We start from the raw sequence: 57,671 nt of genomic DNA, 5'->3' as shown, positions 1-57,671 counted from the left end.
TAAATGACTGGGGTTCGGTGCATTAGGCACGTACTGAAATTGTAAAATAATTCCGCCTGCCGTCCGGGCGTGCGGAAAAACTTGCGGATGAAAGCTACATGCGGCTTGCAGCGTCGTAAACGATACGTTTTTTTACGCCACGTTTGCGCTCTGTATCGCCAGCCCCAATCTGGCGCAAACCCATGGTGCGCAAGGCCACTAAGCGCGTTTGTCGAAAAATCACGGGGGTTCTGGGGTGGATTATCCTGGCACTCAAGAATCGCGCCCGTCAAAAAAGAAACGTTTTTAAAATCTCCGGTCCTTCCTCAATAATTCCCGCTAATCGTTTGAATTAAAAGCGATTGCAAAACCCCTCATTTTCCAAAACCGGCGCAATGCCGGTTTGTGCGTTTCAAACGCGAAACATAAAATCTAGGTAATTACCCCTATCTTTTCATTTCGCATCACGGGAAATGTGAAATTTCTTTAAATTTCAAAGCCTTACATGCATGGCATCGCCTATGCGACACGGCGAGCCGGATTGGTGCAGTTGGCCAAGCCGCCCCCCATCTCCTCCAGGAGGATTCCATGCGCAAAACTCTATTGGCGTCCGCAGCAGTCATCGCCTTGGGCTGCAGCGGTTACGCAATGGCAAACCCATGCAGTGATAGCGATTCATCCTGCAACCAGAAGTCATACAGCGGGAGCAACACATCGACAAACTCGGCGACGTCCGGCCAAACCAGCACCACGGGCAACAACGCAAATGAAATTACGACGGGTGCGAAGGTCGCGCAGGACTCGTTCAACAGCACCAAGATCGTCGCAGCAAGCCGACTGTCCGGTTCCGTATCGGGCGTCAGCGTTTATGGCATTGGCAACCATGCCTATAACGACGGCAATGCGAACGGCGGACGCGGCGGCAGCGGCGCGAAAGGCATCGGCGGCAAGGGCGGCAGCGCATTGGCGATCGGCGGCGACGGCGGCTACGGCGGCAATGGCGGCAAGGCCGTAGCCGGCGACGGCGGCAACTCCAGAGCATCGGCTGGCGATGGCGGCAACGCCAGGTCCTATGCCGGCGACGGCGGCAACGCCAGGGCATCCGGCGGCAAGGGCTCCGGCAGCGGCGGCGACGCATGGGCCAAGGGCGGCAGCTCGCTCGCTGGATCGGCAGCGGCAGGCGGCGACGGACACGGCTCAGGCAAGGGCGCAGGTCTCGCGCTCGGTGCGGGCGCGGCACTCGCGGGCAGCGGCGACGTGCACTCGAAGGCCAATGGCGGTGGCGGTAGCGCGAGCTCGTCGAGCGGTGCAGCGACCAGCACGGCTTCGGGCAGCGGCACGGCGAGCGGTTCGGGCACGGGTACGGGCTCGGGCGGCGCAGGCACGGCTGGCGCAGCCACAGCGACGGCTGGAACCGGCACGGGCACGGGCGGCGCAGGCACAGGCACGGGCGGCGCAGCGACGTCGACGGCAGGTGCGGGCGGCGCAGCGACGGCGACGGCGGGCGCAGGCGGCACGGCAGGCTCGACGGCCGGTAACGGCGGCAATGCCACGGGCGGCGCAGGCGGTGCAGGCGGTGCAGGCGCAGCAGCCACGGCGACGGCAGCGGCCGGCGGCGCGGGCACGGGCGGCGCAGGCGCGGCAGGCGGCGCGGGCGGCGCGATCTCGGTCGGCACGGGGGACTTCAGCATGGCCAACACCATGACGAGCGTCGCTCAGTCGGCAGCGGGCATCCTGGTCGCGAACCAGAACAGCGGCATGGCTTCGCTGGTGCAACAGGCCGTCACCGTTCAGGCAAACCTGAGCGTGGGCCGCTAATCCGATAGGAGGCTTTCATGCGTAAGACACTTTTGGCATCAGCAGCCATCGTCGCGCTGGGCTTTAGCGGCTATGCGATGGCCAACCCCTGCGCGAATGGCGACTACTCGTGCAACCAGAAGTCGGGCAGCGGCGACAACTCCCTGTCGAACTCGGCGTCGTCGGCCCAGGGCAGTACGACGGGCAACAACGTCAATGAAGTGACGGGACACTCGAAGGTCGCGCAGGACTCGTGGAACAACACGACGTCCGTAGCCGTCAGCAAGCTTGACGGCACCGTGAGCCATGTCCGGGTCAACGGCATCGGCAATGTCGCGACCAACTACGGCAACGTCAATGGCGGCAAGGGCGGCGACGGCGCACGTGGCATCGGCGGCAAAGGCGGAAGCGCTGGCGCTGCCGGTGGCTATGGCGGCGACGGCGGCAACGGCGGTCGCGCCATTGCCGGCGACGGCGGCTGGTCGAAGGCATCGGGTGGCGACGGCGGCTACGCGAAGGCGTCGGGCGGCGACGGTGGCTGGTCGAAGGCATCCGGCGGCAAGGGCTATGCAAGCGGCGGCGACGCTGGCGCGAAGGGCGGCGGCGCAGCAGCAGGCACGCTTGCCTATGGCGGCAACGGCAGCGGCAAGGGCGCGGCACTGGGCGCTGGAGCCGGTATCGGCCTTGGCGCAGCCGGCAGCGGCGATCTGTCCTCACGCGCGGGCGGTGGCGGCGGCACGGCCAGCTCGAACAGCGGCGCAGCGTCGGGTTCGGGCAGCGGCTCGGGCAGCGGCACGGCAACCGCTTCGGGTAGCGGCACGGGCGGCGCAGCCACGGCAGGCGCGGCGACCGCGACGGGCGGCGCAGCAACGGCCTCGGGCGGCGCAGCGACGGGCAGCGGCGGCGCAGCGACGTCGACGGCAGGTGCTGGCGGCGCGGCGACGGCCACAGCGGGTAACGGCGGCGCAGCGACGTCGACGGCCGGCAATGGCGGCGCGGCAACCGGCGGTGCGGGTGCAGCAGGCGGTGCAGGCGGCGCGGCGACGGCTACGGCTGGAGCCGGTGCAGCAGGCACGGGTGGCGCAGGCGGTGCAGGCGGCGCTGGCGGAACCGTCACGATGACGACGGGCTCATTCGACATGTCGAACAGCATGGCGAGCGCGGCTCAGTCGGCAGCAGGCGTGATGGTGCTGAACCAGAACAGCGGCATGGCGTCGCTCGTACAGCAGGCTGTCACTGTGCAGGCAAACCTGGCTGTCGGCCGCTAACTGACCGGAAGGACAGTTAGCGTCGACAAGTCGTTGTGTGATGTGCCGTGGGGCGTTCGCGCTCCACGGCTCCTGTTCCATCGTTGCGGCGCACGGGGAAGGCGCGCCGGGCGAAGGGCGCACAAATTGCACTTCGCAGGACGTTGCCGCGCGCGCCGCGAGGCCGTTGCAGCACGGATCGGCGAAGCACCAGGAGACAACCATGCAGGCGTTCAAACGCATTGCGAAGGTGGTACTGCCTGTCGTCATCGGACTGCCTTGCTTTGCAGCCTATGTTTTTGGCGGCGAATTGCGTTCTCCCGTGCAAGCGGATACGTCGATCGCCCCCGTTGTGTCGGCCGCCCAGCAGGTGAGTGCGCAGAACACGCAGACAACTGCCGCATCCCAGCCGCGGGCGCCCACTGCCGACGCGACCTTCGGTGTCGCGATGTCGGCCGAGCAGCTCGATGCGCATCGCGGCGGCGAAGCCGTCTTCAACGATATGAACCTGCGCGGCACGGTCGCGAACAATACTGCGCGCAACGTGGACACGGGATCGAACATGATCTCGGGCGGTTCGTTCTCGAACGCGAGCGGTTTGCCTACCGTGATACAGAACACCGGCGCGAACGTGCTGATCCAGAACGCGACGATCGTCAACGTGCGCTTCGGGGAATGAGCGATGAAACTTCAGGGAGCCGTGTGCCTGCTCGCATGCGCGTTGACGGCGACAAGCCCGGCGCGCGCCGACCCCATCACGATCTACGAATCGTCGGGTGCCGGTTATGCGATGCACGTGACGAGCCTGAAAGAGGCTCGCTTCAAGCGCACCATCAAGCAGCAGTTCGACTTCAGTTGCGGGTCCGCTGCCGTGGCGACGCTGCTCACGTTTCAATACAACTATCCGGTGAGCGAGCAGACCGCGTTTCAGGAGATGTTCGAGAACGGCGATCAGGCGAAGATCCGCACCGAGGGTTTTTCGTTGCTCGATATCAAGCGCTTTCTCGAGCGGCGCGGGTTCATCGCGGACGGTTATGAGCTGCCGCTGCAAAAGCTCGTCGAAACGAACACGCCCGCGATCGTGCTCATCAGCGAAAGCGGCTATCACCATTTCGTCGTGGTGAAAGGGCTGAAGAACGACCGCGTGCTGATCGGCGATCCCGCAACGGGCACACGTCCCGTGCCGTTGAAGAGCTTCGAGGCGAAATGGGAAGACCAGGTCCTGTTCGTCATTCATAACAAACCTGGCGTTGGGATCTTCAACGATCCCGTCGACTGGCGAGTCGCGCCGCCCGCGCCGCTCTATACGGGCGTCAATCGCGATGGTCTGTTCTTCACCGTCATGCCGAAGCACGGCGCGAGTGACTTCTGAGGGCCATCATGAGAACCGGGACCCGAAAACTCGCCGGCATTGCCACGATGGTGTGTGGCTCGATGGTGACGTTCGGCGCGCATGCGTTCGAACAGGACGCGCCTGCTGCGGCTGAGCCGCTGGTATCGCGCGATGCCGCGCCATCCGCGGATGCGACGGATGCCATTACGCAGGCTGTCGTCGATGCCTTCTCGGCGCAAAAGCCGCAGACGTTTTCCGACGATGGCGACGCTGACGGCATGCGTTACGTGCCCGTGTCGTACGCGGCGCCGATTGCCGTGGCGACGCCGCGTCGCGAAGCTGCCGACGAAGCGAGCCGCGTAACCAACGAAGCCGTCGTCAACGAAGCGCTGTATGTAGTCGATCCTTCGTCGATGCCTTCTTCGTCTTCGAATGAAAACGATGTGCTCGCGCAGGAAGCCGAAGCGCCGGTGAAACCGCTTCCGGTGTCGTATGCGGCACCGATCGCGGTACCCGCGCGCAAAGGTGAACTCACTGACGCGGCCGCAAAGGCTGAAGCGCCGCGCGCACAGCAAGTAGAAGAACGCGCGCAAGCGCAATTGATGCGGCATGAACAGCCGGCTCTCGATGCAACGCCGACACCGCCCCCCGTGTCGCCCGCGCATGAAGCGCCAGCTGCGAATGAACGCGTGATCGTCAAGCCGCCCGTTTCGTATGCGAGGCCGATTGCCGTGCCTGCTTCGCAGACGGCAACGAGCGTGCGCAAAGATCCGACGGCCTCGACAAATACATCGGCGCAAACAGCCGGTCAACCGCGGCTCACTGATCGCGCTGCGTTGCCCGCGCAGCCACAGGTCAAAGCGCCGCTTTCCTACGCGGCGCCCATCGCCGTGCCTCAGGCGTCGCGCAACGCCACGCCCCCCGACCGCGAACACGAAGTCAAAGCGCGAGCGGACACAGAAGATCCGAACTGGTCGTCGAAAACGACCGTCGCCGTCAGCGAAGAAAAACTCGATACGATGCGCGGCGGCTTCGATGTGGCTAACGGTCTGAAGGTCTCGTTCGGTGTGTCGAGGATGGCAGTCGTGAATGGCAATCTCGTCACGCAGACCAGCTTCAACATTCCCGACCTGAGCAACATGACGACGCAGCAGGCGCAAGCGCTCGCTTCGGCAAACATCGGGTCGCTGCTGCAAAACGGTGGCGGCAATGTCGCGCAGCAGGGCTCCGTGCAGGGCTTGTCCGGCGCGGTGATCCAGAACACGCTCAGCAACCAGAACATTCAGGCGCTGACGACGATCAACGCATCGGTCAATTCATTGGGCTTTTTCAAGAACATGAATCTGGGTGCAACATTGAACAACGCATTGATGAATTCGGTGAGGCCCAGGTAGAAGCCTGAAAAAAGAAGCTCGCGACGCTGGGGAGGCGTCGCGAGTTTTTGTTTCGATAGAGGCGTTGCGAGCGAACCAGGTTAGAACTGGATCGGCATGCGGAAAGTCAGCGTGAGATCCGGCGTGTCGCGCGTGAGGCCGGCGCCGAGCGAGAAGTTGAGCGTCGTCTTCGGCGTGAGGCGGTACGAATAGCCGACGAGCAGCGTGCCGAGTATCACGCGCACCGAGCCCGGAACGGTCGACCCGTTCTGCTTGGTCGGCAGCACGATGCTCTGGTCATAGCCGATACTGAACGAAGCCTTTTCGTTCAACGCGAGGCCCATGCCGACATTGAAGCCATAGATATCGCCGGGCTGGATCTTGCCAACGAAATCGGTCTCGCCGTTCAGGATGTGCAGGCTCAGATCGCTGCGGCCAAAGCTGTGCAAATAGCTGAAGTTGCCGAAGAATACGACCGGGTCGCTCGGGAACAACCATGTGAGGCCAGGCTGGATCGCATAGAAACCGGTGCCTGTCGGCTGTTCGAGCGGCAAGCCCGTACCCGTCGTATTGCCGATGCAGCGCGTCACGCAATCGGTGACGACATCGAAGGGGCTCTTGCCTGTGGCCGTCTTGAAGCGCAGCCAGCCGATGTAATAGAACTTGTCCGGGCCGCCTTCATTCAACTGGTAGCGCAACGTCATTTCGACGTCGCCGATGCCGTGGCCGCTGCTATTGAAGACGTTGTCCTGCGCGGAACCCGTGAAGATTTCGCGGCTCACGGTGTCATTGGTCGAATAGACATACGGTACGCGCACTTCGACTTCCATCCGGTTGGTGATGCCGTAACGCGCGGCGAGGCCGCCCGTCAGCACGTTCGACTTGATCTCGCGCACGTCGATCAGGCCGATCAGCAAGGCCGGAATGATCGTGTAGCCGACCAGCGCGACACGGTCCGACGACGAATAGCCGAACTGGAACGAAGGCTCGATCACGAACTTGTTCTTCGGCGTGAGCACGCCGGGCTGATCGAAGATCGGGGCGACGGCGGGCGGCGCGGTGTCGGGGATGGGTGCCTGGCCGACAGGCTGGACCTGTTGCTCGCCACCTCCGTTTTGCGCCATGTTGATCACAGGCGCCGGTGCTGCGCCCGTCGCGGCGCCTGCCGTTGCGCCTGCGGCTGCGGCGTCGGCGGCATTGGGCGCTGCGTCTGCATTGCCGCCTGCTGCCGCGTTCTGCGCGATGCCCGTTGCGGGCGCTGCGCCGGAGCCGGGTTGGCCCGTGCCGCGCGTCGTTTCGAGCATGCGTGAATCGAGTGCTTTGCTCAATTGCTGGAATTGCGCTTCTTCTTCCGCGATTTTACGTTTTAATGCATCGAGTTCCTTGATACGGTTGTTCAGTTCCTGGCGAAGGGTTGCGATATTTTCCTGTGCGGTTTGATCTTGAAGCGATTGCGCATGGGCTTCAACGTAAAAGAGAAGCATCGTTGCGTAACTGATCGTCCGCACATGTCGAAATGGCTCGCGCTTCATGGGTCTGTTCTCCATGTCAGGCTTGCAGGTTCTACCCCGGTACACCTCGACAACAGGCCAGCGGCATCGACACGTCGAGTCGTTGTGCTGGGCATGAAGCTACCCCTTCGTAAGACCGCTTTGCGCGACTCAAGAGTGTCTCCATGCTCGCGAATGAATCGGTATTGAAACCGTGATTCGCTATTGGTATCTATTTCCAACTTGTGTTCATGCATCCGCAATAAATCCTTTAAAAAAATGATCGTCTATGGCTTTATTGCGGACCATAAAAGCCTAACGCATTCGTGCTACATAAGCTAATAAGAAGAACCCTGACCTATGATGGTTAGCCCACAGTACGAAGCGTTTTTTATGCGGAGTCGAAGCGCTTGATCCGCTATCGGTGTTTTCAATCGACACGCTTCTGTCACAGCCGCGAGCAAGCATGCGCGATGTGCGCATGCACAATCCGTTTCTGCGCAACGGGTGCATAATGCGCTTCAGTCTATGCAATCGATTGTCGCCCGTCGCGGAGGACGTCATGCAAGCGAAGAACGAAGAAGCCGTTGCTCATCTGCTCAACGATGTCGTCGAATTCGCGCGAGGACGATTGCCCGAGCCCGCCTTCGCAGCCGTCGAGCCATTCCTGCGTCACTACTACGATTTCGCCGACGCCGACGATCTGCAAAGCCGCGGCATCGCCGATCTCTACGGCGCCGCGATGGCGCACTGGCAAACAGCGCAACGCTTCGTGCCGGGCAGCGAACGTTTGCGCGTCTACAACCCGATTCTCGAACAGCACGGCTGGCATTCCGATCACACCGTCATCGAGATCGTCAACGACGACATGCCGTTCCTGGTGGACTCGGTTTCAATGGCCGTGAACCGTCTCGGCCTGTCGCTGCACTCCGTGTTGCACCCCGTATTTCGCATATGGCGCGGCAAGGACGGCGGCATCGAGCGCATCGCGCCCGGCGGCGCGTCGAGCGACGATGGCCAATCACAACTCGCATCGTTCATTCACTTCGAAGTGGACCGCTGCGGCGATGCCGCGAAGCTCGACGCATTGCGCAACGAGATTGCGAAGGTGCTCGGCGATGTGCGCGCGGCCGTCGAAGACTGGCCGAAGATCGTGGAGATAGCGCGCACGACGATCCGCGACATGGCCGCGCGCGAGACGAGCCCGGAAGGCGTCGAAGCGCGTGCGTTCGTCGAGTGGATGGTCGCGGATCACTTCACGTTTCTCGGCCAGCGCGATTACGAACTCGTCACGCATAACGGCCAGTACGGTTTGCGCGGCGTGCCGGGCTCGGGCTTCGGCATCCTGCGCGAATCGTTGCGGCCTCAGGGCGCGTCGGAGGTGACGCCGTTGCCGGCCGCCGCCGCCGATATCATCGCGGGCGCGACGCCGATCTTTCTGACCAAGGCCAATTCGCGTGCGACGGTGCACCGCCCCGGCTATCTCGACTATGTCGGCGTGAAGCTCGTCGGGCCGGACGGCAAGATCAACGGCGAGCGGCGGTTTATCGGGCTGTATACCTCGACGGCTTATACGGCATCGGCTACGGAAATTCCGATCGTGCGCCGCAAATGCGCGAACATCGTGCGGCGCGCGGGTTTTCTGCCAAAGGGACATCTCGGCAAATCGCTGGTGACGGTGCTGGAAACGTATCCACGCGATGAACTCTTCCAGGCTGACGAGAACGAACTCTACGACACGGCCATGGGCGTGCTGCGCTTGCAGGAACATCAGCGCACGCGGATGTTCGTGCGGCGCGACCGATTCGACCGTTTCGTATCGTGCCTCGCCTTCGTGCCGCGCGACAAATACAACACCGACTTGCGCCGGCGCATCGCCAGGCTGCTGATGAGCGCGTTCAACGGCACGAACGTCGAGTTCACGCCGCTGCTGTCCGAGTCGACGCTCGCGCGCATTCATTTCGTCGTGCACGCGGAGCCGGGCGCGATGACGGATGTCGATACGCGCGAACTCGAACAGCGGCTCATCCAGGTGTCGCGCCGCTGGCAGGACGATCTTGCCGATGCCTTGCTCGACGCGTTCGGTGAAGAGCAGGGCAACCGCCTGTTGCAGCACTATGCGGATTCGTTTCCGGCCGGTTATCGCGACGACTATCCGGCGCGCACGGCGGTGCGCGATATCGAACTGATCGAGCGCGTGCAGGGCACCGAGCAGATCGCGATGAACCTGTACCGGCCCATCGAAGCGGGGCCGCGCGCGTTCCGCTTCAAGGTGTATCGCGTGGGCGATCCGATCGCGCTGTCGCGCAGTCTGCCGATGCTCGAACATCTGGGTGTGCGCGTCGACGAAGAGCGGCCTTACCTGATCGAAGCGCCGGGTGCTGCGCCCGCATGGATTCATGACTTCGGACTCGAACTGGCCGACGACACCGAGTTTGACATCGAGCGTGTGAAGGGCCTGTTCGAAGATGCGTTCGAGCGTGTCTGGACAGGCGATATCGAAGACGACAACTTCAACCGCCTCGTGCTGCGCGCACAACTGAGTGCGCGCGAAGTGATCATCTTGCGGGCCTACGCGAAGTATCTGCGCCAGGTGGGCTCCACATTTAGCGACGCGTATATCGAGCGTGCCTTGACGGGCAATCCCGCCATCGCGCGCATGCTCGTCGAACTGTTCATTGCGCGGTCCGATCCGGCGCCTGCCACGACGCGCGAGACGCGCGTCGAACGGCTGTTGAAGACGATCGAAGGCGCGCTCGACGAAGTGCCGAATCTCGACGAAGACCGCATCTTGCGCCAGTTCCTCGGCGTGATCAACGCGACGCAGCGCACGAACTACTACCGGCGCGACGAGAGCGGCAAGCCGAAGTCTTATCTGTCGTTCAAGTTCGATCCTGCAAAAGTGCCGGGCCTGCCCGAGCCGAAGCCGATGTTCGAGATCTGGGTGTATTCGCCGCGTGTCGAAGGCGTGCATCTGCGCGGCGGGCGTGTCGCGCGCGGCGGCTTGCGCTGGTCCGACCGTCGCGAGGATTTCCGCACGGAAGTGCTCGGCCTCATGAAGGCGCAGATGGTGAAGAACGTCGTGATCGTGCCGGTGGGATCGAAGGGCGGCTTCGTCGTGAAGAATCCGCCGCCGCCGACCGATCGCGAATCGTGGATGCGCGAAGGCGTCGCGTGCTATCAGACGTTCCTGCGCGGGCTGCTCGATCTCACCGACAACCGCGTGGGCGGCCAGATCGTGCCGCCGCCCGACGTCGTTCGGCACGATCCCGACGATCCCTATCTCGTGGTCGCCGCCGACAAAGGCACGGCCACGTTCTCCGACTACGCGAACGCGATTTCGCAGGAATATGGCTTCTGGCTCGACGACGCGTTTGCATCGGGCGGCTCGGTCGGCTACGACCACAAGAAAATGGGCATCACCGCGCGCGGCGCGTGGGAATCGGTAAAGCGCCACTTCCGCGAAATGGGCGTCGATACACAGTCGATGGACTTCACCGTGGTCGGCGTCGGCGACATGTCGGGCGACGTGTTCGGCAACGGCATGCTGCTGTCGCAGCATATTCGCCTGATCGCTGCGTTCGATCACCGGCATGTGTTCCTCGACCCGAATCCCGATCCCGCGACGAGCTTTGCCGAGCGTCAGCGGCTCTTCAATCTTGACCGTTCGAGCTGGGCCGACTACGACCCTGCACTGATCTCGCAAGGCGGCGGCGTGTTCGCGCGTACCGCGAAGACGATTCCGCTTTCGCAGGCCGTGCAATCGATGCTCGGCATCACGGCCGCCGCGCTCGCGCCCTCGGAACTGGTGCGCGCCATTCTTCAGGCGCCCGTCGATCTGCTGTACAACGGCGGCATCGGCACCTATGTGAAGGCGAGCCGCGAAACGCATGCGCAGGTCGGCGACAAGGCCAGCGACGCAGTGCGCGTGAACGGCTGCGATCTGCGCTGCAAGGTGGTCGCGGAAGGCGGCAATCTGGGCCTCACGCAACTCGGGCGCATCGAATTCGCGCAACGCGGCGGCCGCCTGAATACCGATGCAATCGACAATTCCGCGGGCGTCGACTGCTCGGACCACGAAGTGAACATCAAGATTCTGCTCGGCCTCGTCGTCGCGGATGGCGAGATGACCGAGAAGCAGCGTAATGCCTTGCTCGCGGAAATGACCGAGGAAGTGGGCCTGCTCGTATTGCAGGACAACTATTATCAAACGCAGGCGTTGTCGATTGCAGGCCGCTATGCGGCCGAACTATTCGACGCCGAAATGCGCATGATGCGTTATCTCGAACGCGCGGGCCGCTTGAATCGCGTGATCGAATTTCTCCCATCCGAAGACGAGATCAACGAACGTCTTGCCGCAAAACAGGGTTTGACTTCACCCGAGCGCGCGGTGCTGCTCGCGTACAGCAAGATGTGGCTCTACGATGCGTTGCTCGAAACCGATGTGCCGGAAGATGCGCTGGTGGCGGGCATGTTGACCGAGTACTTCCCGAAGCCGCTGCGTCAGCGCTTCAGCGAGCCGATGCATCATCATCCGCTGCGCCGCGAGATTCTGGCGACGCATTTGACCAATGCGCTGGTGAATCGTGTCGGCTGTGCGTTCGTGCACCGGATGATGGAGGAGACCGACGGGAAGCCCGGCGACATCGTGCGGGCGTGCATGATTGCGCGCGACGTGTTCGATCTGAACGAAGTGTGGCGCAACATCGACGCGCTCGACAACCGCGTCGCGGACGACGTGCAGGCGCGCATGTTCGTCGAGATCACGAAGCTGCTGGAGCGCGCCGCGTTGTGGTTCCTGCGGCATCTGCAATCGGGCGAAGTGAAGGACGGCGGTGTGACGGAACTGATTGCGCGCTGCCGCGACGCTGCGCAGCGGCTCGCACCGCAATTGCCGATGCTGTTGCCCGGCGCGGAACTCGAAGCCTTGTCCGAGCGGCAGCGCGTGCTGGTGGATGCGGGCGTCGACAGCGAACTGGCGGTGCGCGTCGCGAGCGGCGACATACCGGCTGCCCTACTCGATATCGCGGAAGTGTCGGCGACGACCGAGCGCGGGCTCGAACTCGTCGCAGGCGTGTACTTCGCGTTGGGCACGCAACTGAACTACGGCTGGATCGGCGAGCGCGCCGAGGCGCTGCCGACATCGACGCATTGGGACGTGATGGCGCGGGCCGCTGCGCTCGCCGAACTCGCGCGGCTCAAGCGCGTGCTGACGACGAGCGCGCTCACGGAAGCGCCCGAGGCGACGACTGCGGAAGGCGTCGTCGAAGCGTGGCGCGCCAAACGCGAGGACGCGCTCGCGCGCTACGCGCAACTGCTGACGGATTTGCGCGCGGCGGGCGGCGCAACCCTGTCGATGCTGCTCGTGATCGTTCGGGAGATGGCGACGCTCGAACGCCGCTAAACGCGCACACCTTTCTCCAACGGAACGCGCCGTCGTGATGCGAACGACGGCGCGTTTCTCTTTGCGTGAACCTGTTCGACAGCGCTTGCGTGGATTGCCGGATAATAGCCGTTATCGACCCTCTGTCACATCACTATCATGAGCGAATCCGCTGTCAGTTCCAATGTCCCACGACTCACGAGCCTCTCGCATGGCGGCGGCTGCGGCTGCAAGATCGCGCCGGGCGTGCTGTCCGATCTTTTGAAACGCAGCGTGCCGATGCCGTTGTTTCCGGACCTGCTGGTCGGTACGGAAACCGCGGATGACGCTGCCGTGTATCGGCTGAACGACGAGCAGGCGATCATCGCCACGACCGACTTCTTCATGCCGATCGTCGACGATCCTTACGACTTCGGCCGCATCGCCGCGACCAACGCGCTGTCCGATGTCTATGCGATGGGCGGCAAGCCGATTCTCGCGCTCGCGCTGGTCGGTATGCCCATCAACGTATTGCCGCACGACGTGATCGCGGCCGTGCTGCGCGGCGGCGAGGACGTGTGCACGCAGGCGGGCATTCCCGTCGCGGGCGGCCATTCGATCGACTCCGTCGAGCCGATCTACGGTCTGGCCGCAATCGGCGTCGTGCATCCGAAACGCGTGAAGCGCAACGCGTCTGCGCAGGCGGGCGATGTGCTTGTGCTCGGCAAGCCGCTCGGCGTCGGCGTGCTGTCGGCGGCGCTCAAGAAGAATCAACTCGACTCGGCGGGCTACGCGGCGATGATCGCGGCTACCACGAAGCTCAACCGCCCGGGCACCGAACTGGCCACACTCGAAGGCGTGCACGCGATGACGGACGTGACGGGCTTCGGCCTGCTCGGCCATACGCTCGAACTCGCGCGCGGCGCGCAACTGACCGCGCGTGTGCGTTACGCGGATCTGCCCTGGATTGCAGGCGTCGATGCGTTCGCGGCGGCGGGGGTCGTCACGGGTGCGTCGGGCCGTAACTGGGCATCGTATGGCGACGACGTGCGTCTGGCGGATTCGCTGCCCGACACGGCACGCGCGTTGCTGACCGATCCGCAGACGTCGGGCGGGCTGCTGGTGTCGTGCGCACCTGCTGCCGTCGACGACGTGCTCGCGATCTTTCGCGCGGACGGCTTCGATCGCGCCGTGGTGATCGGCGAGTTGCACGATGGCGCGCCGCGCGTCGAAGTCGTTTGATTCTTTCTCACTCCAATCGCATCACGACAACTCGAAGAGCCTATGAAAGAAGAATCACCTAAGGCCATTTTTTACGCGCTGGCGGCGAACCTCGGCATCGCGGTTTGCAAGTTCGCCGCTGCTGCTTTCACGGGCTCAGGGTCGATGTTCGCCGAGGCCATTCACTCGACGGCCGATTGCGGCAACCAGATATTGCTGCTGTTCGGCCTCAAGCAGGCGCGCCGTCCCGCGAGCCCGTTGCATCCGCTCGGCGCGGGGCGCGCAATCTATTTCTATTCGCTGGTCGTCGCGCTGCTGCTGTTTTTCGTCGGCGGCGTGTTTTCCGTTTATGAGGGCGTGCATCGTCTGATGGCGCATGAGCCGTTGTCGCATGCGTATATCGCGCTTGCCGTGCTTGGCATTTCGGTAGTGCTCGAAACCTTTTCGCTGATGGGCGCGATCCGGGAAATCCGCAAGACCAATCCCGACAAGTCGATGTGGCGATGGTTTCGCGAAACGCGCGAATCGGAATTGCTCGTCGTCACGGGCGAAGACGTGGCCGCGCTGCTCGGTCTGGCGATTGCCTTCGTCGCCGTGCTGATGACGATGATCACGGGCAACCCCATGTTCGATGCGTGGGGTTCGATCGGTGTCGGTGTGTTGCTGATGGTGATTGCGTATCTGGTCGCCCGCGAAGTCAAGTCGATGATCATCGGCGAGTCCGCGAGCCCGGAAGTGCGGCGCGCAATCGAAGCGTATTTGCACACGCGTAAAGAGATACGCAGCATCATCAATCTGATCACGCTGCAATGGGGCCGACATGTGGTCGTCGCGGTGCAGGCCGAGATGATCGATTATGAAAGCGGCCGCGCAATGGTCGACGCGATCAATATCGTCGAAGCCGATTTGCAGGCGACATTTCCGCAAGTGCGCTGGGTGTTTTTCGAGCCGGATATACCGAGAGTGAGGACGGAAGCGTCGCTCGACTAAGCGTCGATACCTGATTCAAAGGCCCGCGAATGATGCACTCGATGCAACGCTCGCGGGCCTTTTTCGTTTCTGGCGCACGCTTTTCGTATTGCAGTGCTTTTTCGATTTATGCGAATCAGCTATTCGAAATGACAAGTGGAATTAGCTAATGGAAAACAATTCGACGCCGCCTATACTTAGCTCCGCCCTGTTACGCGAGGGCATGCATTCCATTCCCCATCCTTTAACGAGTTTAAAGAAAGGACTTGTCATGGTAACTCGCACGGTAGGCGCATTGACGGCTCTGGCACTGGCGGCATGCACGGCAATCTCGCCATTGGCGAATGCGCAGGACGACAACTTCGCGCAAGGCAACGGCGAATCGCACGGCCGGCCCGTCAAGGTGATGATCATTTCGATGTTCGGGCCGGAAGGACAGGTATGGCTCGATAAGCTCGGGCCCTGGCAGGACATTCCTGTCGCGGGTCTCTCGCCGGATTATCCGAACATCCATTGCAACCGGCAGGACATCTGCGTGATGACGACGGGCATGGGCCACACGAATGCCGCTGCATCGACCATGGCGCTCGCGTTTTCGTCGCGTTTCGATTTGCGGCACACGTACTTCATGGTGGCGGGCATTGCGGGCATCGATCCGATTCAAGGGACGGTCGGCTCCGCTGCGTGGGCCAAGTACCTTGTCGACTTCGGTATTCAGTGGGAAATCGACGGACGCGAAATTCCGCCGGGCTGGAACACCGGCTATCTCGGCATCAATACGAAAAGCCCCTCGGAGAAACCGCCGCTCGATTACCGCACGGAAGTGTTCCAGCTAAATACACGGCTTGCCGATACGGCTTTTGCGTTGTCGCGCCACGTGGTGTTGGCCGACAACATGGATGCACAAAACGCGCGCGCCAAATACAGCTATGCGCCCGCCAATCGTCCGCCCACCGTGATTCAGTGCGACACGCTAGCAGGCGATACATGGTGGTCCGGTACGAAGCTGGGCGAACGCGCGCGCGACTGGACGAAGATTCTCACCGACAACAAGGGCGTCTACTGCACGACACAACAGGAAGACAATTCAACCTATGAAGCGTTGAAGCGTGCCGCCAGCGTCCACCGCGTCGATTTGAATCGCGTTGCGGTATTGCGCGCGGGTTCGGATTTCGATCGCCCTTATGATGGACAGACGAGCGCCGACAATCTGCTCAATTACGCCGCGCAAGGCGGATTCAGTATCGCGCTCGAGAACCTCTACCGTGCGGGCAATCCACTCGTTCAGGACATCGTTTCGCATTGGGGCGAATGGCGCAACGGCGTGCCACAACGCTAATTGCGTAGAGCAGAACGTTAAATCCGCACCCATGCAAAGCGCTCAATCGCTTTCATGCGATTGAGCGCAGTACACACACTTCGCTATCTTCTGGCGCACACTTAGTGCGAGCGATAGGGCGTCCAGACGGGAATGTCCGAGGCCCAGTCATCGAGTTCCGATGGGCTCATGTTTGACTCCTGCGATCAAAATAAAATAACCGTTACTGGCCGCGCGCGACGCGCACGCTGCCGTCGCTTTGCGCTTCGAGGCGCTCGGCTTGCGTGCGACCGATCAGGCCTTGTTCGGGGTACGAGGTCTTGTTCAGCGAAGGCAGCGTGCCGTCGCGATACGCGTCGGTCACTTCCGCGCGCACTTCTGCGCGAGACTTCGGTGCCGATGCGCTAGCCGAGTGTTGCCACCATTGATCGTTGTACGATCCTGCGCGGCCGATGCCACCGCCACCGCCGGCAAATGCCGGTGCGCTGACGAGCAGCGAGAGAGCAAGACCTGCCAGCAGATTGCGCTTCATGATTCACTCCTGTCGATTCAGATTCATTTGCTACGCCGATATGGTCCGGCGTTGCGACAGGGTGAAATGTAGGCTTTGACGCGCGGGCGATAAACCCGGCTTTCATGAAATGAATTGTCGCAATTTCAGAACAATCGCGGCGCGATGCCGCGATCGTCCCTTAAACAAAGGCCTGGCGGCCTACGCGACCCACTCTGTCATGACGGGCGTTTTGAATTCCGGCGCCGTCTCTTTCTGCTCGAACGTGCGTTGCGTGCAGGTCTTGTCGAGGCTTGCGCGGCCGCTCAGCAGCGGGCAGCGATCGAATATCTCCGCAATCCAGTCGACGAACACACGTACTTTCGACGACAGATGCCGGCTATGCGGATACACCGCCGAAATAGGCATTGGCAGCGGTTTCAGGTCGGGCAGCACTTCGACGAGCTGGCCCGAACGCAGATGCGGCAGGACCATGAAGAGCGGCGGCTGGATCAGGCCAAAGCCTTCGAGGCCACACGTCACGTAGGCATCCGCGTCGTTGACGGACACCACGCCCTTCATTTTCACCTCGACTTCCTTGCCGTCGACGAGAAACGACCAGTCCATAATCCGGCCGGTGCGGCTCGAGAAGTAATTGACGGCCTTGTGCTGCTCGAGATCGTCGAGCGTCTGAGGAATACCCGCGCGTTCGATATACGCGGGCGCCCCGCACGTCACGCCTTCGAATAACCCTATTCTGCGTGCGACCAATGACGAATCCTGCAGCGCGCCGACCCGCACCACGCAATCCACACCTTCCTGCAACAGATCGACCGGGCGGTCGGACAAGCCGAGTTGCAGATCGATATCCGGGTACTTCGTGTGGAATTCGCACAGCGCGGGGATCACGAGCAGTCGCCCGATCGATCCCGGCATGTCGACGCGCAGCTTCCCATTCGGCTTCTTGTTGCCGCTCTGGAAACTCTGTTCCGTCTCTTCGACGTCCGCGAGAATGCGCACGCAACGCTCGTAGTACGCAGCGCCGTCGGGCGTCAGCGACAGACGGCGTGTCGTGCGATGCAAGAGGCGCGTGCCGAGAAACGCTTCGAGATTCTGGATGATCGTCGTGACGGAAGCGCGGGGTAGATCGAGCGTTTCCGCAGCCCGGGTGAAGCTGTTGGTGTCGACGACCCGGGTGAACACTTGCATGGCCTGGAGTCGGTCCATTGCAAACCTCCGAAAGAGCCGGAGCACTGGTGAAGCAGCCGCATCAGCCATTTAACGATTGGCTAAGGCGCCGAATAAAGTCATTCGATTGTTCAGGTGCACCGAATTGTGTTGCCGGATTATAGGCATTTATTTGGAAGTCTGCTGGTCCCACAATTCGCACCATTCGATAGCTTCGCGCATTGCGCTGTTCCGACATGGATGCATTCAACCCGCGTCACACCTTTGTTCCGTCCGGCGCGAGCCTCGGCGAAAACGCCGCGTCGCTCGACGTCACCGACGTGCGCATCGAAGGGTACGCGCAGGACATCACATTGCGCCTTTACCGGCGAGCCGCCGCGAAAAGCGGTCTGCCGATCCTGCTCTATTTTCACGGCGGTGGTTTCGTGCGCGGCTCGATCGAGGAAGCCGATTACGCCGCACGCTATTTCGCGCAGCACACGCCGGCACTCGTCGTGTCCGTCGGCTATTCGCTCGCGCCGCAGTTTCCGTTTCCTGCTGCGCCCGAAGATGCGCACCGCGCCGCGCTGTGGGTGCAGACACGCGCACGGGCGTTCGGCGGCAACACGAAAAAAATCGGCGTAGCGGGCCACGATGCGGGTGGCTCGCTCGCCAATTGCCTTGCGTTCATCGGCCGCGATCGCGGGGATGTGCGGATCGATGCGCAGGCTTTGTTCGGACCGATGCTCGATCCGAGCCTCACGCGTCTTGGCGACGAGAAGCGCCTGAGCTCGGACATCACGGCGAGCGAATGCGCGGCGTGTTATCGCGCGTATCTGCCGCAGGCCGCGCAGCGCATGCATCCGTATGCCGCGCCGCTCGAATCGGTGCGGCTCGCCGGCTTGCCCGCGACGCTGATTGCAACCGCGCAAAACGACGTGCTGCACGTCGAAGCGGAGAAGTACGCAAGCAATCTGATCGATGCGGGCGTGCAGACGCAGGTGGTTCGCTACCCGAGCGTGTCGCACGCGGCGCTGGCCAATCATCCGGCGGCGTTGCTCGAGGCGGTCCGATTCTTCCAGTGGCGCTTCGATGAGCGCGCACTCCGATAAACAAACTTCTATTAACTAAATTAAATCCGGAGTCTGTCATGTCTGTTTTTCCTCTCTCGCGTTCGAAGCTGGCGGTTGCGGCGCTAGCGGTGCTTGTGATTGCCGGCCTCGGCACGTTCGGCGCGATTCGCGTCGACGCACGCGCGCCCGCGCAAGCCGCGCCGACTATCGTCCCGGAAGTCGACGTCGCCACTGTTGTGCAGAAAACCATTACCGACTGGCAAACCTACTCGGGCCGTCTTCAGGCGGTAGAAAAGGTCGACGTGCGACCGCTCGTGTCGGGCACGATCGTGTCCGTGAACTTCCAGGACGGCGCGCTGGTGAAGAAGGGCGACGTGCTGTTCGTCATCGATCCGCGTCCGTATCAGGCGGAAGTCGATCGCGCGGCCGCGCAACTGGCGGCCGCGCAGTCGCGCGCGGGCTATACGCAAAGCGACTGGGAGCGTGCGCAACGGTTGATCGGCGATAGCGCGATTGCCAAGCGCGACTACGACGAGAAGCAGAACGCCGCGCGCGAAGCGACAGCGAACGTGAAGGCCGCGCAGGCCGCGCTCGAAACCGCGCAGATCAATCTCGGCTATACGAAGATCGTCGCGCCCGTGGCGGGCCGTGTCTCGCGTGCGGAGATCACCCTCGGCAACGTCGTGAACGCGGGCGCAAGCGCCGCGCCGCTGACGACGCTGGTGTCCGTCTCGCCGATCTACGCGGAGTTCGACGCCGACGAGCAGACGTACCTGCAGTACATCAGCCAGGTGAAGGGCGACAACAAGGTGCCCGTCGAACTCGGCCTCGCCAACGAAACAGGCTATTCGCGCAAGGGCACGATCCAGTCGGTCGATAACCGCCTCGATACGTCGTCGGGCACGATCCGCGTGCGCGCGCGTTTCGACAACGCCGACGGCTCGCTCGTGCCGGGTCTGTATGCGCGCGTGAAAGTGGGCGGCAGCGAGCCACACGGCGCGCTGCTGATCGACGATGCCGCAATCGGCACGGACCAGGACAAGAAGTTCGTGTTCGTCGTCGATAAGGACGATCACGTCGCCTATCGCGAGATTCAGCCTGGCGACCTGCAGGGCAATCTGCGCGTCGTGAAGGGTGGCTTGCACGCGGGTGACCGCATCGTCGTGAACGGCACGCAGCGCGTGCGTCCGGGCGCGCAGGTCCGCGCGCACATGGTGCCGATGGGCGATGGCGACGCGAATAGCGCGCCCGTCGCAGACGACGCACAGGCAGAGAAGCAGGCGCTGCTGAACGGATCGAAGCAGAAGCACGCCGAACCGCAAGCGCAGGCACAGGCGCAGCCGCGCACGAAGGCGCGCAAGGATTCGTGATCGGTCCACACCTACACGCAATCCTTCGATGCATGCGCACAAGACGTAAGCGCTCCAATATCAAGAGCTTTACATGAACATATCCAAATTCTTCATCGACCGGCCGATCTTCGCTGGCGTGCTATCGGTCCTGATTTTGCTGGGCGGGCTGATCGCAGTGTTCCAGCTGCCGATCTCCGAATACCCCGAAGTGGTGCCGCCTTCCGTGGTGGTGCACGCGCAATATCCGGGCGCGAATCCGAAGGTGATCGCCGAGGCCGTTGCGTCGCCGCTCGAAGAGCAGATCAACGGCGTCGAGAACATGCTGTACATGCAGTCGCAGGCGAATAGCGACGGCAATCTGACGCTGACGGTCACGTTCAAGCTCGGCACGAATCCCGATCTCGCGACGCAGCTCGTGCAGAACCGCGTGAATCAGGCGCTGCCGCGTCTGCCGGAAGACGTGCAGCGTCTCGGCGTGACGACGATCAAGAGCTCGCCGACGCTGACGATGGTCGTGCACTTGATCTCGCCGAACGACCGCTACGACATGACGTATCTGCGCAACTACGCGCTGCTCAACGTGAAGGACCGCCTGGAGCGGATCAAGGGCGTCGGGCAGGTGCAGCTGTGGGGCGCGGGCGACTACGCGATGCGCGTGTGGCTCGATCCCGCGAAGGTCGCGCAACGCAATCTGACGGCGATGGAAGTCGTCAACGCGATCCGCGAGCAGAACATTCAGGTGGCAGCAGGTGTGATCGGTGCATCGCCGTCCGTGCCTGGCACGCCGCTGCAACTGTCGGTGAACGCGCGCGGCCGTCTGAAGACAGAGGCCGAGTTCGGCGACATCGTCGTGAAGACGGCGCCCGACGGTGCGGTCACGTATCTGAAGGATATCGCGCGGGTCGAACTTGCAGCCTCGGAATACGGCCTGCGTTCGCTGCTCGACAACAAGCCGGCTGTGGCGATGGCGATCAACCAGTCGCCGGGCGCGAACTCGCTGCAGATCTCCGACGAAGTGCGCGCAACGATGAAGGAACTCGCCGCTGACTTCCCGGCGGGCGTCGAGTACAAGATCGTCTATGACCCGACGCAGTTCGTGCGTTCGAGTATCGAAGCCGTCGTGCACACGCTGCTCGAAGCGATTGCGCTCGTCGTGATCGTGGTGATCGTGTTCCTGCAAACGTGGCGTGCTTCGATCATTCCGTTGATCGCGGTGCCCGTGTCGATCGTCGGTACGTTCTCGCTGCTGCTTGCATTCGGGTTCTCGATCAATGCGCTGTCGTTGTTCGGGATGGTGCTTGCCATCGGTATCGTGGTCGACGATGCGATCGTGGTGGTAGAGAACGTCGAGCGGAACATCGAAAGTGGCTTGAGCGCGCGAGATGCGACCTACAAGGCCATGCAGGAAGTGAGCGGGCCGATTATCGCTATTGCGCTGACGCTGGTCGCCGTGTTCGTGCCGCTCGCGTTCATGACGGGTCTGACGGGCCAGTTCTACAAGCAGTTCGCGATGACCATCGCCATCTCGACGGTGATCTCGGCGTTCAACTCGCTGACGCTGTCGCCTGCTTTGTCAGCGCTGCTGCTGCGCGGCCACGACGTGAAGGAAGACTGGCTGACGCGCGCGATGAACCGCGTGTTGGGACCGTTCTTCAGGGGCTTCAACAAGGTGTTCCATCGCGGCTCGGAAAGCTATGGGCGCGGCGTGAACGGCGTGCTCAAGCGTAAGGGCGCGATGCTCGTCGTGTACGCGGTGCTGCTGGGCCTGACGGTGCTGGTGTCGCGTGCCGTGCCGGGCGGTTTCGTACCGGCGCAGGACAAGGAGTATCTGATCGCGTTCGCGCAGTTGCCTAACGGCGCGTCGCTCGATCGGACCGAGAAGGTGATTCGCGACATGGGCGCGATTGCGCTGAAGCAGCCGGGCGTCGAAAGCGCGGTGGCGTTCCCGGGTCTGTCGGTGAACGGCTTCACGAATAGCTCGAGCGCGGGCATCGTGTTCGTGACGCTCAAGCCGTTCCATGACCGCAAGGGCAAGGCGCTGTCGGCGGGTGCGATTGCAGGTGCACTGAACCAGCAGTACGGCGCGATCAAGGACTCGTTCGTCGCCGTGTTTCCGCCGCCGCCTGTGTTGGGTCTCGGCACGCTCGGTGGCTTCAAGATGCAGCTGGAAGATCACGGCGCGGTTGGTTACACGGAGCTGAACAAAGCGACGGAAGCATTCGTCAAGAAAGCTGCAACGACGCCCGAACTCGGCCCGACGTTCTCGAGCTATCAGATCAACGTGCCGCAGGTGAACGTCGATCTCGACCGTGTGAAGGCGAAGCAGCTGGGCGTGCCCGTGACGGACGTGTTCAGCACGATGCAGGTGTATCTCGGCTCGCTGTACGTGAACGACTTCAACCGTTTCGGCCGTGTGTACCAGGTGCGTGTGCAGGCGGATGCGCCGTACCGCCAGCAGGCCGACGACATCCTGCAACTGAAGACGCGCAACGTGAATGGCGACATGGTGCCGTTGTCGTCGCTGGTGACGGTGACGCCGACGTATGGTCCGGAAATGGTCGTGCGCTACAACGGCTACACGGCGGCCGATATCAACGGCGGCCCGGCGCCTGGATACTCGTCGGGTGAAGCGCAGGCAGCCGCTGAGCGCATCGCGGCACAGGTGTTGCCGAAGGGTGTGAAGCTCGAATGGACTGATCTGACGTATCAGCAGATCATCGCGGGCAATGCGGGGCTGTGGGTGTTCCCGATCAGCGTGCTGCTGGTGTTCCTCGTGCTCGCTGCGCTGTACGAGAGTCTGACGCTGCCGCTCGCGGTGATCCTGATCGTGCCGATGAGCGTGCTGTCCGCGCTGGCGGGTGTGTGGCTCACGCAGGGTGACAACAACATCTTCACGCAGATCGGTTTGATGGTGCTGGTGGGGCTGGCGTCGAAGAACGCGATTCTGATCGTCGAGTTTGCGCGTGAACTGGAGCACGACGGGCGTACGCCGCTGCAGGCCGCTATCGAAGCGAGCCGCATGCGTCTGCGTCCGATTCTGATGACGTCGATCGCGTTCATCATGGGCGTGGTGCCGCTGGTGGTGTCGAGCGGGGCGGGTTCCGAAATGCGTCACGCGATGGGTGTGGCCGTGTTCTTCGGGATGCTGGGCGTGACGCTGTTCGGCCTGATGTTGACGCCAGTGTTCTACGTGGTGCTGCGGACGTTGGCGGGCGGCAAGATCCACGTTGCACAGAAGGATTCGCCGCATCTCGTCGCGCATACGACGGACGCCTGATGGAGAAAAAAATGACAATGAAAAGCTTTGAACAGATGGGCGGCCTGGGTCGCGCGGCAGCAAGCACGCTGCTGATGTTGCTGCTCGCGGCGTGCTCGGTCGAGCCGACATACAAGCGGCCCGATGCGGCGACGCCCGCGGCCTTCAAGGAAGCGCCCGTAACGGCAACGACGACGGATGCAGCGGCGACGCCGCTGCCTGCGAGCGAAGCAGGCACGTGGAAGACGGCTGAGCCCGCCGAGGAAGCGCATCGCGGTGAATGGTGGACGATTTTCGGCGACTCGACGCTCAACGATCTGGAAAAGCAGGCCGGCGATGCGAACCAGAACCTGAAGGCAGCCGCGGCGCGCGTGCAGGAATCGCGTGCGCTGACGCAGCAGGCGCGTGCGGACTGGTTCCCGTCGTTCGATGCGGGTTTCGGGCCGACGCGCGAGCGTCTGTCGCCCGCTTCGCAGTTCCAGCCGAACGACGCGCATGTACCGACGCAAACGCTGTGGCGCGCCCAGGTGACGGCTGCGTATGAAGTCGATCTGTTTGGCCGCGTCAGCTCGAACGTGAACGCCGCGCGTGCCGACCAGGCGCAGAGCGAAGCGTTGTTCCGCTCGGTGCAACTCGCGTTGCAGGCGGATGTCGCGCAGAACTATTTTCAGTTGCGCGAGTTCGACACGCAGTTGAGTTTGTATCGTCAGACGGTGACGTTGCGCGAGAACGCATTGAAACTGGTCGAGCGCCGCTTCAACGAAGGCGACATCAACGAGCTCGACGTGTCACGCGCCCGCAATGAACTGGCGACGGCGCGTGCCGATGCCGTTGGCGTGGCGCGTCAGCGCGCGGCGTCCGAGCACAGCCTCGCGATTCTGCTTGGCAAGGCGCCTGCGGAGTTCTCGTTCCCCGAGACGCCGCTTGCTCCTGTGACGGCGCGCGTGCCTGCTGGATTGCCGTCTGCGTTGCTGGAGCGTCGGCCGGATATCGCGGCGGCGGAGCGCGCGATGGCGGGCGCCAATGCGCGGATCGGTCTGGCCAAATCGGCTTTCTTCCCGAAGCTCGATATCACGGGTGCGTTCGGTTACGAGTCGACGACGCTCGGCGATCTGTTCCAGTGGTCGAGCCGCGCGTTCCTGCTTGGTCCGTTCGCTGGTACGGCGTTGACGGTGCCGCTCTTCGACGGCGGACGACGCAAGGCGAATCTCGCGAATGCGCGCGCGAAGTATGACGAGGATGTGGCGCAGTATCGTCAGCAGGTGCTCGTGGCGTTTCGTGAGGTTGAGGACAATCTGTCCGATCTGCGCTTGCTGACTGATCAGACGCGTGAGCAGAATGATGCTGTCAATGCGTCGAAGCGGGCGGAGCATTTGTCGCAGACGCAGTATCAGGAAGGGCAAGTCGCCTATCTTGATGTGATCGATGCGCAGAGGCAGACGTTGCAGTCGCAACTGCAATTGAGTCATCTGGCGGGGACGCAGGCTGTCGCCACGGTCAACCTGATTCGCGCGCTCGGCGGGGGGTGGGGGGAGGTGAAGGCTGATGTCGGCGGCGCCGACGGCGCGCAATCGCAGCAAGTGGCGAAGCGGTAGGTTTTTTTGTCTGCGACGCTGGGTGGGTTTGCTGGTATTTGTGCTGGTATTCGGTGGTGGCTGCGCGAGCGGTTTGGTTTGCTCGTGCGGTCGTTGGCATCCGCGTTTTGTTAGCGTGCTTCATGCGTTGCCCCTGTGCGGGGCGGCACCTACTTTTCTTTGCCGCCGCAAAGAAAAGTAGGCAAAAGAAAGCGGCTAACACCGCCAGTTCTCGTATTTGCCTGAGGGCCCCCAAAGGGTCTTACGCTTCACACGGCAACCACGTGACCCACGTCCGTTGCCAGCGCTCTTGCAGTGCGCCTCACCCGCTTCACACGCCCGCACTACAGCACGCCGAGCCAGATCGTCCACGGCCGCCCAGGTGGCAAACTGTGTGTAGGCCCAGGTACTCCCCACGCCTCACTTCGGACCGATAGCGCACGCGCCCCACACTGTAGGAGCGCCAAGCTATACGCCGCGACAACCTACACACAGTTTGCCACCTGGGCGGCACATACCATTCGCTGCCACATGCCTTTGTACGGGTATTCGAAGCGGGTGAGGCGCTTATTTGGAGCGTTGGCAACGCACGCAAACAAAGATGTTGCCGTGTGAAGGGTGGGGCCGTAGGGGGCCGTGGATGGGAATTCGGGCTGGCGGTGTGAGCCGCTTTCTTTTGCCTACTTTTCTTTGCGGCGGCAAAGAAAAGTAGGTGCCGCCCCGCACAGGGGCAACGCTTGAAGCACGAAGGCAAAACGCGGATGCCAGCGCAAAGCTAACCACACCCCGGCAGCACCTACCACTTCCGCGGATACCGACGAAAAAGCAAACCCACCAACCAGCGCCGTGGAAGCACTCCACGCCCCTCCCGGGACACGTCCCCATATTTCTTTGTACACTTGAAGCCGTTTCGCGGCAGCGATCCACGTTCGCGATAGCGACCAACACCCACCGCACTGCGATATCACTCCCTCGAGGTCACCGGCTTTGCAGTTCAAACTTCCAACCACCGCTACCGCGCCGTTCTGCCCATCCGAGGTGCAGGGCTCCGTGACCGTCACGCAGTCCGCGCCATTCTGGAAAAAAATCCTTCAGTTCGCAGGCCCCGGTCTGCTGGTGTCGATCGGTTATATGGACCCCGGCAACTGGGCCACCGATATCGAAGCCGGTTCACGCTATGGCTATAACCTGCTGTTCGTCGTGGTGCTGTCGAGCCTCGCGGCGATGGTCCTGCAGTGTCTCAGCATGCGCCTCGGCATCGTGACGGGCCGCAATCTCGCGGAGCTGTCGCGCACGCGTTATTCGCCCGGCGTCGCGCGTATTCAATGGCTGCTCGCCGAACTGTCGATCATCGCCTGCGATCTCGCCGAAGTGCTCGGCGGCGCGCTCGCGTTTCATCTGCTGTTCAAATGCTCGCTGACGGTCGGCGTGATTCTCACTGCCTTCGACACGCTGATCGTGCTCGGCTTGAAGGGCAAGAATTTTCGCGACCTCGAGGCGATCATGCTCGGCCTGGTCGCGACCATCGGCCTCGGTTACGTCATCGAACTGGCGCTGGTTCATCCGCACTGGCCGTCCGTCGCAGCGGGGCTCGTGCCGTCGTGGCAAGCCGTCAGCGAACGCGAGCCGCTCTATCTCGCGATCGGCATTCTCGGCGCGACGGTGATGCCGCATAACCTGTATCTGCATTCGTCGATCGTGCAGACGCGCGCGATCAAGCGCGACCACGATGGCATCGCGAGTGCGATCTCGCTGTCGCGTATCGACACGATCGTCGCGCTCTTTCTCGCGCTGCTGATCAACGCGGCGATCCTGATTCTCGCGGCGGCCGCGTTCCATTCGACGGGGCATACCCAGGTCACCGAAATCGAAGACGCCTACCGGCTGCTCGCGCCCATCGTCGGCACGGGCTTCGCAGCTGTGTTGTTCGCGATCACGCTGCTGGCGTCAGGGCAAAGCTCGACGTTCACGGGCACGGTGGCCGGACAGGTCATCATGGAAGGCTTTCTGCAACTGAAGATTCCGTGTTACCAGCGGCGCTTCATCACGCGCGCGCTTGCGCTGATTCCCGCGCTCGTCGGCGTGCAGTTGCTCGGCAACGGCGCCGTCGGCCAGTTGCTGGTCGCGAGTCAGGTGGTGCTGAGCCTGCAGTTGCCGTTCGCGCTCTATCCGCTGATCCGCATGACGAACGACCGCGCGCTGATGGGCGAATTCACGAACCGGCTACCGACGCGCATCATCGCTTGGGCGCTGTTCGTCCTGATCAGCGCGGCGAATATCTGGCTGGTCGTGCAGACGTTCGGGTTCGCAGGCTGAGGCTTTGAAGCCCGCATAGAGCGCAGACGAAAAAAAGCCGGTCTCGCGAGACCGGCTTCAAGATGATGCGTAGCTTCGGATGGACTGAGCGATGCGCGGCGCTAGGCCGCCAACGCAGTTTCCTCGAGCATCTGTTCTTCGAGTACTTCGATTTCTTCCGCGACTTGCGGTACGGAAACGATGTCCTTCTCCGCCTCGCGCTTCGCGGCAGCGGCTTTCTTCGTCTTGCCCGCGCGCGACGGCGGCTGGCAGGCGCCGCACACGACGTTGTGCTGCAGGTCGTGCTTGTGCGCGACGAACTTGCCGCTGCAACGGCAGCAGGGCGTCAGTTGCAGGATGTCGGCGTCGAAGAAACGCACGAGCGTCCATGCACGCGTCAGATCGAGCACCGGCTCGGTCTCGCTGTGACGGCAATGTTCGAGGTACAGGCGATAACCCTTGGTCAGCGCGTCGAGGTGCGAGCAGCGCGCTTCGTTCTTCAGGAACAGGTACGTGTTGTAGAAGAGCGATGCGTGAATGTTCGCAAGCCACGTCATGTACCAGTCCGCCGAGAACGGCAGCATGCCCTTCGGCGGCGATACGCCCTTGACCTCGCGGTACAGGCGGATCATCCGGTCGCGCGACAGCGTCAGCTCGCTTTCGAGCACCTGCATGCGCGCGCCCAGTTCAATCAGTGCGATCGCGCGGAACACTTCCTGCGCGTCTTCGGTAAGGCTCTTTTTCAGCATGGCAGTCCTCTCCGGTCTTAAGCGAACTGCTCTGCGGGCTGTCCGGCCAGCAGGATGGCGGCATGCGTCGATGCCACTTCCGCGTGACGGGACGTGTGCGTCAACGCCGACAACATCGTGTGGTCGTTGAAGCGGAAGAAACACAAAAGCTGATCAGAGCTGGCCAGCTTGACGATCTGCGCGAGCGACAGCCCGGCAAGAATATCAGCCAGCTCCGACGACAAGCCCAGGCGGAACATGCCGACTGCCTTGTCCTCGCGCAACATGCGTTGTGCGAGCATGATGTAAGACAAATTGATTTCGCGGATTGAATCCAGCGTCTCGCTGCTACGGTCCATTTTCTCTTTTCCGAAGCCCCGAATTACTCTTATCGGCATTTTCTGCCGTTATGGTCTTATGCCCCGCCGGACACTGAAGATTTCCGGCGTCAAGTTGGTGCACAGATACAACCGGCCAACCTTTGATACAAGCCGTTACATTTCGTAACAGCTTGGGCGGAATTGTATGAACAGGATTTCCGAAAATCAACACCTTTCTCAAAAAAAAGATACGACAAAACAACACTCGTTTCGGTAACTCTTTCATGGACGCGTCATAATCGCCAGGCAGGCGGAAAACGTTTGCAGCGGCCTTCGGTTAAACCCTTGTCAGATAAGGCTTCAAGCAAGAGTTTCCGATTTACGCATGCAATCTGGCTTATGCGAAAACCATATGAGTTCAGAAAGCGGAGAGAAAGAAAACAAAAAACCGGCAGGTAAAAAATACGCTGCCGGTTAGCGGATGAGGGATAACCCGAGATGTAACGAAAAGGAGTTACAAGCGGGTAGGAATTTGTAACGACTGCGGTCTGAGTTGTTACAGACCCGGCCGGAGTTTGTAACGGCTCAACAGCCGGTTTGGCGGATACGTTCGACTTCCAGTCCGAAAAGGGGTCGCAGCCGCGTGCCGATGACGTTGCCAGCAAATGCGGCGACGAGCCACAGCCAGCCATGCAAGCTGCCTGACACGATGCCGCTGAAATACGCGCCGATGTTACAACCGTAGGCCAGCCGGGCGCCGTAGCCGAGCATCAGGCCGCCCACGACGGCCGCGATGAGGGATCGCATGGGCACACGCCACACAGGCGCGTAGCGGCCCGCCAAAGCGGCCGCAGCCATCGCGCCGAGCACGATGCCCGCATCCATTACGCTCGTGACATCGCGTGTAACGGACGATGCGAGGGCAGTGGCATTTGTGTGAGAACTCCAGTAAGGCCAGTTGGCGACGTCGATGCCCGCCAGCGAGAAGAGCTTCGCGCCCCACAGCGCGAAGGCCGAGGTCACGCCCCACGGACGGCCAGACAACGCGAGCGTCGCAAAGTTGAGCAGTGCGAGCGCGACCGCGCCGGCGAACAGCGGCCACGGGCCGTGCAGCCACGGCGACGTGTTGACGGCGCGCGGCGCGTCGTTGACGAGGCGCCCGTGCCGGCGTTTTTCGATGACGACCGTCAGCGCGGCAATCGCCGCAAACACGGCGAGATTGACCACGATTGCCCAGCCGGCGCCCAGCGTCGTAACAAGCGAAGTCGGCTTGAGCGACGGCAGCGCGGTCCAGAACGGCATATGCGCGGTGGCGACTACCGAGCCCACGATGAACGCCGCGAGCGTCACCAGCATGCGCGTGCTGCCGCCGCCGACCGTGTACAGCGTGCCGGACGCGCAGCCGCCGCCGAGCTGCATGCCGATCCCGAACATGAACGCGCCGACGATCACCGACGTGCCCGCAGGCGACACCAGCCCCGCGACGGGATGGCCGAACAGCGAACCTGCCGACAGCGCCGGAAAAAACAGCAACACGCCGATGCCGAGCATCAGCATTTGCGCGCGCAGTCCGGCGCCGCGGCCATCGGCGATGAACACGCGCCACGCGGACGTGAAGCCGAATGCCGCGTGATACAGCGACATGCCGAGCAGCGCGCCCACCACGTAGAGCGCCGCCTGCCGGCCGCTGACGGTTTGCGCGAGATAGACCGCGCCGAGCGCGACTAGAAGGAGGGAGAGGGCGAGCGGCTTCGGATTGATGTCGAAGCGGCGCGGAAGCGGTGTAGCGAGATCAGACATGACGAACGTTGTGTGAGCGTGTGAAGCGGGTAGACAGTGCGGAGCACGTGAGCACGGCGACGGTGCATGCCGTGCGTGCGTGGGCGCGATCGGATGATGAAGATATGCGGTTTCGGGCGCTGGTTTGCAACCGGAAGCCGGTCAAACAACATAGCACGTTGTGACGGATGATGCCGCGCGCGGCCTGCGAGTTGGCCACGTGACGCGTGGCGCTCCGCAAAGTCGTAAGACCTATTTTGCGTCGTGGAAAATCACGCCAAGCGTATGCCGATGCCCCGAGCGCAACCGGCTCACGCCATGCCGCATGTTCACGCGATACGCGCCGCGCGTGCCCTGCACGGGCCGATGATGCACCGCGAAGATCACCGCGTCGCCCTTGCGCAGCGGCACGACTTCCACGCGCGACTGCATGCGCGGACGCTGCTCCGTGAGCACGAACTCGCCGCCCGTAAAGTCCTTGCCCGGTTCGGACAGCAGGATCGCGAGCTGCAAGGGAAAAACGTGCTCGCCATACAGGTCCTGATGCAGGCAGTTATAGTCGCCAGCCGCGTACTGGAGGATCAACGGCGTCGGACGCAATTGCCCGGCCTGATGACAGCGGCGCAGGAAGTCGGTGTGCGTCGGCGGAAAGCGGATGTCGATGCGCATGGTTTCGTTCCAGGCATTCGCGAGCGGCGCGAGATGCGGATAGATGGCCGTGCGTAACGCGCCGATCACGTCGGGCAGCGGATAGTCGAAGTATTTGTACTCGCCGCGCCCAAAGCCGTGCCGCGCCATCACGACACGGCTGCGATAGAGATCGTCGCGTGGATAGAGCGCGCTCAAGGCGTCGCACTCGTCGGCGCTCAGCAGGCCTTCGAGCATCGCGCAGCCGTGCGCGTCCAGGTCGGCTGAAGCATGCGGCCAGTCGATCGCGTCGACGCGTCGTTCGATGGATTGCGGCGTGGCGAGTGCGGGCATTGGCCCACGCCCATCTTTGTTCGCCGGTTCGTCACCGCCGAACAGCGTGGCTTGACTGTCGAATGCGAGATCTTGCATGAGCGGCTCCGTGGCGGCTTCGGCCTTGTCGATGCCGCTCACTTTACGCAAGCGGCGGCGCTCGCACACTCCGGGGCTTGCTGTCTAATTCGCCGCGCGTTCAGACGAACCGCACCATCAGATCGGCATCGTGAAACACGCCGTCGATGCACAGCGCGTCCGGCTCCGTCCCATACACGCGAAACCCCAGCGATTCGTACAGCGCGCGAGCCGAACCGTTCGCGCTCGTGACGAGCAGCACGACCTGCCGCAATCCGTCGATCTGCGCGGCGCGCGTGAGCAGCTCCGTCAGCAGCGCGCGCCCGACGCCGCGTCCCGCTGCTTCGTCGGCGACGTACATGCCGATCACGTAGCCCTTATGGCGTTCCTTGTGTCGCGTCTCGCGCAGCAGCCCGACCGTGCCGACGAGCGCGCCATCCGTCGACGACCACGCGCCCAGCAAAAAGCTGCCGGATGCGGCATGCGTGCCGTCCAGCATGGAATCGTGTTGCGACGGGCCGCGCTCGATGGCCTCTTCATAGCTTTGCCCGAACGCGGCGGGGTGCGTTTTCAAACCGCGCAAACGCAGCGCGAAAAACGCGTCGCGGTCGGCGGGCCCTAACTGGCGGATCGAAATATCTTCGTGCATGCGCGTCTCTCAGTCGCTCGAAACGTTCGACGACGCGCGCGTTTCGGCGAACTTGCGCAGCGCCTCGCCCGTTTGCGGATCGGCGGGGAAGAAGGCTTCGATCGCGAGTTCGGAGAGCGTGACGTCGACGGGCGTGCCGAACACGGTCGTCGTGCTGAAGAACGACAGCACACCGAGTTCGGTGCGCAGGCGCAGCGGCACGGCAATCTGCTCGAGCGGCGACGCGGGGCTGTCGTCGGCAGGTTCGGCGTCGGGCGGCGTCGGGTAGGCGGCCAGTTCGTCGTAGAGCGCGGCGAGCGTCGGGTCGGCGCTGACATCGATCTGGCGCTGCAGCCGCGACAGCAGATGCGCGCGCCACGCATGCCAGTTGGCGATCTGCGACGCGATGCCGTCCGGATGCATCGACAGCCGCAGCGCGTTGACGGGCGCTTCGAGCAGCGCGGGCTTCGCGGCCGTCAGCAGCGGCGCGAGCGCGTTGTTCGCGGCGACGATCGTCCAGTGCCGGTCGATGGCGACGGCGGGATACGGCTCATGGCCCTTGAGCACGAGATCGATCGCTTCACGGGCCGCGTCCAGTTGAGGGTCGCCCAGTTGCCGCTCGCGATAGAGCGGCGCATAACCCGCCGCGACCAGCAGCGCATTGCGCGCCCGCAGCGGCACGTCGAGCCGTTCGGCCAGATGCATGACCATTTCACGGCTCGGCAGCGCGCGGCCCGATTCGACGAAGCTCAGATGGCGCGTCGAAATGTCGGCCTCGGAGGCGAGCAGCAACTGGCTCATCCGGCGCCGCTGACGCCAGTCGCGCAGCATGTCGCCGACCGTGCGGCTCATCGAAGGGGCGCCCGGGGACGCGGACAGGGTGGCAGTGAGCGTGTTCATGGCGTCGATGATAGCCAAACCCTGGCGCAATTCCATTACCTCCGAGGTAATGCGTCGCCGCGCGTCCGGTCGCCGGCACGGCCAAACGCGCTCATACTGAAGTCCCTTGCGACCGTTCCGGAGGTGAACATGTGGGACAAGATCGAGCACAACGGCCAGGAAGTCTGGGTGCTTCCCGTCACGGCCTACGGGCCGCCCGTGCCGGAGACCTTGTGGCACTACGTCGGCTATGTGTGCCATCACGGCGCCGACGCGCATCTTGCAGGACAAAGCCGCCGCTTCCAAGAACTCGTCGCGACGTTCCACAGCGAAGAGGAAGCGCGCGAAGCCGGGTATGACGCAGGCCGGCGGCTCGCCGATCAGATCAGCACCGCGAACGCATAGCACGCGTTCGCCGCATCCACTCCGAAAGACTTTCTCTCCGGCACCTGCGCGCTTTGAAGCGGCAGGTGCTGCCGGATCATTACCTCCCGCGTAATCGACGCACGTACGTTCATCGACGAATCTTCAGTCCGAGGCCGCCGCAAATACGAAACACGCGGCGGACTTCTCGACCCTCCACCGACTGAAGGAATCCATGATGAACGCGCATACCGCACTGATCGACCGTTACTTCGACGCCTGGAACGAAACCGATGCCGGCCGCCGCCGCGAGCTGATTTCGGCGACCTGGGCGAACGATGCCGCCTACGTCGATCCGCTCTTATCCGGCAATGGACACGACGGCATCGACGCGATGATCCACGCCGTCCATGAACGCTTTCCACATCACACGTTTCGCCGCACGACCGAGGTCGACGGCTTCGCGGATCGCCTGCGCTTCTCGTGGGAACTGTTGACGCCCTCGGGTGCTTCGATCGTGAAGGGTTCCGACTTCGGCGTCGTCGAGTCGGATGGCCGGCTGCAGTCGGTCACCGGCTTTCTCGACGAAGCGCCCGGCGCCGCCTGACGCATAGCAGCCATCCCACATACCAAGACAGGAGAACGATCATGCATGAGCCCGCCGTCACCTTGAGCGTCGACGCGTATGCACGCGTGCAGGACGCAATCGATGCGGCATCGGGTGCCATCGCCGGATTTGCGCTGCTCGCAGGCGCCCGCGCATTCACGTTCATTGCGCTCGTCGCGTGGCGTGAGCCGGTGCTCGGCGGCGCGGGGCTCATGCTGCTCGCGCTGGTCGGCTGGATGAGATGGTGTTTGTGTCCGAATATGTCATCGGAGAACCGTTGACGCCGTGGTTCGTCCTGACTAAAGTGCTGCGCAAGCGTAATGCGGATGTCAGATTCGAATTTCAACAAGACCTCGGGGAACGCAAGACATGCAAACGACGAACAACATCGGAACGATGGGCACGGGCAGCACGAATAGCGCAGTCGGCAGCAGTGCCGGCGCGCAATCGGGCAACAAGCCGAGTTTCAAGGAACTGCTCGATCAACTGACCGATTACACTAAAGGCACCACGGGCGAGCGAATCGAAAAGATGATTCTCGCGAAGCTCGGCATCACGGAAGAAGACCTGAAGAAGATGTCGCCCGAAGAGCGTGAAAAGGTCATGCAGAAAGTCCGCGACATGATGAAGAAAGAACTCGAAGCGCAGAAACAGCTCGAGGAAATGCAGAAGGACCACAAGATCCGCGTGTCAGTTTGATGACACGAAGCGGCATGGCGTGACAGCAGCGGAAAGACGCTCAAGCGAAGGCAACGCGGAGGCAACGCGAAGGGGCTCGCGTACAATCGACCCCTCCGTCTCCGGGCGCGACGCGGCGTTGCGCCGAACCGCTGCATCATGAATCACGATATCGCTCAAAGCCTCGCTGACGCGCAGCAGAAGTTCACCGCCGGCCAATACGACGAAGCGGCAGCGCTGCTGCACGGCATTCTGTCGATCGATCCGAACCACAACGAAGCACTCGAAGCGCTCGGCTACGTCGCGGCGAAGCAGGGCGATTACGCGCGCGCAGCCGACTACGCGACGCGCGCCGCGCAGCCCGCCTCGACGACCCCGCAGCAGCTGCATTTCGCCGCTCACATCTGTCAACTTGCAGGGCGTCACGCCGACGCCATTGCGCTCTACGAGCGCGTGCTTGCCGCGTATCCCGATCACGCGGAATCGCTGCATGGCGCGGCAATGTCGCTCGTGGCGACGGGCGAGCACGAACGCGCGCTGCAACGTCTCGCGCGGCTGACGCAGCGCTATCCGCAATCGGCCGAAGTGCACTACAACCGCGGCACGCTGCTCGGGCAGATGGAGCGCTATGACGAAGAACTCGCCGCGTATCGCCAGGCGATCGCATTGAAGCCCAATTTCGTCCGCGCGTACGTGAATCTGGGTGTCGCGTTGCGCGATCTGCATCGTTTCGACGAAGCGTTGCAGCAGTTCAAAAAAGCCGTGTCGATCGATGCGAACGATGCCGGCGCGCGCACCAATCGCGCGCAGACCAATCTGCTGCTAGGCGAGTTCGAACATGGCTGGCGCGAATATGAATGGCGCTGGCTCGATGGCACGATGAATCACGGCTTTCCCGACGCGACGCTGTGGACGGGCAAGCAGCCGCTGGACGGCACGACGGTGCTCGTGCATGGCGAGCAGGGTTTCGGCGACACGGTGCAGTTCATCCGTTTCGTCGGTCGCCTGAGCGCGATGGGCGCCCGCGTCGTCGTGCGGGTTCAGGATGCGTTGCTGCCGCTGTTGCTCGGCTATCCCGGTGCGGCCGAAGTGATCGGTGAAACGGCGCCGCTGCCTGCATTCGACTATCACATTCCGATGCTCAGTCTCGCGTTCGCGTTGAAGATACGCGAAACCGATTTGAGCACCGAAAGCCCCTACATTCGTGCGGATTCGCAACTGGCCGCGCAATGGGCCGACCTGTTTGCGCAAGACGATGCAAGGCCGCGCGTGGGCATCGTATGGTCGGGTAGCCGCACGCATCTGAACGACCGCAACCGTTCGATTCCGCTCGCGCAATGCATCCCGTTGTTCGATGCGAACGCGCGGTTCGTTTCGCTGGTGAAGGACGTGCGCGAAAGCGATCGCGCGTGTCTCGATGATTGCGTGGCGCGCGGCGTGTTGCGCGATGTGTCCGACCGGCTGACGAGTTTCGCCGAGACGGCCGCGCTGATCGCGCAACTCGATCTCGTGATCACCGTCGATACAGCCGTTGCACATGTTGCCGGCGCGCTCGGCAAGCCCGTATGGATAGCCTTGCCGTTCACGCCCGACTGGCGCTGGCAACTGAAGCGCGACGACAGTCCGTGGTATCCGCAGATGCGTCTGTTCCGTCAATCGAAGCGCAATGACTGGAGCGACGTGATCGAGCGTTTGCGATCCGCGCTGGATTTGCAGGCATAGCGCAACGCAGCAGTCGTTTAGCGCAGGTAAAAAAACGGAGCACGCCGCAATCGCGGGTGCTCCGTTTTCACTTCGATACAACGCTTAGCCGAGTTTCACTTCGATTCGCCGCGGCTGTGCCTGCTCGCGGCGCGGAATGACGAGCTTCAGTACGCCATCTTTGAGGTTTGCTTCGATCTTCGACGTGTCGAAGTCGTCGCTGATCGAGAAGCGTCGCGCGAAGAAGGGCGCGCGCACTTCGGCATGCGAGAGCCGCACGTTCGATGAAGCCGGGACCGTGGATTCACCTTCGATCGTCAGGCTGCCGTCGTGCACGCGAATGTCGAGTTTGTCCTTCGACACGCCGGGCAGATCCGCCCATAGCGTCACCGCCTTGCTGTCCTCGACGATATCGACGGGCGGCGTCAGCGTCACGCGGCGTTCCTGCTGGCGCGCGCCATTGCGGCTCACTGCGCTCTCGTCGCGCTGGGTCACTTGAGTGTTGTCGCTCATGATGTATTCCTCGCCCTTATTGAACCGTGATGGCGCGCGGCTTCGACGCTTCGCGCTTGCCGACCGTGATCACCAGACAGCCGTCGACATAACGCGCCTGCACATTGTCGGGATCGGCTTGTTGCGGCAGTTCGACGACACGGCGGAACGCGCCGTTGAAGCGCTCCTGTGCATAGGCGCGTGCGCCTTCTTCCTGTGCGGGGCGTGCCGCCGCGCGCTCGCCTGCGATGGTCAGCAAGCCCTTGTCGATCGATAGCTCGAGCTTCGAAGGATCGATGCCGGGGGCGAATGCGACGATCTCGATTGCTTCGTCGGTCGTGCCGATGTTGAGGCTCGGGAACGTGCCGGCACGGCTCGAACGCAGGCTCGAAGGGAAGCCGTTGAACACGCTCGACATATGGCGCTGCAAGCGGTCGAGTTCGCTGAACACATCGGTTCCGAAATACAAGTCACTCATGGTCGCTCTCTCCTCTGAGCGGCGAGACGCGCCGGCCTGAGTGTGCCGGTTTGCCTGTCATGCCGCGACGAACGAATGGATACATGCAGCGCCGTCGTGTCGATGCAGCGGCTGCCCTGATGACTCGATAGATAGGAAGCCTGTGCAAACTTTCAAGTGCGATTTCTGCAAAAATTGGCCCCCTTGAAATGGGCTTCCGGCGACCTCAACTGGATGCGTTTGTGCGGCGCATCCAACGCTTGTTCTGCATGCGTCGCCGATCTCGACGAATCCGTCGATCCTCACGTCCCTCATGACACACCGACGTTTAGCGGCAACTTGCACCGAACGTCGTTTCAAAGTTTGTGACATCGCCTGGCCCCAGGCTCTTCCGCTCACACCCTGGTGAAAACACCAATGCCGGTCGTCGGCTGCGCCCAAAGCCTTGCCGGATAAGCCTTCCGACCGCCCGAACCGGGTCAGCCACGTCCGTGATCGCTGGAAACGATCGTAACGAAGCTTGTTAGAATCCTCTCAAGCGATGTACGATGCATGCAAATAAACCATCAGCCGTTGCGGTGCATTGCACAAACTTGCGGATGTCTATGCCTGAAGCTCCTACCCAGTCCTCGTCGGTCGTCGCGCTGCGACGCACGGCCCACGTTCATCCCGCCCGTAATCCGGGCGTGCCCTTCGATCTCGCATGGCTCGATGGCCTGCGCGTCAACCAGTCGGCCGTAGAACGGCGCACGGCGACGCTCGGCACGCGCCGCACCGTCAAGAAGGATGCGCAGGCCGCATGGCTGTTGAAAGCCGTCACCTGCATCGACCTGACGACGCTCAACGGCGACGACACGGAAGGCCGCGTGCGGCGTCTGTGCGCCAAGGCGAGACAGCCGGTGCGCGCGGACATCCTCGCGGCGCTCGGCGTGCCGCCGCATACCATCACGACGGGCGCCGTGTGCGTGTATCACCGCTATGTCGCGGCCGCCGTCGATGCGCTCGCCGGCAGCGGCATTCCCGTTGCGGCCGTTTCGACGGGCTTTCCGGCCGGTCTGATTCCGCATCCGCTGAAGCTGAAGGAAATCGAGGCATCGGTGGCCGACGGCGCGCAGGAAATCGATATCGTCGTCACACGCGAGTACGTGCTGACGGGCAACTGGCAGGCGCTCTATGACGAAGTGCGCGATTTCCGCGCCGCGTGCGGCGAAGCGCATCTGAAAGCGATTCTCGCAACGGGCGATATCCAGACGTTGTCGAACGTCGCGCGTGCATCGATGATCTGCATGATGGCAGGCGCCGATTTCATCAAGACGTCGACGGGCAAGGAGGGCGTCAACGCGACGCTCGACGTGTCGCTCGTGATGGCGCGCATGATCCGCGAATACCACGCGCGCACGGGCATCCTGATCGGCTTCAAGCCGGCGGGCGGCGTGTCGAACGCGAAGACGGCGCTGCTGTATCAGATCCTGATGAAAGAAGAACTGGGCCGCGCGTGGCTCGAGCCCGAACTGTTCCGCTTCGGCGCATCCAGTCTTCTCGCCGATATCGAACGCCAGCTCGAGCATTACGCGACTGGCCGTTATTCCGCCTTCAACCGTCACCCTGTTGCCTGAGCAGATCGATCCCATGAGCGTAGCCGAGTATTTTTCATCGATGGAGTACGGTCCCGCACCCGAGGACGATCAACCAGCGCGTGCGTGGCTCGCGCAGCATGACGCGACGTTCGGCCATTTCGTCGACGGTGGATGGCGCGCGCCCGCAGCGGGCGAACGTTTCGCATCGCACGAACCCGCGACGGGCGATCTGCTCGCGCATATCGCACAAGGCGACGCAGCCGACGTGGATGCCGCCGTCGCCGCCGCGCGCGCCGCGCAGCCGGGCTGGCTCGCGCTGGGCGGCGCGGGACGCGCGCGGCATCTGTATGCGCTGTCGCGGATGGTGCAGCGGCATAGCCGTCTGTTTGCCGTGCTCGAAGCGCTCGACAACGGCAAGCCGATCCGCGAAACGCGCGACATCGATATCCCTCTTGTAGCACGGCACTTTCTGCATCACGCGGGCTGGGCGCAACTGCAGGACAGCGAGTTCAAGGACTTCGCGCCGCTCGGCGTGATCGGCCAGATCGTGCCGTGGAATTTCCCGCTGCTGATGCTCGCGTGGAAGATCGCACCTGCCATCGCGACGGGCAACTGCGTCGTGCTGAAGCCAGCTGAATACACGCCGCTCACCGCGTTGCTGTTCGCCGAACTCGCGCAGCGCGCGGGCTTGCCGAAGGGCGTGCTGAACGTGGTGACGGGCGATGGACGCACGGGTGCGGCACTCGTCGAACATGCCGGCGTCGACAAGATTGCATTTACGGGCTCGACGGAAGTGGGCCGCGTGATCCGCGCGGCGACTGCGGGCACGGGCAAGTCGTTGACGCTGGAGTTGGGCGGCAAGTCGCCGTTCATCGTGTTCGACGATGCGGATCTCGACGGCGCAGTCGAAGGCGTAGTCGACGCGATCTGGTTCAACCAGGGCCAGGTGTGCTGCGCAGGCTCGCGTCTGCTCGTGCAGGAAGGCGTTGCTGCGCGCTTCATCGACAAGCTCAAGCGCCGCATGGCGACGCTGCGCGTCGGCCCGTCGCTCGACAAGAGCATCGATATCGGCGCGATCGTCGACAAGGTGCAACTGGAGCGGATCGACTCGCTCGTCGAAGCAGGCCGCCTGGAAGGCTGCGAAATCTATCAGTCGACGCAAACGACGGTGCCCGCGGGCGGCTGCTTCTATCCGCCGACGCTCGTCACGGGCGTCGCGCCTGCCTCGACGCTGGCGCAGGAAGAAATCTTCGGCCCCGTGCTGGTGACGATGACGTTCCGCACGCCGGACGAAGCGGTCGCGCTCGCGAACAACACGCGCTATGGTCTCGCCGCGAGCATCTGGAGCGAAACGATCGGCCGCGCGCTCGACATTGCGCCGCGCCTTGCGTGCGGCGTCGTGTGGGTCAACGCGACGAATCTGTTCGACGCGGCGGTCGGCTTCGGCGGCTATCGCGAGTCGGGCTATGGACGCGAAGGCGGCCGCGAAGGCATCTACGAATACGTGAAGCCGAAGGCATGGCTCGCGCTCGGCGAGCGTCGCCCGGTGCATCGCGTGACGGAGGTGTCGACGCAAGCGCATGAGTTTGAACAGACCGCCGATGTGCTGGCGATCGACCGCACCGCGAAGCTCTTCATCGGCGGCAAGCAGGCGCGCCCCGATAGCGGCTACACGCTGCCCGTGTATGGCGCCGATGGCGCGCTCGTCGGCGAAGTGGGCGAGGGCAATCGCAAGGACATCCGCAATGCCGTCGCGGCGGCGCGCGGCGCGCAGAAATGGTCGCAAGCTACCGCGCACAACCGCGCGCAGGTGATCTATTACCTCGCGGAAAATCTCGCGGTGCGCGCGCATGAGTTCGTGCATCAACTGGTGAAGCGCACGGGCGCAAGCATTGCCGAAGCGCGCCGCGAAGTGGACGCGTCGGTGACGCGCCTGTTCGCGTATGCCGCGTGGGCCGACAAGTTCGACGGCGCGGTGCATGCGCCGCCGCTGCGCGGCGTCGCGCTCGCGATGAACGAGCCGCTCGGCGTGATCGGTATTGCGTGCCCGGACGAAGCGCCGCTGCTGTCTTTCATTTCGCTGATCGCGCCCGCGCTTGCGATGGGCAATCGCGTCGTTGCCTTGCCGAGTTCGTCGAGTCCGCTTACAGTGACCGACTTCTATCAGATCGTCGAGACGTCGGATGTGCCTGCGGGCGTGCTCAACATCGTGACGGGCGAACGCGCTGCGCTGTTGCCGGCGCTCGCGAAGCACGACGACGTCGATGCGCTGTGGTGCTTCGGCTCCGCGAAAGATTCGGCGCTTGCCGAACGCGAGTCGATTGGCAACCTGAAGCGCACGTTCGTCGATCATGGCCGCGCGTTCGACTGGTACGACCCATCGAGCGAAGGCCCGGCGTTTCTGCGCCATGCAACACAAGTCAAGAACATCTGGATACCGTATGGCGACTGATCGTGTTCTGATCGCCTGACAGGGCATGACAGAACGATAGCGCGCCAACCGAATAACGGAGGAGACAACGTGCTGAAGAATCTGGACCCGCTGTTGAACGCCGATGTGCTGCACGCGCTGCGCGCGATGGGCCACGGTGACGAAGTGGTGATTTGCGACGCGAACTTTCCGGGCGACTCGGTCGCGCGGGAGTCCGTGACGGGCAAACTGCTGCGGCTCGATGGCGTCGATGCGCCGCGCGCGATTCGCGCGCTGCTGTCGGTGCTGCCGCTCGATACGTTCGTCGACGATCCTGCCTCGCGCATGGAAGTGGTCGGCGAGCCGAACACCATTCCCGCCGTGCAGCGCGAAGCGCAGGCCGAAGTGAACGAGGCCGAAGGGCGCGACGTGCCGTTCGTCGGCATCGAGCGCTTTGCGTTCTATGCGCGCGCGAAGAAGGCCTACTGCGTGATCGCCACGGGCGAAACGCGCGGCTACGGCTGTTTCATCTTCAAGAAGGGCGTGCTGCTCGCGCCCGACGCACCGAAGGAATGACGACGATGGCCACGCAACAGAAAGAAGGCCGCGTCGTCATTCTCGGCATCTATGTGACGGACCTCACGTTTCGCGCGGACCGCATGCCGCTGATCGGCGAAACGATCGCGGGCAATGCGTTCAAGATGGGCCCCGGCGGCAAGGGCTCGAACCAGGCCGTCGCGGCGGCGCGAGCGGGTGCGGACGTGGTGTTCTGCACGCGCCTCGGCAACGATGCGTTCGGTCAGATTGCGCGAGCCACGTGGGACGCCGAGGGCATCACGGCGCGTGCGTCGGTCGTCGACGGTGCTTCGACGGGCGCAGCGCATATTTTCGTCGACGACACCACCGGCAAGAACGCGATCATCGTCGCTTCCGGCGCGGCAGCGACGATGAATGCGGGCGACGTCGACGCGATCGAAGCGGATATCGCCTCGGCGCGCGTGTTCGTCACGCAGCTCGAACAACCGGTCGCGGCAGCGAAGCACGGCCTCGAAGTCGCGCGCAAGCATGGCGTGACGACCGTGTTCAATCCCGCGCCCGCGTTGCCGCTCGACGACAGCATCTTCCCGTTGTGCGACTACATCACGCCGAACGAAACGGAAACGACCGCGCTGACGGGCATCGAAGTCAGCAATGTCGACGATGCGCGCCGTGCCGCCGACGTACTGCTGAAAAAAGGCGTGCGCAACGTGATCGTGACGCTCGGCGAAGCGGGCGCGTTGCTGCATTCCGCGGAGCAGTCGGTGTTCGTGCCTGCGTTCCAGTGTGGACGCGTCGTTGAAACGGCAGGCGCAGGCGATGGTTTCACAGGCGGTTTTGCGGCGGCACTCGCACGCGGCGCGGATGCCGTCGAAGCGACGCGCTTTGGTTGCGCGCTGGCGGGCATTTCGGTGACGCGCCCCGGCACCGCGCCGTCGATGCCGACGCTCGCCGAAGTCAACGAAGTGCTGGCGCAGGCCGGTCATCCGCTTTCAACGCATTGAGCGCGTGCGCCGCCTGATGCGGCGCGCGGCATGAAGGAGTTCGTTTCGACATGAAGTCCTCGCTTTCCGCCGGCCTGTTTCGCGACCGGCAACTGAACTTTCTGCTGGCCGTGAACGTGCTCGTCGTGCTCGCCGCGACATGGATCTCGCACGGCCAGTTCGTTTCGCTCGACAACCTTCAGTCGATGGGCGGCCAGTTGCCTGAACTCGGCTTGCTCGCGCTCGGCATCATGCTGTCGATGGTATCGGGCAACGGCGGCATCGATCTGTCAGGCGTCGGGCTGGCGAACCTGTCGGGCATGGTCGCGGCGCTGGTCGTGCCGAAGTTCATCAGCGGCGACGATTCGCCGATGCTCTACACGGGCGTGTTCTGCGCGATCGTCGTGGTCATGGGTGCGATTGGCGGGCTGGTGAACGGCGTCGTGATCGCCCGTTTGCGCCTCACGCCGATTCTCTGCACGCTCGGCACGCAGCTGCTGTTCACGGGTTGTGCCGTCGTGTTGAGCAACGGCGCGTCGGTGCACGTCGATTATGTCGAGCCGCTGTCGGATATCGGCAATGGCACGTGGTTCCAGGTGCCCGTTTCATTCGTCATTTTCATTGCGGCTGTCGTCGTGCTCGGCTGGCTGCTGCGGCGCAGCCCGTTCGGCTTGCGCCTGTACCTGATGGGCACGAATCCGAAAGCCGCGTTCTACACGGGTATTCCGCGCGCGCGGATGCTGATTCTCACGTACATGATGTGCGGCATCCTCGCGTCGCTTGCGGGGCTCATCAGCGTCACGCACACGTCGAGCGCGAAGTGGGACTACGGCAATTCGTATCTGCTGATCGCGATCCTGATTGCCGTGATGGGCGGCGTGAATCCCGCGGGCGGTTATGGTCGCATCGTCTGCGTGTTTTTCGCGGCGACGGTGCTTCAGTTCCTGTCGAGCTTCTTCAATCTGCTCGGCGTGTCGCAGTTCTTCGGTGATTGCGCGTGGGGTTTCCTGCTGCTGGCATCGCTCGCGTTTGCGGGCGGCGAGCGGGTGCGTGCGATCTTCGGTTTCGCGCAGCCGAATCAGAGGCGTTAGCGCTGCAGCGATGGTTTCAGCGGACATCGGGGCCCTGGATTTCCGCGTGCATATGAAGGGGCGACACCAACTCATGACTACATCACTAAAGGCAACGGAGACAAACGCATGAAACTGACCCGACTGAGCGCCGCCCTTGCAACGGGCGCACTCGCGCTGGGCGTGATCGCCGCCGCGCAAGCCGCGACCAACGAAACGATCGTCACGGTCGTCAAGGTCACGGGCATCAACTGGTTCAACCGGATGGACGAAGGCGTCAAGGAGTTCGCGAAGGACAACCCCGGCGTGCAGGCGTATCAGACGGGCCCGGGCCGCGCCGACGCCGCGCAGCAGCTCAAGATCATCGAAGACCTGATCGCGAAGAAAGTGACGGCCATCGCCGTCGTTCCGTACGATCCGCCGACGCTCGAACCCGCGCTGAAGAAGGCGATGGATCGCGGCATCAAGGTCGTCACGCATGAAGCGGACAACGCGAAGAACACGATGGTCGACATCGAAGCCTTCGACAACTCCGCGTACGGCGCGGGCCTGAACGAGCGCCTCGCGTCGTGCATGCATCAGGACGGCAAGTGGGCCGTGCTGGTCGGCTCGCTCGGCAGCCGCTCGCAGGTGCAATGGGCCGACGGCGGCATCAACAACGCGAAGGCCAAGTACCCGAAGCTGAATCTCGTCGAGCCGAAGCTCGAAACGAACAACGACGGCGAGAAGGCGTATGAAGTGGCGAAGGAAGTGCTGCGCAAGCACCCCGACCTGAAGGGCTTCCAGGGTTCGTCGTCGCTGGACGTGATCGGCATTGGCCGCGCAGTGGAAGAAGCGGGCATGCAAGGCAAGATCTGCGTCTACGGCACGGGTCTGCCGACGGAAGCGGGCAAGTTCCTCGAAAGCGGCGCGGTGAACGGCATCGCGTTCTGGGATCCGAAACAGGCCGGTCTCGCGATGAACAAGGTTGCGCAGATGCTGGTCGAAGGCAAGACCGTGCAGAACGGCGCGGATCTCGGCATTCCGGGCTACACGAAGGTGACGGTCGAGAAGGGTCCGGGCAAGGGCATCATCGTGCGCGGCCAGGGCTGGGTGAACGTCGACAAGACGAACTACAAGCAATACAACTTCTGATCGTGGCATCACCGCGTGCGGGCTTTCGCTAGCGAGCGCCCGCACGCTTCGATATTCATCTGGAGCACGGCTTTTCAGCATGAATCAAAACGTTTCCTCCACGCCGTTCCTGCAGGTGGTCGGCGTACACAAGCGGTTCACGGGCGTGCATGCGTTGCGCGGCGTGAGCCTGTCTTTCGATCGCGGGCAGATCTATCACCTGCTCGGTGAAAACGGCTGCGGCAAGAGCACGCTCATCAAGATCATCTCCGGCGCGCAGCCGCCCGATGAAGGCGAGTTGATCATCGAAGGCGTTTCGCACGCGCGGCTTTCGGCGCTCGAATCGCTGGCGGCGGGCATCGAGACGGTCTATCAGGACCTGTCGCTGCTGCCGAACATGAGCGTCGCCGAAAACGTTGCGCTGACGTCGGAACTTGCGGAGCACAACGGGCGCCTCACGCGCACGTTCGACCGCAAGGCGCTCGCGCGCACCGCGGCGAAAGCGCTCGAAGCCGTGGGTTTGCCCGGCGATCCCGAATTCCAGTCGACGCTGATCGAACAGTTGCCGCTCGCGACGCGGCAGCTCGTGGCGATTGCGCGCGCGATTGCGAGCGAAGCGAAGTTCGTCATCATGGACGAGCCGACCACCTCGCTCACGCAAAAGGAAGTGGACAACCTGATCGCCGTGCTCGGCAATCTGCGCGCGCAGGGCGTGACTGTGCTGTTCGTGAGCCATAAGCTCGACGAGTGCTATGCGATCGGCGGCGAAGTGATCGTGTTGCGCGACGGCCAGAAGATGGCGCAAGGCCCGATTGCCGATTACACGAAAACGCAGATCAGCGAGCTGATGACAGGCCGTCATCTGTCGAGCGAGCGGTATCGTGAAGGCGAAGTCGGTACGGAAGTCGTGCTCGATGTGAAGGGCTACACGCGCGGCGCGCAGTTCCGCGATGTGTCGTTCGCGCTGCATCGCGGAGAGATTCTCGGCGTGACGGGGCTGCTCGATTCGGGCCGTAACGAACTGGCGCGCGCGCTGGCGGGCGTTGCGCCGGCGGAGAGCGGCACGGTGACGCTCGAAGGCAGGCACGTTGTATTGCGCACGCCGTCGGACGCGAAGGATCATCGGATCGGCTATGTGCCCGAAGACCGCCTGAACGAAGGGCTATTTCTGGACAAGTCGATTCGCGACAACGTGATCACCGCGATGATTTCGAGCTTGCGCGATCGCTTTGGACAGGTCGATCGCGCGCGCTCGCAGCAGCTTGCCGAGCAGACCGTGAAGGACTTGCAGATCGCGACGCCGGGCGTCGACAAGCCGGTGCAGTCGCTGTCGGGCGGCAACCAGCAGCGTGTGCTGATTGGGCGCTGGCTCGCGATTGATCCACGGGTGCTGATCCTGCATGGGCCGACGGTTGGCGTGGATGTCGGCTCGAAGGACATCATTTACCGGATCATGCAGAAGCTGTCGCAGCGCGGCATCGGCATCATTCTGATCAGCGATGACTTGCCCGAGCTGCTGCAGAATTGCGATCGCATTCTGATGATGAAGAAAGGCCGCGTGGCGAGCCAGTATCGCGCGGATCAGTTGAACGAAGCGGAGCTGTATCACGCTCTGCTGTCAGAGGCTGCATAAGATGTCGTCTATCATGGACCGGACTGTGACTACCCCCAACGTCGTCGAAATCGCGCCCGAGGTGAAGCCGCCCACGTGGCGCGCGAAGTTCTCGCGCAACCCGGAGTGGTTCACGACGGCGCTGATCGTCGTGACGTGTGTGATCGTCGGTGCGATCAATCCGCGCTTCTTTCAGCTTGCGACGCTGTTCGATCTGCTGCATTCGGCGACGACGATGTCGCTGTTCGCGCTTGGGACGCTCGTGGTGCTCGCGTCGGGTGGTATCGATGTGTCGTTCACGGCGATCGGCGCGCTCACCATGTATGCGATTACCAAGGCTGTGTTTGCGTGGTGGCCGGACGCGCCGTTTGCGTTGATTCTTGTCGTTGGCGCGCTGGGCGGCATTGTGCTTGGGGTGATCAATGGTGTGCTGGTGCACCGGCTGAAGGCGCCTTCGCTGATCGTGACGATTGGTACGCAGTACTTGTATCGCGGGATTTTGCTGACGTTTATCGGCACGACGTTCTTTATGAACATTCCGCACAGCATGGATCATTTTGGGCGTATTCCGCTGTTCTTTTATCACACTGCCGATGGGTTAAGGGCGGTGTTGCCGGCTTCTGTGTTGGCGCTTGTGATTGCATCTGTTGTCACGTGGTGGCTGCTGAATCGCACGATGATGGGGCGTGGGGTTTATGCCATGGGTGGTTCGCTTGCTATTGCCGAGCGGCTTGGTTATAACCTGCGGGCTATTCATCTTTTTGTGTTTGGTTATACGGGGATGCTGGCGGGAATTGCAGGCATCCTGCATGTGTCGAATAACCGGTTGGCCAATCCTTTTGATCTTGTCGGCACTGAACTCGATGTGATCGCTGCGGTGATTCTGGGCGGGGCCCGGATTACTGGTGGGACGGGGACTGTTGTTGGTACTTTGCTTGGGGTCGTGCTCGTTACGCTCATTAATAGCGTGCTTATTCTTGTTGGGGTGCCGAGTACCTGGCAGAAGGTTATTATCGGGGCGTTTATTTTGATTGCTGGGACGTTGTTTGCTCTTCAGCGGAAGGGTTAGTGGTTGTTGTTTGCGACGCTGGGGTGGTTTGCTTTTGTTTTGCGCCGGCGTCCGCGTGATGTTATTGGTCTGCAAGCGTCGCCCCTGTGCGGGGCGGCACCTACTTTTCTTTGCCGCCGCAAAGAAAAGTAGGCAAAAGAAAGCGGCTCACACCGCCAGTGCTTGTTCCTATCCACGGGCCCCCAACGTCCCCATCCTTCACACGGCAGTGCCCTGGTTAGTGCTCGTTGCCAACGCTTCGAATGATCGCATCACCCGCTTCAGGCACCCATACAACGGCAGACGGCAGCGAATGGTATGTGCCGCCCAGGTGGCAAACTGTGTGCAGGTTGTCGCGACGTAGAAGTTAGCGCTCTTACAGGTGGAGCGCATGCGCTATCGGTCCGAAGTGAGGCGTGTGGAGTACTTTGGCCTACACACTGTTTGCCACCTGGGCGGCGGTGGACTATCTGGCGCGGCATTCGGTAATGCGGGCGCGCGAAGCGGGTGAGGCGTACAGAGAGAACGTTGGCAACGAACGCGAACAGGTGCGTTGCCGTGTGAAGCGTAAGAACCGTTGGGGGCCCTCAGGCAAATACAAGAACTGGCGGTGTGAGCCGCTTTCTTTTGCCTACTTTTCTTTGCGGCGGCAAAGAAAAGTAGGTGCCGCCCCGCACAGGGGCAACGCTAGCAAACCAATAACATCACGCGGACGCCAGCGCAAAGCCAAAGCAAAAGCAAAATACCCGAGCATCGCAAGACAGACAAAAAACCTAACCCTTCCGCTTCGCGGCAACCACCTGCCCCTTCTCGGTAATGATCGAAGCAAACTCCTCGACCTTCGAGAACCGAACCGCCTTAACAACACCAAACTTGCTGCTATCAACCACGAGATGACTCTCGACAGCCGCCGCCATCGCGGCCTGTTTAAGCGCGACTTCATGAAAATTCCAGCACGTCACACCGTGCGCATCATCAACGCCGCCGGCGGAAATAAACGCCTTGTTGATCCCCATGCGCCGAAGCACCTCGATGCTTTCCTCGCCCGAAAACGAATCCGACGACGGCACATATACACCGCCCAGAAGAATCATCCGCACATTAGGCTTGCGCCGCAAAATCTCCGCTACATTCAGCGAATAGCAGACAATCGTCACATGCAGATCGTTGGGAATCAGCCGCGCGAGCGTAGTGAGCGTCGTCCCGCAGTCGATGAATAGCGTCTCGTTGTTCACGATCAGCTTCGCCGCCACAGCCGATGCCTCCGCCTTGGCCTGCGCGAAATGGTCCTTTTCCTGCTCCAGCGAATAGCCAGCCGTGTTCGGCACGTCCGTCGCGCTGACGATATAACCGCCCAGATACGTAAAATGCCCCGGGCTCGCAGCAATGTCCCGGCGTACCGTCATCTCCGATACGCCCAGTAACGTCGCCGCGTCGCGCAGGCGCATCACGCTCTGTTTGGCCAGCGCATCGGCGAGCATGCGCAGACGTTCAGTTTTCAGCATGGGGATGGTCTCTTCAACGCGATGTTGAGCCGAGTTGGCGCGTTAGATTTTGTTCGATTTCCTGAGAAGATTATAACAAAGCTGCGCATGCACAGGCTGGTGAATTTGCTCAATTTACGGGCATTCCCCGACATCGCGTCCGTGTCGACGTCGGTGTCCGCATCGAGGTGACGCAAACTCGGAATGCGGCAGATTTGGCCTATGTCGATTGCTTGGAAAAGCGGGCCATTCCACTTATTCTGACTTGAGCGCCCGGGAACTGATGACGTGCGGCCCGGTCTTCTGCTTAATTCAAATCAGGAGCCACATCCATGACGCGTCCCGTCGATTCCGGCGTAATTCTTCTTGCCCGCCTCGCGCTTGCCGTGCTGTTCCTCTGGGGCGGCGTGATGAAGCTGCTCGGCTATGCGGGCTTCGTCGGGTATCTGCATTCGAAGGGCGTGCCGTTCGTGCAGGTCGCCGCGCCGGTTGCGACGGCCGTCGAGGTGCTCGGCGGACTTTTCCTCGTGGTCGGCTTCAGGATCCGCGCGCTCGGCCTGTTCATGGCTGCTTACACCATCGCGACGGCCGTCCTCGGACACGACTTCTGGAACATCACCGACGCGACCTTGCAGCGCGACATGATCATCCATTTCTGGAAAAACGTCGGCATCGCGGGCGGATTTCTCCTGCTGTTCGTCACGGGCGCGGGGCGCATCAGCGTCGACGGCGCGCGCGCGCCGCGCGGCGGCCTGGGCAGCAGCCTGTGATCGTTGCCCGCGCAGCGGCACGAGATCAGCACGAAAGCGGCAATAAGCGGGCCCTCTGTTGCGACGCCGCCGCAAGAGCGGGCATCATTCGTGCACCATCGACGTTTGGCAAGCCAATTCGACTACAAGGAGCACGCGATGATTCAAGCTTTTGACCAAACGATCAACGGCACGGTCATGCAGTTTTGCGCGAGCCTCGGCGAAGGGCCGACGCCGCATCGTGTGATCATCAGCCGGGCCGATACGGCCGAAACGCTGGTGATCCTCGATGCAGCCGGATTGATCAGCTCGATCAAGGCGGAAATCGAACAGCCGGAAACGCTCGTCGCCGACGCGATCCGCAAGGTGCAAAGCGAAGGGCTCATCGAAAGAGCGCTCGATACGGGCACGATTCAGGAGACGACGCTGTAACGCCTGCTGCCGTTTTCCGCCATTTACAACACCCACGATGCCGCGTGCATCGTGGGTGTTTGTGTTTTTAGCGGCTCATGCGCGCGTCATTTGCTGGCGTTGGCAGGCCGCGCGCCATGACGGCCGCCGCGCGCCCGATCGTGCGTGTGTGGCTCGGGATGCACGAGACACGCGAGCCCGAGCGCGCACAGCAGGATGCACGACGAGATCAGCGTCGACGATCCGAGGCCGGCCACGACATGCGCTGCGCCAGCCGCACCCGCCGCGTCGGACGCGCTCGCGAGCGCGCCGAACGCCGCCACGCCGACTGCGCCGCCCGCCTGTCGCGCCGTGTTCAGAACCGCCGAGGCCGTGCCGGCGCGTTGCGCGTCGACGGAAGCGAGCACGGCCGTCGTCATTGCCGGGACGGCGAGGCCCATGCCGGACGGGATCAGCAGAAACGGTACTAGCAGCGTCCAGAGCGGTGAAGCGGCTTGCGCGAAATGCAGCAGACCATAGCCGAGCGCGGCCGTGATCGCGCCCGCGATCATCGGCACGCGTGCACCGAAGCGCCCGACCACCCAGCCGCTCGCGACGTTCGAAACCAGGAACCCGCCCGTCAGCGGCAGGAACGCGAGACCCGCCTGCAGCGGCGTCTCGCCGCGTGCGTGCTGCAGATAAAGGCTCAGCACGAACACGACGCCGTAGTAAGTCAGATTCACGCAGATACCGAACAGCACGGCCGCGCTGAAGGTGCGGTTGCCGAAGAACGTGAGCGGCAGCATCGGCGTATCGACGCGACGCTCGGTGATGGCGAACGCCACCGTCGCGATCAGCGCGAGCACGAAGCTGCCGCAAACGAGCGGGTGCGTGAGCCCGAGCGGCCGCCATTCGATCACGGCACCCGTAAAGGCCGTCAGCGCGACGACCGCGAGCAGTTGGCCGACGGGATCGATGCCGCGTGGACGTGCAGTCGACGGCGCTCTATCAGCGGCCGCCCGCGGACGCGGCACCCACGCGAAGGTTGCTGCCAGCCCCAACGCGCAAATGGGCAGATTCACCAGAAAGATCGCGCGCCAGCCGAATGCAGCGATCAGCAATCCGCCGATCACCGGGCCCGCCGCAATCGCGATCGCGCCTGCCGCCGTCCACAACCCCACAGCGCGGGCGCGCAGCTTCGGATCGTGGCTGCATGCCTCGTTGAGCAACGCGAGCGAATTGGGCAGCATCGCCGCCGCGCCCATGCCTTGCACGGCGCGCGCGGCGACGAGCAGCGCGGCGCCCGAAGCGAGCCCGCAGGCCAACGACGCCGCCGCGAACAGCGCGATGCCGCACGCGAACATCCGCCGCGCGCCGAAGCGGTCGCCCAGCACACCCGCCGACAGCATCAACACCGCGAATGCGAGCGTGTACGCATCGACGATCCATTGCAGGCCGGTGACATCCGCATGCAGATCCGCGCCGATCTTCGCGAGCGCGATATTGACGATGGTCACGTCGAGTTGCGTGACGACGAAGCCGACGCTGACCGTCGCGACGATGCGCGCGAGCGCCGGCGTGAAGCGGGGTACAGGAGAAGTATTCATGCGTCGATGATAGGGCGGCCCTGCCATGCGACGTTTTGGACCGGCTTGAAGTGTCGATGCGACGACCCGTCCAGGGGGGGCAAGTGGCGTGCCCGCGCACGCCACCTGAAACGGCTTTACTGCGCGGCGTCCTTCTTCACGAAGCACGCGGTCAGGGCGCCGATCACGCACAGCGCGCCGACGTAGAGCGCGGGCGCCATCGGATTCGACTTCAGCATCAGCGAAACGACGATCGGCGTCAGGCCGCCGAACACCGCGTACGCGACGTTGTACGAGAAGGAGATGCCCGAGAAGCGCACCACGGGCGGGAACGCATTGACCATCACGAACGGCACCGCGCCGATCACGCCGACGAACAGGCCCGCGATCGCGTACAGCGGCACGAGCATCGCGCTATCGACGGCGAGTTGCTGGAACAGCACGTAATACGCAATGCCGAGCCCGACGCAGCCGACGAAAATCGTCCGGCCCGCGCCGAAGCGCCCCGCGAGCGAGCCCGCCAGCACGCAGCCGATCGTCAGGAACAGCGTCGCGATGCTGTTGGCGAACAGTGCCGTCGCCGGCGCGATGTGAAACTGCTTTTGCAGCAGCGTCGGCGTCATCAGGATCACGACGACGATCGCGGCCGACAGCATCCACGTGAGCAGCATCGACACGATCACGGCGCGGCCATGATCGCGCAGCACGGCCTTCAACGGAATTTCCGCGGCCAGCGATTTGCGCTGCTTCATTTCGGCGAACACGGGCGTCTCGTGCAGCCAGCGCCGCAGATAGACCGAGACCAGGCCGAACACGCCGCCGAGCAGGAACGGGATGCGCCACGCGAAATCGGTGATGTCGGCGGGCGCGAAGTGGCGGTTCACGGCCGACGCGACCAGCGAGCCGAGCAGGATGCCCGCCGTCAGGCCCGCTGTCAGCGTGCCGCACGCATAGCCGACGTGGCGCTGCGGCACGTGCTCGGAGACGAATACCCACGCGCCCGGCACTTCGCCGCCGACAGCCGCGCCCTGCATCACGCGGAACAGGAGCAGCAGCACGGGCGCCATGATGCCGATGCTCGCGTAGGTGGGCAGCATGCCCATCATCAGTGTCGGCAGCGACATCAGCAGCACGCTCAGCGTGAACATGCGCTTGCGGCCGAGCAGATCGCCGAAGTGCGCCATGATGATGCCGCCCAGCGGCCGCGCCAGATAACCGGCGGCGAAGATGCCGAAGGTCTGCAGCTGGCGCAGCCAGTCGGGAATCGACTGCGGGAAGAACAGCTGTCCGATCGCCGGGGCGAAGAACACGAAGATGATGAAGTCGTAGAACTCGAGCGCGCCGCCGAGCGCGGCGAGGCTGAGTGTCTTGTAGTCGTTGCCCGTGAGGGGGCGCGCGTGCGCGCTGTCCCTGGCGTGTGGTCTACCCAGTTCTGTTGCTTGCATTGCCTGTCGTTGTATGAATAGAAGAGCCGCGCGTTGCGCGCGGAGTACGGCGGTCGTCAGGCGGGAAGTGCGGCAGTGCGGGGTAGGGCACGGGACACGGCGCGCCAGCCCGGATAGGGCGGCGCGATGACGATTTTGGCCAGCCCGCGATTTTACAGGATGTAATTTGTCGCAGAACCTTTGCAAATTCAGACAAGTCTGATGGGCTTAACGAGAAGGCGTGAACAGAATCGCGATCCTGGACCAATTGTCGGGGACTCATCAATGCGTATCGCCATTCTTCAGCGTGACCTCGTGCAGGGTAAGTTGCTGGAAAAAATCATCGTTCAGGCTGGCCACAGTTGCGTCGTGTACGACGACGGCCTGACGCTCTCCAAGGTGCTCGCCCGCTCGACGGTCGATCTGCTGATTCTCGACTGGCACGCGCTGCGTCTGTCGGGCACGGATGTGCTCAAGGCGGTCCGCTCGGTAGGCGGCGAGCGCATGCCCGTGATGTTCGCGTCGGTGGATGGCTCGGAAGAAAGCGTCGTGCGCGCGTTCGTGCTGGGCGCCGACGACTACGCCACGCTGCCCGTGCGGCATGCCGAGTTTCGCGAGAGGCTGTCCGCACTGCTGCGGCGCGCGTATCCGGAACGCTACGGCAAGGACAGTTTCGACGTCGGCCCGTATCACTTCGACACCCGCCGCCAACTGGTCACGCTGCGCGGCTCGCCGGTGCAGTTGTCAGGCACGCAGTACCGGCTGGCGTCGCTGTTCTTTTCGAACATCGGCCGCGTGCTGTCGCGCGATCACATCTTTGCGATGGTCTGGGGCCGCGAGTTCCGCGAGGTGACGCGCACGATCGACAGCCACGTGTCGCGCCTGCGCATGCTGCTGGAGATCGAGCCGCACAACGATTTCCGTCTGCAGCCCGTGTACAAGAGCGGCTATCGGCTGCTGCATCTGCGCGTGAACGACACCGCCGCTGTGCCGCATGCAGAGGCGGCCTGAGCGGAGTAGAGCGGAGTTGAGCGGTTCTGGCGGCGGCTTCCTGTGCAAGGAAGCCGCCGCTTTCTTTTGTTTCCCGCGTTCGTGCTTACAGCTTCGGCAGAGCCGGACGCGCTTCGATCGCGCGGCGGATCAGCGTTTCGACGGCCTTGCGCTCGTCGCCGGCGAGCGGCAGCCGCGGCGGACGCACGGGCTCCGTGCCAAGGCCGACAATCGCTTCCGCCAGCTTGATGTTCTGCACGAGCTTCGCCGATACATCGAGCGCCAGCAACGGCGCGAACCAGCGATAGATCGCGCGCGCCTCTTCCAGCCGTCCCGCCTTCAGCAACTTGTAGATCGCGACCGTCTCGTGCGGGAACGCGCACACCAGCCCCGCGACCCAGCCATGCGCGCCCATCAGGATCGCTTCCATCGCCAGATTGTCGACGCCGCACAGAATTGCATAGCGGTCGCCGACTTCGTTGATGAGATCGGTCACGCGCCGCACGTCGCCGCACGATTCCTTGATCGCGACGATCTTCTTCTCGTCGGCGATCTCGGCGAACATCTCCGGCGTCATGTCGACGCCGTACGCGAGCGGATTGTTGTAGATCATCAGCGGCAGCGGGCTGGCGTCGGCGACCATGCGGAAGTGGTTCAGCGTCTCGCGGCGGTCCGACAGATAGCGCAGGCCTGGCAGCACCATATAGCCCGCGGCGCCGCGCTTCGCGCCCGCTTCGGCCTGGCGGCAGCCGTCGAGCGTGCTGTTTTCGGCGATCGTCAGCAGCACGGGCACGCGGCCGCGCGAGGCTTCGACGGCCACGTCGAGCACCTGCAGCTTTTCATCGAGGGAAAGCGTGGACGCCTCGCCGAGCGAGCCGCACACGATGATCCCGTCGACACCCGCGTCGATCTGCGCCTCGATATTCTTGCCGGTCCATGCGCGGTCTATGCTGAAATCCGCGTTGAACTTGGTGGTGACTGCGGGCAATACGCCTTCCCAGATATGCGCCACGACTGCTCTCCTGAAAGTGATGAGTCGAGTGCAGTGTAAGCAGGGAATATTCGGATGTCTTGCGCGAATCGCGCGTTCCGCGTGACGATTTCGGCATAGCGGCTGTGCGAGGGGAATCCCTGATTTACGATGCTTTCAGCGTTTCGTGCTCGCGTTGCCCTTCATTCAACCGCCGAACGCGGCGGAACCGTTAGCCTACCCGCGCTCGACGCGGCCACGCGCTGCCTGCTCGATGACCCAACCGGCCGCAACCCGGATGCAGGCGGCATCCGCGTTCTTCAGACTATGCTGAAATCGTCACAATCCACGCGCAGCCGCTTCAAGACTGCGGGCCGCCGCGTTTCTACCATGAGTGCCATGAAAACCTTGAACGTCATCGATTCGCACACGGGCGGTGAACCGACCCGCCTCGTGGTGTCCGGCGGCCCCGACCTCGGCGGCGGCACGCTCGCGCAACGGCTCGACGTGTTTCGTGCGCGCTTCGACGACTGGCGCGCGGGCATCGTCACCGAGCCGCGCGGCTCGGATGTGGTGGTCGGCGCGCTGTTGTGCGAACCGGATCGCAAGGAATGCGCGGCAGGCGTGATCTTCTTCAACAACGTCGGCTACCTGGGCATGTGCGGACACGGCACGATCGGCCTCGTGGTGTCGCTGGCGCATATGGGACGCATCGGGCCGGGCCGGCATCTGATCGACACGCCCGTTGGCATCGTCGAGGCGACGCTCAACGCCGATCTCAGCGTGTCGGTGCGCAACGTGCCCGCGTACCGGTATCGCAAGGACGTGAGCGTCGATGTGCCCGGCTTCGGTCAGCTGACGGGCGATATCGCGTGGGGCGGCAACTGGTTCTTTCTCGTCGCGGACCATGGCCGCACGCTGGACGCGTCGAACATTCCCGAACTCACGCAGTTCAGTTCGACGATCCGCGACGCGCTGATCGCAGCGGACATCACGGGCGCGAACGGCGCGCTGATCGACCACATCGAACTGTTCGGACCGGGCTCGCGAGAAGGCATCGACAGCCGCAGCTTCGTGCTGTGTCCCGGCAACGCGTACGACCGCTCGCCGTGCGGCACGGGCACGAGCGCGAAGGTCGCGTGTCTCGCTGACGACGGCAAGCTCGCGGCGGGAACGGTGTGGCGGCAGGAGAGCATCATCGGCAGCGTGTTCGACGCGAGCTATGCGGAAGGCGGCACGCAGGACGGCGTGGCGACCGTCATTCCGACCATCACCGGGCACGCGCACATCATGGCCGAGAGCCGCCTTTGCTTCGACGAACGCGATCCGTTCGCGTGGGGCATCCGCACGGTATGACGGCGGATGTCGTGATCGTCGGCGCGGGTATCGTCGGCGCGGCGTGCGCGGCGGAACTCTCCGCGCGTGGGTTGCGCGTGACGGTGCTCGACGCGCAGGGTATTGGCGGCGGCGCGACGGCGGCGGGCATGGGGCATATCGTCGTGATGAACGACTCGCCGGCGGAGTTCGCGTTGAGCCGTTATTCGCGCGACTTGTGGCTGGCGCTTGCCCCGCAGTTGCGAACCCGCGATGCGTTCGCGCGCTGCTGCACCCTGTGGGTCGCAGCCGACGCCGAAGAACTCGACGCCGCGCGCGAGATGCACGCTGCCTTCACCGCGCAGGACGTCGCGGCGCAACTTTTAGACGAACGCGCCTTGTACGATTGCGAGCCGTCGCTCGCGCCGGGCATGGCGGGCGGCTTGCTGATCGGGCATGACAGCATCGTCTATGCGCCATCCGCTGCGCAATGGCTGCTCACGCAATCGCCGGGCGCTGCGCGCATCGACTTGAGGCTGCATGCGCAAGCCGTGGCCGTCGATGCGCAGCACGTCACACTGTCGAATGGCGAGCGTGTCGGCGGCGCGCACATCGTCGTCGCGAATGGACTGCAGGCGCGCGAACTCGTGCGCGGCTTGCCGTTGCAGCCTAAAAAAGGCCACTTGCTGATCACCGACCGCTACCCTGGTTTCATCCGCCATCAACTGCTCGAACTCGGCTATATCAAGAGCGCTCATCACGCGACAGGAACATCCGTCGCGTTCAACGCGCAACCGCGCCCGACAGGACAACTGCTGATCGGCTCCTCGCGCCAGTTCGACACCACCGATGCAGCCGTCGAAATGCCCGTGCTCGCGCAGATGCTGCAACGCGCGGCGCGTTATCTGCCCGAGTTGCCGACGCTCAACGGCATTCGCGCATGGACGGGTTTTCGCGCGGCATCGCCGGATGGCATGCCGTTGATTGGCCCAGCAGGCAGCGCGGCGCCTGGCGTGTGGCTCGCTGTCGGCCATGAAGGACTGGGCGTGACGACGTCGCTGGGGACCGCGCAGTTGCTCGCCGCGCAGATCACCCGGACAGCGTCTGTCATTGCCGTCGATCCGTTTCTGCCAGCGCGTTTCGAGTTGGGGGCATGTCATGTCTGAAGCGGTTCTTCCACGCGTTCGCCTGACGATCGACGGCCAGCCTGTCGAGATCGAGCAGGGCGTCACCATCGCCGCTGCGCTGGCAGTGTGCGGTGGGAGCGCATACGGCACGCGTGCGTCCGTCACTGGCGAGCCGCGTGCGCCGATGTGCGGCATGGGCGTGTGCCAGGAATGCCGCGTCACGGTCGATGGACGCATGCATGTGCTCGCCTGTCAGACCGTGTGCCGCGACGGCCAGATCGTGCAAACAACGAGGCCGCGATGAACGGCCAACACTTCGAT

The 57,671-nt window shown here is 63.1% G+C and carries 49 protein-coding genes (1 of these 49 running past the window's edge); 34 read left to right on the top strand and 15 right to left on the bottom strand.

The genetic code is table 11. From position 1 onward, the window contains the following. Positions 1-567: 567 nt before the first annotated feature. The 5 genes from PPGU16_RS21700 (at position 568) to PPGU16_RS21680 (ending at position 5,750) form a co-directional block, all read left to right on the top strand. Positions 568-1,797 carry a hypothetical protein gene (locus PPGU16_RS21700; RefSeq protein ID WP_180724817.1) on the top strand — a complete coding sequence of 410 codons (1,230 nt, stop codon included), beginning with the start codon at positions 568-570 and terminating at the stop codon, positions 1,795-1,797. A 17-nt stretch (positions 1,798-1,814) separates the two neighbouring features. Further along, positions 1,815-3,044, top strand: a complete 1,230-nt coding sequence (locus tag PPGU16_RS21695) for a hypothetical protein (protein WP_180724815.1) — start codon at positions 1,815-1,817, stop codon at positions 3,042-3,044. Positions 3,045-3,246: 202 nt separating this feature from the next. Continuing rightward, on the top strand, positions 3,247-3,702 hold the full coding sequence (locus PPGU16_RS21690; protein WP_180724814.1) for a hypothetical protein: 456 nt from the start codon (positions 3,247-3,249) through the stop codon (positions 3,700-3,702). Between the two features lie 3 nt (positions 3,703-3,705). Next, complete coding sequence (locus tag PPGU16_RS21685; protein ID WP_180724812.1) at positions 3,706-4,395, top strand: C39 family peptidase; 690 nt, start codon at positions 3,706-3,708, stop codon at positions 4,393-4,395. A gap of 8 nt (positions 4,396-4,403) precedes the next feature. Further along, a complete protein-coding gene (locus PPGU16_RS21680) occupies positions 4,404-5,750 on the top strand; it encodes a hypothetical protein (protein ID WP_180724811.1) in 1,347 nt (448 codons plus the stop codon). 80 nt (positions 5,751-5,830) lie between these two features. Here the strand turns inward: PPGU16_RS21680 and PPGU16_RS21675 are convergent, their stop codons facing one another. Further along, the gene (locus PPGU16_RS21675) at positions 5,831-7,261 is read right to left on the bottom strand and encodes an acetate kinase (RefSeq protein WP_180724809.1); all 1,431 of its coding nucleotides are present in this window, start codon (positions 7,259-7,261) and stop codon (positions 5,831-5,833) included. Between the two features lie 520 nt (positions 7,262-7,781). Here PPGU16_RS21675 and PPGU16_RS21670 point away from each other — a divergent pair. The 4 genes from PPGU16_RS21670 to PPGU16_RS21655 all read left to right on the top strand — a co-directional run bounded on the left by PPGU16_RS21670 (position 7,782) and on the right by PPGU16_RS21655 (position 16,110). Continuing rightward, the gene (locus tag PPGU16_RS21670) at positions 7,782-12,623 is read left to right on the top strand and encodes an NAD-glutamate dehydrogenase (protein WP_180724807.1); all 4,842 of its coding nucleotides are present in this window, start codon (positions 7,782-7,784) and stop codon (positions 12,621-12,623) included. A 138-nt stretch (positions 12,624-12,761) separates the two neighbouring features. Continuing rightward, on the top strand, positions 12,762-13,823 hold the full coding sequence (gene selD / locus PPGU16_RS21665; RefSeq protein WP_180724805.1) for a selenide, water dikinase SelD: 1,062 nt from the start codon (positions 12,762-12,764) through the stop codon (positions 13,821-13,823). A 42-nt stretch (positions 13,824-13,865) separates the two neighbouring features. Then, a complete protein-coding gene (locus PPGU16_RS21660) occupies positions 13,866-14,792 on the top strand; it encodes a cation diffusion facilitator family transporter (RefSeq protein WP_180724804.1) in 927 nt (308 codons plus the stop codon). Positions 14,793-15,042: 250 nt separating this feature from the next. Continuing rightward, positions 15,043-16,110, top strand: a complete 1,068-nt coding sequence (locus PPGU16_RS21655; protein WP_180724802.1) for a purine-nucleoside phosphorylase — start codon at positions 15,043-15,045, stop codon at positions 16,108-16,110. 202 nt (positions 16,111-16,312) lie between these two features. Here PPGU16_RS21655 and PPGU16_RS21650 read toward each other — a convergent pair whose 3' ends face one another. Further along, positions 16,313-16,621, bottom strand: a complete 309-nt coding sequence (locus tag PPGU16_RS21650; protein ID WP_180724801.1) for a DUF4148 domain-containing protein — start codon at positions 16,619-16,621, stop codon at positions 16,313-16,315. A 180-nt stretch (positions 16,622-16,801) separates the two neighbouring features. Continuing rightward, complete coding sequence (locus PPGU16_RS21645) at positions 16,802-17,806, bottom strand: LysR family transcriptional regulator (RefSeq protein ID WP_180724799.1); 1,005 nt, start codon at positions 17,804-17,806, stop codon at positions 16,802-16,804. A gap of 197 nt (positions 17,807-18,003) precedes the next feature. On the opposite strand from PPGU16_RS21645, the gene PPGU16_RS21640 reads away from it, so the two are divergent. The 5 genes from PPGU16_RS21640 to PPGU16_RS21620 all read left to right on the top strand — a co-directional run bounded on the left by PPGU16_RS21640 (position 18,004) and on the right by PPGU16_RS21620 (position 27,317). Continuing rightward, positions 18,004-18,858: an alpha/beta hydrolase gene (locus PPGU16_RS21640; RefSeq protein ID WP_180724797.1), complete on the top strand. Its 855-nt coding sequence runs from the start codon at positions 18,004-18,006 to the stop codon at positions 18,856-18,858. A 38-nt stretch (positions 18,859-18,896) separates the two neighbouring features. Next, positions 18,897-20,189: an efflux RND transporter periplasmic adaptor subunit gene (locus PPGU16_RS21635; protein ID WP_180724796.1), complete on the top strand. Its 1,293-nt coding sequence runs from the start codon at positions 18,897-18,899 to the stop codon at positions 20,187-20,189. Between the two features lie 73 nt (positions 20,190-20,262). Next, positions 20,263-23,448, top strand: a complete 3,186-nt coding sequence (locus tag PPGU16_RS21630; protein WP_180724795.1) for an efflux RND transporter permease subunit — start codon at positions 20,263-20,265, stop codon at positions 23,446-23,448. 17 nt (positions 23,449-23,465) lie between these two features. Continuing rightward, positions 23,466-25,022, top strand: a complete 1,557-nt coding sequence (locus PPGU16_RS21625) for an efflux transporter outer membrane subunit (RefSeq protein ID WP_180725172.1) — start codon at positions 23,466-23,468, stop codon at positions 25,020-25,022. A 966-nt stretch (positions 25,023-25,988) separates the two neighbouring features. Next, a complete protein-coding gene (locus PPGU16_RS21620) occupies positions 25,989-27,317 on the top strand; it encodes an Nramp family divalent metal transporter (RefSeq protein ID WP_180724794.1) in 1,329 nt (442 codons plus the stop codon). A 101-nt stretch (positions 27,318-27,418) separates the two neighbouring features. On the opposite strand, the gene flhC is transcribed toward PPGU16_RS21620, so the two are convergent. From flhC to PPGU16_RS21590, 6 genes are all read right to left on the bottom strand, one after another. Further along, the gene (flhC, locus tag PPGU16_RS21615) at positions 27,419-28,045 is read right to left on the bottom strand and encodes a flagellar transcriptional regulator FlhC (protein ID WP_054933767.1); all 627 of its coding nucleotides are present in this window, start codon (positions 28,043-28,045) and stop codon (positions 27,419-27,421) included. Positions 28,046-28,062: 17 nt separating this feature from the next. After that, positions 28,063-28,383 carry a flagellar transcriptional regulator FlhD gene (gene flhD, locus PPGU16_RS21610; protein ID WP_007585797.1) on the bottom strand — a complete coding sequence of 107 codons (321 nt, stop codon included), beginning with the start codon at positions 28,381-28,383 and terminating at the stop codon, positions 28,063-28,065. A gap of 546 nt (positions 28,384-28,929) precedes the next feature. After that, positions 28,930-30,144: a YeeE/YedE family protein gene (locus tag PPGU16_RS21605; protein ID WP_180724792.1), complete on the bottom strand. Its 1,215-nt coding sequence runs from the start codon at positions 30,142-30,144 to the stop codon at positions 28,930-28,932. Positions 30,145-30,375: 231 nt separating this feature from the next. Continuing rightward, positions 30,376-31,104, bottom strand: coding sequence for a 2OG-Fe(II) oxygenase (locus PPGU16_RS21600; protein ID WP_180725171.1), 729 nt, complete (start codon positions 31,102-31,104; stop codon positions 30,376-30,378). A gap of 178 nt (positions 31,105-31,282) precedes the next feature. Further along, positions 31,283-31,810, bottom strand: a complete 528-nt coding sequence (locus PPGU16_RS21595) for a GNAT family N-acetyltransferase (RefSeq protein WP_180724790.1) — start codon at positions 31,808-31,810, stop codon at positions 31,283-31,285. Between the two features lie 9 nt (positions 31,811-31,819). Continuing rightward, the gene (locus tag PPGU16_RS21590) at positions 31,820-32,689 is read right to left on the bottom strand and encodes a helix-turn-helix domain-containing protein (protein WP_445260888.1); all 870 of its coding nucleotides are present in this window, start codon (positions 32,687-32,689) and stop codon (positions 31,820-31,822) included. Between the two features lie 129 nt (positions 32,690-32,818). On the opposite strand from PPGU16_RS21590, the gene PPGU16_RS21585 reads away from it, so the two are divergent. The 5 genes from PPGU16_RS21585 (at position 32,819) to PPGU16_RS21565 (ending at position 36,038) form a co-directional block, all read left to right on the top strand. Beyond that, positions 32,819-33,073, top strand: coding sequence for a hypothetical protein (locus tag PPGU16_RS21585; RefSeq protein ID WP_007585681.1), 255 nt, complete (start codon positions 32,819-32,821; stop codon positions 33,071-33,073). A 196-nt stretch (positions 33,074-33,269) separates the two neighbouring features. After that, the gene (locus PPGU16_RS21580; protein ID WP_180724787.1) at positions 33,270-33,638 is read left to right on the top strand and encodes a nuclear transport factor 2 family protein; all 369 of its coding nucleotides are present in this window, start codon (positions 33,270-33,272) and stop codon (positions 33,636-33,638) included. A gap of 41 nt (positions 33,639-33,679) precedes the next feature. Continuing rightward, positions 33,680-33,919, top strand: coding sequence for a hypothetical protein (locus PPGU16_RS21575; protein ID WP_180724785.1), 240 nt, complete (start codon positions 33,680-33,682; stop codon positions 33,917-33,919). 88 nt (positions 33,920-34,007) lie between these two features. Continuing rightward, a complete protein-coding gene (locus PPGU16_RS21570) occupies positions 34,008-34,337 on the top strand; it encodes a hypothetical protein (protein WP_243460652.1) in 330 nt (109 codons plus the stop codon). 138 nt (positions 34,338-34,475) lie between these two features. Next, complete coding sequence (locus PPGU16_RS21565) at positions 34,476-36,038, top strand: tetratricopeptide repeat protein (protein ID WP_180724784.1); 1,563 nt, start codon at positions 34,476-34,478, stop codon at positions 36,036-36,038. A gap of 84 nt (positions 36,039-36,122) precedes the next feature. Here PPGU16_RS21565 and PPGU16_RS21560 read toward each other — a convergent pair whose 3' ends face one another. Both PPGU16_RS21560 and PPGU16_RS21555 read right to left on the bottom strand, forming a co-directional pair. Continuing rightward, positions 36,123-36,530, bottom strand: a complete 408-nt coding sequence (locus tag PPGU16_RS21560) for an Hsp20/alpha crystallin family protein (protein WP_180724782.1) — start codon at positions 36,528-36,530, stop codon at positions 36,123-36,125. Between the two features lie 16 nt (positions 36,531-36,546). Then, positions 36,547-36,987, bottom strand: a complete 441-nt coding sequence (locus tag PPGU16_RS21555) for an Hsp20/alpha crystallin family protein (RefSeq protein WP_007585671.1) — start codon at positions 36,985-36,987, stop codon at positions 36,547-36,549. A 584-nt stretch (positions 36,988-37,571) separates the two neighbouring features. On the opposite strand from PPGU16_RS21555, the gene deoC reads away from it, so the two are divergent. The 8 genes from deoC to PPGU16_RS21515 all read left to right on the top strand — a co-directional run bounded on the left by deoC (position 37,572) and on the right by PPGU16_RS21515 (position 47,337). Then, entirely contained in the window at positions 37,572-38,582 is a 1,011-nt protein-coding gene (gene deoC / locus PPGU16_RS21550; RefSeq protein ID WP_180724781.1) for a deoxyribose-phosphate aldolase, read from the top strand. A 13-nt stretch (positions 38,583-38,595) separates the two neighbouring features. After that, positions 38,596-40,995 (top strand): aldehyde dehydrogenase family protein, encoded by a 2,400-nt coding sequence (locus PPGU16_RS21545; protein ID WP_180724780.1) that lies wholly within the window; start codon positions 38,596-38,598, stop codon positions 40,993-40,995. A 69-nt stretch (positions 40,996-41,064) separates the two neighbouring features. Beyond that, positions 41,065-41,529: an RbsD/FucU family protein gene (locus tag PPGU16_RS21540; protein ID WP_094297856.1), complete on the top strand. Its 465-nt coding sequence runs from the start codon at positions 41,065-41,067 to the stop codon at positions 41,527-41,529. 5 nt (positions 41,530-41,534) lie between these two features. Then, a complete protein-coding gene (gene rbsK, locus PPGU16_RS21535) occupies positions 41,535-42,494 on the top strand; it encodes a ribokinase (protein ID WP_180724779.1) in 960 nt (319 codons plus the stop codon). A 50-nt stretch (positions 42,495-42,544) separates the two neighbouring features. Beyond that, on the top strand, positions 42,545-43,564 hold the full coding sequence (locus PPGU16_RS21530) for an ABC transporter permease (protein WP_180724777.1): 1,020 nt from the start codon (positions 42,545-42,547) through the stop codon (positions 43,562-43,564). Positions 43,565-43,672: 108 nt separating this feature from the next. After that, positions 43,673-44,677 carry a substrate-binding domain-containing protein gene (locus PPGU16_RS21525; RefSeq protein ID WP_007585635.1) on the top strand — a complete coding sequence of 335 codons (1,005 nt, stop codon included), beginning with the start codon at positions 43,673-43,675 and terminating at the stop codon, positions 44,675-44,677. Between the two features lie 79 nt (positions 44,678-44,756). Then, positions 44,757-46,289 carry a sugar ABC transporter ATP-binding protein gene (locus PPGU16_RS21520; RefSeq protein WP_180724776.1) on the top strand — a complete coding sequence of 511 codons (1,533 nt, stop codon included), beginning with the start codon at positions 44,757-44,759 and terminating at the stop codon, positions 46,287-46,289. A 1-nt stretch (position 46,290) separates the two neighbouring features. Further along, positions 46,291-47,337: an ABC transporter permease gene (locus PPGU16_RS21515; protein ID WP_180724775.1), complete on the top strand. Its 1,047-nt coding sequence runs from the start codon at positions 46,291-46,293 to the stop codon at positions 47,335-47,337. Positions 47,338-48,089: 752 nt separating this feature from the next. Here PPGU16_RS21515 and PPGU16_RS21510 read toward each other — a convergent pair. After that, positions 48,090-48,821, bottom strand: coding sequence for a DeoR/GlpR family DNA-binding transcription regulator (locus tag PPGU16_RS21510; protein ID WP_180724774.1), 732 nt, complete (start codon positions 48,819-48,821; stop codon positions 48,090-48,092). A 311-nt stretch (positions 48,822-49,132) separates the two neighbouring features. Here PPGU16_RS21510 and PPGU16_RS21505 point away from each other — a divergent pair, with 311 nt between their 5' ends. Next, positions 49,133-49,570, top strand: coding sequence for a DoxX family protein (locus PPGU16_RS21505; protein WP_180724773.1), 438 nt, complete (start codon positions 49,133-49,135; stop codon positions 49,568-49,570). Positions 49,571-49,708: 138 nt separating this feature from the next. Next, positions 49,709-49,981 (top strand): hypothetical protein, encoded by a 273-nt coding sequence (locus PPGU16_RS21500; RefSeq protein ID WP_180724772.1) that lies wholly within the window; start codon positions 49,709-49,711, stop codon positions 49,979-49,981. A gap of 86 nt (positions 49,982-50,067) precedes the next feature. Here PPGU16_RS21500 and PPGU16_RS21495 read toward each other — a convergent pair whose 3' ends face one another. Then, positions 50,068-51,573 carry an MFS transporter gene (locus PPGU16_RS21495; RefSeq protein ID WP_180724771.1) on the bottom strand — a complete coding sequence of 502 codons (1,506 nt, stop codon included), beginning with the start codon at positions 51,571-51,573 and terminating at the stop codon, positions 50,068-50,070. An 89-nt stretch (positions 51,574-51,662) separates the two neighbouring features. Then, on the bottom strand, positions 51,663-52,970 hold the full coding sequence (locus tag PPGU16_RS21490) for an MFS transporter (protein WP_180724770.1): 1,308 nt from the start codon (positions 52,968-52,970) through the stop codon (positions 51,663-51,665). 264 nt (positions 52,971-53,234) lie between these two features. Between PPGU16_RS21490 and PPGU16_RS21485 the strand changes: the two genes are divergently transcribed. Continuing rightward, a complete protein-coding gene (locus PPGU16_RS21485) occupies positions 53,235-53,960 on the top strand; it encodes a response regulator transcription factor (RefSeq protein ID WP_180724769.1) in 726 nt (241 codons plus the stop codon). Positions 53,961-54,045: 85 nt separating this feature from the next. Here PPGU16_RS21485 and PPGU16_RS21480 read toward each other — a convergent pair whose 3' ends face one another. Next, positions 54,046-54,951 carry a dihydrodipicolinate synthase family protein gene (locus PPGU16_RS21480; RefSeq protein WP_180724768.1) on the bottom strand — a complete coding sequence of 302 codons (906 nt, stop codon included), beginning with the start codon at positions 54,949-54,951 and terminating at the stop codon, positions 54,046-54,048. Between the two features lie 348 nt (positions 54,952-55,299). Between PPGU16_RS21480 and PPGU16_RS21475 the strand changes: the two genes are divergently transcribed. The 4 genes in view from PPGU16_RS21475 to PPGU16_RS21460 are tightly spaced (each overlapping or abutting the next) and all read left to right on the top strand, a layout consistent with a single transcriptional unit that may run on beyond the window. Continuing rightward, positions 55,300-56,265: a 4-hydroxyproline epimerase gene (locus tag PPGU16_RS21475; RefSeq protein WP_180724767.1), complete on the top strand. Its 966-nt coding sequence runs from the start codon at positions 55,300-55,302 to the stop codon at positions 56,263-56,265. Then, the gene (locus PPGU16_RS21470) at positions 56,262-57,389 is read left to right on the top strand and encodes an NAD(P)/FAD-dependent oxidoreductase (RefSeq protein WP_180724766.1); all 1,128 of its coding nucleotides are present in this window, start codon (positions 56,262-56,264) and stop codon (positions 57,387-57,389) included. Before PPGU16_RS21475 ends, PPGU16_RS21470 begins: the two co-directional genes overlap by 4 nt. Beyond that, the gene (locus tag PPGU16_RS21465) at positions 57,382-57,654 is read left to right on the top strand and encodes a (2Fe-2S)-binding protein (protein ID WP_180724765.1); all 273 of its coding nucleotides are present in this window, start codon (positions 57,382-57,384) and stop codon (positions 57,652-57,654) included. Before PPGU16_RS21470 ends, PPGU16_RS21465 begins: the two co-directional genes overlap by 8 nt. Further along, on the top strand, positions 57,651-57,671 hold the beginning of the coding sequence (locus PPGU16_RS21460; RefSeq protein ID WP_180724764.1) for an FAD-dependent oxidoreductase. Its footprint extends 1,272 nt past the window's final position; only the first 21 of its 1,293 coding nucleotides appear in the window; it begins with the start codon at positions 57,651-57,653; its stop codon lies off the right edge, out of view. Before PPGU16_RS21465 ends, PPGU16_RS21460 begins: the two co-directional genes overlap by 4 nt.

Source organism: Paraburkholderia largidicola (genome assembly GCF_013426895.1).
In the GTDB taxonomy this organism is placed as follows: Bacteria; Pseudomonadota; Gammaproteobacteria; order Burkholderiales; family Burkholderiaceae; genus Paraburkholderia; species Paraburkholderia largidicola.
The sequence above is the reverse complement of the archived record's forward strand: the minus strand, read 5'-3'. Positions and strand labels throughout refer to the sequence as shown.

Coding starts and splice junctions, on each gene's coding strand:
- PPGU16_RS21565 (WP_180724784.1), top strand. CDS start 34,476: ATGAATCACGATATCGCTCAAAGCCTCGCTGACGCGCAGCAGAAGTTC.
- PPGU16_RS21545 (WP_180724780.1), top strand. CDS start 38,596: ATGAGCGTAGCCGAGTATTTTTCATCGATGGAGTACGGTCCCGCACCC.
- PPGU16_RS21685 (WP_180724812.1), top strand. CDS start 3,706: ATGAAACTTCAGGGAGCCGTGTGCCTGCTCGCATGCGCGTTGACGGCG.
- PPGU16_RS21590 (WP_445260888.1), bottom strand. CDS start 32,689: ATGAACACGCTCACTGCCACCCTGTCCGCGTCCCCGGGCGCCCCTTCG.
- PPGU16_RS21700 (WP_180724817.1), top strand. CDS start 568: ATGCGCAAAACTCTATTGGCGTCCGCAGCAGTCATCGCCTTGGGCTGC.
- PPGU16_RS21585 (WP_007585681.1), top strand. CDS start 32,819: ATGTGGGACAAGATCGAGCACAACGGCCAGGAAGTCTGGGTGCTTCCC.
- PPGU16_RS21555 (WP_007585671.1), bottom strand. CDS start 36,987: ATGAGTGACTTGTATTTCGGAACCGATGTGTTCAGCGAACTCGACCGC.
- PPGU16_RS21695 (WP_180724815.1), top strand. CDS start 1,815: ATGCGTAAGACACTTTTGGCATCAGCAGCCATCGTCGCGCTGGGCTTT.
- selD (WP_180724805.1), top strand. CDS start 12,762: ATGAGCGAATCCGCTGTCAGTTCCAATGTCCCACGACTCACGAGCCTC.
- PPGU16_RS21470 (WP_180724766.1), top strand. CDS start 56,262: ATGACGGCGGATGTCGTGATCGTCGGCGCGGGTATCGTCGGCGCGGCG.
- PPGU16_RS21515 (WP_180724775.1), top strand. CDS start 46,291: ATGTCGTCTATCATGGACCGGACTGTGACTACCCCCAACGTCGTCGAA.
- PPGU16_RS21630 (WP_180724795.1), top strand. CDS start 20,263: ATGAACATATCCAAATTCTTCATCGACCGGCCGATCTTCGCTGGCGTG.
- PPGU16_RS21605 (WP_180724792.1), bottom strand. CDS start 30,144: ATGTCTGATCTCGCTACACCGCTTCCGCGCCGCTTCGACATCAATCCG.
- PPGU16_RS21475 (WP_180724767.1), top strand. CDS start 55,300: ATGAGTGCCATGAAAACCTTGAACGTCATCGATTCGCACACGGGCGGT.
- PPGU16_RS21660 (WP_180724804.1), top strand. CDS start 13,866: ATGAAAGAAGAATCACCTAAGGCCATTTTTTACGCGCTGGCGGCGAAC.
- PPGU16_RS21520 (WP_180724776.1), top strand. CDS start 44,757: ATGAATCAAAACGTTTCCTCCACGCCGTTCCTGCAGGTGGTCGGCGTA.
- flhC (WP_054933767.1), bottom strand. CDS start 28,045: ATGCTGAAAAAGAGCCTTACCGAAGACGCGCAGGAAGTGTTCCGCGCG.
- PPGU16_RS21500 (WP_180724772.1), top strand. CDS start 49,709: ATGATTCAAGCTTTTGACCAAACGATCAACGGCACGGTCATGCAGTTT.
- PPGU16_RS21640 (WP_180724797.1), top strand. CDS start 18,004: ATGGATGCATTCAACCCGCGTCACACCTTTGTTCCGTCCGGCGCGAGC.
- PPGU16_RS21690 (WP_180724814.1), top strand. CDS start 3,247: ATGCAGGCGTTCAAACGCATTGCGAAGGTGGTACTGCCTGTCGTCATC.
- PPGU16_RS21680 (WP_180724811.1), top strand. CDS start 4,404: ATGAGAACCGGGACCCGAAAACTCGCCGGCATTGCCACGATGGTGTGT.
- PPGU16_RS21490 (WP_180724770.1), bottom strand. CDS start 52,970: ATGCAAGCAACAGAACTGGGTAGACCACACGCCAGGGACAGCGCGCAC.
- PPGU16_RS21645 (WP_180724799.1), bottom strand. CDS start 17,806: ATGGACCGACTCCAGGCCATGCAAGTGTTCACCCGGGTCGTCGACACC.
- PPGU16_RS21525 (WP_007585635.1), top strand. CDS start 43,673: ATGAAACTGACCCGACTGAGCGCCGCCCTTGCAACGGGCGCACTCGCG.
- deoC (WP_180724781.1), top strand. CDS start 37,572: ATGCCTGAAGCTCCTACCCAGTCCTCGTCGGTCGTCGCGCTGCGACGC.
- PPGU16_RS21575 (WP_180724785.1), top strand. CDS start 33,680: ATGCATGAGCCCGCCGTCACCTTGAGCGTCGACGCGTATGCACGCGTG.
- PPGU16_RS21600 (WP_180725171.1), bottom strand. CDS start 31,104: ATGCCCGCACTCGCCACGCCGCAATCCATCGAACGACGCGTCGACGCG.
- PPGU16_RS21465 (WP_180724765.1), top strand. CDS start 57,382: ATGTCTGAAGCGGTTCTTCCACGCGTTCGCCTGACGATCGACGGCCAG.
- PPGU16_RS21655 (WP_180724802.1), top strand. CDS start 15,043: ATGGTAACTCGCACGGTAGGCGCATTGACGGCTCTGGCACTGGCGGCA.
- PPGU16_RS21635 (WP_180724796.1), top strand. CDS start 18,897: ATGTCTGTTTTTCCTCTCTCGCGTTCGAAGCTGGCGGTTGCGGCGCTA.
- PPGU16_RS21670 (WP_180724807.1), top strand. CDS start 7,782: ATGCAAGCGAAGAACGAAGAAGCCGTTGCTCATCTGCTCAACGATGTC.
- PPGU16_RS21580 (WP_180724787.1), top strand. CDS start 33,270: ATGAACGCGCATACCGCACTGATCGACCGTTACTTCGACGCCTGGAAC.
- flhD (WP_007585797.1), bottom strand. CDS start 28,383: ATGGACCGTAGCAGCGAGACGCTGGATTCAATCCGCGAAATCAATTTG.
- PPGU16_RS21675 (WP_180724809.1), bottom strand. CDS start 7,261: ATGAAGCGCGAGCCATTTCGACATGTGCGGACGATCAGTTACGCAACG.
- rbsK (WP_180724779.1), top strand. CDS start 41,535: ATGGCCACGCAACAGAAAGAAGGCCGCGTCGTCATTCTCGGCATCTAT.
- PPGU16_RS21495 (WP_180724771.1), bottom strand. CDS start 51,573: ATGGCAGGGCCGCCCTATCATCGACGCATGAATACTTCTCCTGTACCC.
- PPGU16_RS21505 (WP_180724773.1), top strand. CDS start 49,133: ATGACGCGTCCCGTCGATTCCGGCGTAATTCTTCTTGCCCGCCTCGCG.
- PPGU16_RS21510 (WP_180724774.1), bottom strand. CDS start 48,821: ATGCTGAAAACTGAACGTCTGCGCATGCTCGCCGATGCGCTGGCCAAA.
- PPGU16_RS21530 (WP_180724777.1), top strand. CDS start 42,545: ATGAAGTCCTCGCTTTCCGCCGGCCTGTTTCGCGACCGGCAACTGAAC.
- PPGU16_RS21485 (WP_180724769.1), top strand. CDS start 53,235: ATGCGTATCGCCATTCTTCAGCGTGACCTCGTGCAGGGTAAGTTGCTG.
- PPGU16_RS21570 (WP_243460652.1), top strand. CDS start 34,008: ATGCAAACGACGAACAACATCGGAACGATGGGCACGGGCAGCACGAAT.
- PPGU16_RS21650 (WP_180724801.1), bottom strand. CDS start 16,621: ATGAAGCGCAATCTGCTGGCAGGTCTTGCTCTCTCGCTGCTCGTCAGC.
- PPGU16_RS21595 (WP_180724790.1), bottom strand. CDS start 31,810: ATGCACGAAGATATTTCGATCCGCCAGTTAGGGCCCGCCGACCGCGAC.
- PPGU16_RS21625 (WP_180725172.1), top strand. CDS start 23,466: ATGAAAAGCTTTGAACAGATGGGCGGCCTGGGTCGCGCGGCAGCAAGC.
- PPGU16_RS21560 (WP_180724782.1), bottom strand. CDS start 36,530: ATGAGCGACAACACTCAAGTGACCCAGCGCGACGAGAGCGCAGTGAGC.